Origin of the sequence: Paraburkholderia sp. BR10882 (assembly GCF_040948855.1) — a bacterium.
In the GTDB taxonomy this organism is placed as follows: Bacteria; Pseudomonadota; Gammaproteobacteria; order Burkholderiales; family Burkholderiaceae; genus Paraburkholderia; species Paraburkholderia nodosa_A.
This window is the reverse complement of the sequence record NZ_JBFPKP010000014.1, coordinates 1-56145: the sequence shown is the minus strand read 5'-3', so window position 1 is coordinate 56145 and position 56145 is coordinate 1. Positions and strand designations below refer to the sequence as shown.

The following is a 56145-nucleotide window of genomic DNA, read 5'->3' as shown; positions in this document are numbered from 1 at the left end:
ATTCTCGTCGGCTTCCGCAAGAAGGCCGGCCTCACCCAGAAAGACATCGCCGCGCGGCTCGGCATCTCGCAGCAGAGCTATGCCGCGTTCGAGGCGAATCCCGAAGCCGCGAGCGTCGAGCGGCTCGTGCGGGTCTTGCGCCTCGTCGACGTCGAAATCAAGCTCGGCGCGCCCGAAGCCAAGGCCTCGCCTGTCGCGGCGAAAGCCGCGCCCCGCCCGGCCAAAGCACCTGCGGCTGCAGCCAGGATGCCGAGCGCGGCCAACCCCCCGGCCGCCCGCAAACGCACCCGCGCCACGCCGGCGGAGGCCGCGCCGCAGCGCCAGTCCGCCGGCCGCCGCAAGCCGAGGGAGGACTGGTGAGCACACGCCCCCGCCTGCCCAACCGGCTCGACCTGTGGATGAACGGCCTCCCGGTGGGCTACTGGGAGAACGTGCGCGGCAACGAACGCCTCGTCTACCTCGACAGCTGGCTCGACGACGAGCAAGGCCGCCCCCTTTCGCTCTCGCTGCCGTTCACGCCCGGCAACCAGCCCTACCGCGGCCAGATTGTCGCGGACTATTTCGACAATCTGCTGCCGGACAGCGACCGCATCCGCAGACGCATCGCCGCGCGCTACCAGACCGGCGGCACCTCGCCGTTCGAGCTGCTCGCCGCGCTCGGCCGCGATTGCGTGGGCGCGCTGCAGATCCTTCCAGCCGGCGTTGCGCCCACCGGCCTGAAGAGCATCAAGGGGCGCGCCCTGAGCGAAGGCGACATCGCGCAACTGCTGCGCGAAACCACCGCCACGCCGCATGCGGGCGAGCACGAAGCCGTGGACAGCCTGCGGCTGTCGATCGCCGGGGCGCAGGAAAAGACCGCACTGCTGCGGCATGGCGGGCAGTGGCTGCTTCCGCAGGGCAGCACGCCGACCACGCACATCCTGAAGCTGCCGCTCGGCCTCGTCGGCAACATGCGCGCCGACATGCGCACCTCGGTGGAAAACGAATGGCTGTGCACGCAAATCATCGCGGGCTACGGTTTGCCCGTCGCGCCGTGCGAAATGGCGCAATTCGAGGACGCGAAGGCACTGATCGTGGAGCGTTTCGACCGGCGTCTTGCGAGCGACGCCAGGTGGATCGTGCGCCTGCCGCAGGAGGATCTGTGCCAGGCCACGGGCACGTCCGGGCTCGCCAAATACGAAGCCGACGGCGGCCCCGGCATCGACGCGATCATGCAGGTGCTGGACGGCTCCGTGCAGGCCACGGCCGATCGCCGCAACTTCTTCGTCACGCAGCTCATCTTCTGGCTGCTCGCGGCCACGGACGGCCACGCGAAGAACTACAGCATTGCGCTGCTGCCCGGCAGCCAGTACGCCGCCACGCCGCTCTACGACGTGCTCAGCGCGCATCCGGTCGTCGGCCGGGGCCGCAATCATATTGCGCCGCAGCGCGTGAGCCTTGCGATGGCCGTGCGCGGACGCAACCGGCACTATCGCGTCGAGGAGATCTATCCGCGGCACTGGATCGCGCAAGGCCAGCGCGTGGGATTCGCCGCGGCGGATGTCGAAGCGATGCTCGCGCAGGTGGCAGCGCAAACGCCGCGCGTGATCGAAGCCGTCGCGGCGCAGATCCCCGCTGATTTCCCCGCAGATGTAGCCGACGCCGTTTTCGCCGGCATGCGCCGGCTCGCCGCGAGGCTTACCGCGTAGGCGAAATCAGCCGCCCGCAAGCTCCTCGTCGTCGATCGCGCGCGTGAGCAGGTCGAGAAAGGCCTGCATGGTTTGCGGCAGCGTGCGGCCCGCCATCGTCTGGATCTGCAGCGTGCGCTGATGCAGTTCCGGGTTCGTGAGCGGCACCGCGGCCAGCCCCTCCACCTCGAGACGGCCGCGCACGGTCAGAAAGCCGGTGAACGTCACGGCATCGGTGAGGCGTACGAATCGTTGCAACGCCACATGATAGTTGCTGACGAACACCGGCTCGAAGATCAGCCCTTCGAGGCTGCACGCGATGTCGAGGAGCTGGCGGATCGTCACGCCCTGGCTGTTCATGGCGACCGGCCAGGGGATCAGATCGCGCAACGACAGCGACTCGCGCGCCGCCAGCGGATGATCGCGCCGCATGAGCGCGAAGATCGGCGCGCGCTGCGAACAGTGCACGGCAATCTCCTTCTCGGGCGCGACGCTGAAGCACAGCGCGATATCGGCTGTGCCCTCGCGCACGCGCTGCGTTGCAACAGAAGGCGCCGACACGTCCAGCTGAAAATGCGTTTGCGGATGGCTCCGGAGAAAGTGAGCAAATACCTGTGGCAGAAAATCCGGCGCGAGGCCTTCGGAACTCGCAACGCGGATGGTCGCGCGACCGCCCTCGCTCAGCCCGCGAATCTCGCCGACCACGCGCTCCGTTTCGAGCAGGCTGCGCCGCGCGTGCTCGGCCAGCATGCGCCCCGCCTCGCTCAGCACCATGCCGCGCGGGCGCCGTTCGAATAACGGCGTGCCGAGCTCCTCTTCGAGCCGGGCGATCTGCCGGCTGAGCGCAGACACGGCAACGTAGAGCCGCTCGGACGCCTTGCTCAGCGAGCCGCTGCGGGCCACTTCCAGAAAATAGCGCAGTGCGGTGTTGTCCATGTCGATGAGCGCGGTCTCGTCCGCTTTGCCGTTTCGGCAAAGATAGATCACAAATATTGTAATTGTGCAGAAATATCGGTGGTTGCAGGATCGGTCGACGTCATCAAACGCCATCGAACAGAGGGAGACGCGCGTTGACCCGTGACACCGCCATTCAAACTGCAGTCGATCAATACGATTCAGGCCGCTTCCTGAACGACCTGCGCCGCCGCGTGGCGTTTCGCACCGAGAGCCAGGAGCCGGAGAGCGGCGGCCGTTTGCGCGCCTATCTGGACGAGGAACTCACGCCGCTGCTCACCCAATGGGGTTTCACCTGCCGGGTCGTCGAGAATCCCGCCAACGGCGCGGGCCCGTTCCTGATTGCTCACCGCCACGAAGACGATGCGCTGCCCACCGCGCTCAGCTACGGCCACGGCGACGTGGTACGCGGCTACGACGCGCAATGGCGCTCGGGCCTCACGCCATGGGACGTAACCGTCGACGGCGAGCGCTGGTACGGCCGCGGCACCGCCGACAACAAAGGCCAGCACAGCATCAACCTCGCGGCGCTCGAGGCCGTGCTCGACGCGCGCGGCGGCAAACTCGGCTTCAACCTCAAGCTGCTGTTCGAAACGGGCGAGGAAGTCGGCTCGCCGGGCCTGCACGAACTGTGCACGCGGTTGCGCGACGAACTCGCCGCCGACGTGCTGATCGCCTCCGACGGACCGCGCCTGAGCGCGCACCGTCCGACAATCTTTCTCGGCTCGCGCGGCCTCGTCAATTTCAAGCTCGAACTCACGCTGCGCGAAGGCAGTCATCATTCGGGCAACTGGGGCGGCCTGCTGCGCAATCCGGGCGTCGTGCTCGCGAATGCGATCGCTTCCATGGTCGATGCGCACGGCAAGATCCTCGTCGATGGCCTGCGCCCGCCGCCGATTCCGGAATCCGTGCGCCGCGCGCTCGCCGAAATTCGCGTGGGCGGCAATCCGGGCGAGCCCGAGGTCGATCGCGACTACGGCGAGCCGGGCCTCACGCCCACCGAGCGCGTGTTCGGCTGGAACAATCTGGAAGTACTCGCGTTCCGCACGGGCAACCCCGAGAAGCCCGTGAACGCGATTCCGCCGCACGCCATCGCGTACATGCAGATCCGCTTCGTCGTGGGCACGAACTGGCAGGACCTCGAACGGATCGTGCGCGCGCACCTCGATGCGCACGGCTTCGAGATGATCGAACTCGAAGTGGAACGCGGCGCACCGGCCACGCGCGTCGATCCCGACAACGCCTGGGTGCAATGGGCGCTGCGCTCGCTGCGCGAGACCACGGGAGCCGACCCCGTGCTGCTGCCGAATCTCGGCGGCACGCTGCCCAACGACGTATTCGCCGAGGTGCTCGGCATGCCCACGCTGTGGGTGCCGCATTCGTATCCGGGCTGCTCGCAGCACGCGCCGAACGAGCACCTGCTCGGCCCGGTCGTGCGCGACGGGCTGCGCATCATGGCTGGCCTCTTCTGGGACCTCGGCGCAAGAGAGGCCGGCGCGTCCAACCCCGCACCGCATCCCACCACGCTTGCATGAGGACGTCGCAATGAGCATCGAATCCCTACCCGCGCACGGCAGCGAGCCCTGGTCAGAGCCTGCTCAAGGCACGTCCGGCAAGAACGTCTCGCGGCTCATCGTCGCGACTTCGATCGGCAACGCGCTCGAGTTCTACGACCTGCTGGCGTACGGCTACTTCGCCTCGACGCTCTCCAAGCTCTTCTTCCCCGTTCACAACGCAACGATGTCGCTGCTGCTCACGCTCGGCACATTCGCGCTCTCGTACCTCGCGCGGCCGGTCGGCGCGCTCGTGCTCGGCTCATACAGCGACCGCAAGGGCCGCAAGGCGTCGCTCACGCTCTCCATTACGATGATGACGATCGGCACCGGCATGGTCGCGCTGATGCCCACCTACGCGACGATCGGCATCCTCGCGCCCATCGGCATTTTTGCCTCGCGTCTTCTGCAAGGCTTTTCGGCGGGCGGCGAGTTCGGCAGTTCCACTGCCTTCCTGATCGAGCACGCGCCGCAGCGCAGCGGTTTCATGTCGAGCTGGCAGTTCTCGAGCCAGGGCGCAAGCACGCTGCTCGTCTCCCTGTTCGGCGCGGTGCTCACGGGCATGCTCACGCAGCCGCAGCTCGAAGGCTGGGGCTGGCGCATTCCGTTCCTGTTCGGTGTGCTGATCGGTCCCGTGGGCCTTTATATCCGCCGACGCATGGACGAAACGCCCGAATTCGAGCGTATCGAAAAAGCCGAGTCGCCCGTGCGCGAACTGTTCGCCACGCAGAAGGCGCGCGTGATCGCATCGATCGGCGTGCTGATCCTGACTACCTCGGCCCAATACGTGCTGCTCTACATGCCGACCTATGCCGCGCGGCAGCTCGGCCTCGCACCTTCGTCGGGCTTCATCGCCACGCTCGTGGCCGGCCTGATCGCCATCGTGCTCACGCCGATCGTGGGCCACTGGTCGGACAAGGTGGGCCGCACGCGCATCATGTTCGCGGCGGGCGTGCTGTTCCTGCTCACCGTCTATCCCGCGTTCATGTTCGTCACCGCCCATCCTTCGCTGCCCTCGCTGCTGGCGGCCGTGGTCTGGATCGCGGTGCTGAAGGTCACCTATTTCGCCTCGATTCCGGCGCTCATGGCCAGCTTCTTCCCCGCACGCACGCGCACCACGGGCATGGCGCTCGCCTATAACGTCGGCACGACCGTGTTCGGCGGCTTCACGCCGCTCGCCGTGGCCGCGCTCATTGCGGCGACCGGCAACAATCTCGCGCCGGGGCTCTGGCTGATGTTCGCGGCCGTGTTGAGCCTCGCTACGCTGATCTGGGCCTGCATGCGCCTCGACGCCCGTTGAAGCGGCCCGCACAAGAACACCAACAGGAAACACGCACGTATGCAACACGATTTGCCGCAAGAAATTCAGGACGCCATCCAGTTTTCCGTCGATCACGAATCGGCATGGGACCGCAATGCCGATGGCAACTTCGGCGTGCACGTGAACGACCCGCCGCCGTGGAACTGCTTGCTGGGCCCCATTCACGATCGCGGCCCTGTGTCCGGCGCGGTTGCTGTGAACGGGCGCCCGCTCGCGCAATGGGGCGCGCCCGATCGGCCCGATCTGACCTTCAGCATCGCCAAGACGTATCTGGCCCTGCTCGCGGGCGTGGCGCACGATCGCGGCCTGCTGCCCGATCCCGACGAGCCCGTCCACGTGCGCGCGCCCGGCATCGGCTTCGACGATGACCACAATGCGCAGGTCACGTGGGCGCATCTACTGCAACAGACGAGCGAATGGCAAGGCACGTGCTTCGGCCTTACCGATCAGGCCGATCACTATCGCGCCGTTACGTTCGGCGAGCCGCCCGACGGGAAAAAAGGCGACTTGCGCCCGTTACGCGCACCCGGCACGTATTGGGAATACAACGACGTGCGCATCAACCAGCTTTCGTTCGCGCTCCTGTGCCTGTTCGGTCGTTCGTTACCCGAAGTCTTTCGCGAGACGATCATGAGGCCCGTCGGCGCGAGCGAGAACTGGCAATGGGTCGGTTACGACGACGCGTGGATCGATCAGGGCGGCAGACGCGTGCAGTCGGTTCCGGGCGGCTCGCATTGGGGCGGCGGCATGTCGGTGAGCGCAAACGACCAGTTGAAGGTCGCGCAAATGCTGCTCGACGACGGCGTCGTATCCGGCCGCCGCGTACTCTCGAGCGAATGGATCGCGCGTATGCGCACGCCCTGCCCGCTCGCGCCGTTCTACGGCTCACTGGTGTGGCTCAACACGGGGCGGCGCATGTTCCCGAGCGTGCCCGAGTCGAGCTGGTTTGGCGTCGGCGCGGGCAGTTCGTTCATGTGGATCGAGCCCGAGCGCAAGATCGCGCTGATCGTGCGCTGGCTCGATTCGCAATTCGCCGATGCGTTCTTCGGCAAGATGCTGCACGCCGTGGATGCCGTGCGCGCGCGCCAGGGCACGAGGACGCTGGCGACCTAGCGCAGCGCCATTTCCAGCACCCGCGCCACGTGCAGCGCCGTGGCGTTTGCGCCGTCGTGGATCTGGTGGCGGCAACTCGTGCCATCCGCCACGACGAGATCGGCGCGATCCGCCTTGCGCACGGCGGGCAACAGCGCCAGCTCGGCCATCGCCAGCGAAGCTTCGTAGTGCTCCGCTTCGTAGCCGAAGCTGCCCGCCATCCCGCAGCATGACGATTCGATCGGCTTAACATCGAGGCCCGGAATCCAGCCCAGCACCGTGAGCACGGGGCGGAAGGCGTCGAATGCTTTCTGGTGGCAGTGGCCGTGCACCCACGCGCGTGGCGCATCGAGTTCGTGCAACGTCAGATCGAAGCGGCCCGCGCCTTTCTCGCGCACGAGGAATTCCTCGAACAGGAACGCCGCGGCCGACAACTCCCGCGCTTCGTTGCCGTAGCCGTATTGCAGGAATTCGTCGCGCATCGAGAGCAGGCACGAAGGTTCGAGCCCGACGATCGACACGCCGCGGGCCACGAACGGCATCAGCGTATCGAGCAGGCGCCGCGCCTCGCGCTTTGCCTCGTCGACCAGTCCCGCGGCGAGGAAGGTGCGGCCACAGCAGAGCGGGCGCTCTTCGCCGCGCACGTTGAAGTGCACGAAATAGCCGGCCGCTTCGAGCACACGTTGCGCGGCGCGGGCGTTTTCGGGCTCGAAGTTGTCGTTGAAGGTGTCGACGAACAGCACCACTTCCTTCGTTGCCGCTGCTGCGTCGGGCTTTGCGGCCGCGACCTCCGCAAGGAACGAAGGCCGCAACTGCGGCAGCGAGCGTTGCGGCGCGAAGCCGAGCATGCGCTTTGCCCACGCGGAGACCACCGGGATACGCTCGCCCGCCGCCGCAAGGCCGCCGGCTTGCGCCGCGCGTCGCGCATAGCGCGGTAAATAGGCAATCATCTTCTCGCGCAGCTTCAGACCGTGCTTCGTATTCCATGCAGCGCGCGCCTCGATTTTCAGCTTCGCCATGTCCACGCCGGTGGGACAGTCGCGCTTGCAGCCTTTGCACGATACGCACAGGTCGAGCGTGTCCTTGACGTCGTCGCTTGCGAGTCCGTCCTCGCCCAACTGGCCAGAGATCGCGAGCCGAAGCGTGTTCGCGCGGCCACGCGTCACGTGCTTCTCGTCCTTCGTCACGCGGTAGCTCGGGCACATCGTGCCCGCGTCGAACTTGCGGCAGTGGCCGTTGTTGTTGCACATCTCCACGGCCTTCGCGAGGCCGCCGGTCAGGTCGTCGCCGCTGCCGGGCGGCGTTTCTACACCCGTTAGCGGATCGCGGCCCACGTCCCACGCCGACCAGTCGAGCATCGGCCGCATCTGGCGCTCGCGATATCCCGGCGCGAAGCGGAACAGCGTCGCGTCGTCCATTTTCGGCGGCCGCACGATCTTGTCGGGATTGAAACGGTTCTCGGGGTCGAACAGCTGCTTGATTTCCGAGAATGCGGCGTTGATCTTCGGTCCGTACTGCCAGGCAATCCATTCGCCGCGGCACAGACCATCGCCATGCTCGCCCGAAAACGCACCCTTGTACTCGCGTACCAATTCCGCAGCCTGCTCGCCTATCGCGCGCATTTTCGCCGCACCGTCGCGGCGCATGTCGAGTATCGGCCGCACGTGCAGCGTGCCGACGCTCGCGTGCGCGTACCACGTGCCTTCGGTGCCGTGCCGATGGAAGATGTCGGTCAGGCGGCTCGTGTACTCCGCGAGATGCTCGAGCGGCACGGCGCAGTCCTCGATGAACGAGACGGGCTTGCCGTCGCCCTTCATGCTCATCATGATGTTCAAGCCCGCTTTGCGCACTTCCCACAGCGCCTTTTGCTCGTTCGCATCCGTCATCTTCACGACTGAGTCCGGCAGGCCGTGATCGCCCATCAGCTGGACCAGGTCATCGAGGCGGCGCAGCTGGGCGTCACGCTCGTCGCCCGCGAACTCGACCAGCAGGATCGCATCGGGCATGCCCACCAGCGCCTTTTCGATCACCGGCTTGAAGCCCGGATTGCCGAGCGCGAGTTCGATCATCGTGCGATCGACCAGCTCGACCGCAGTCGGCTTGAGCTTGACGATGTGCTGCGCCGAGTCCATCGCCTGCCAGAAGGTGGGAAAACTCACCACGCCCAGCGTTTTGTGCGCGGGCAACGGCGCGAGCTTCAGCGTGATCTGCCGGCTGAACGCGAGCGTGCCTTCGGAGCCCACGAGCAGATGCGCGAGATTCGCCACGCCGTCGTCGGTATAAGCGAGCGGGTTCTGGCAATCGAACAGGTCGATGTTGTAGCCGGCCACACGGCGCAGCACCTTCGGCATGCGTTCCGCGATCTCGCCGCGCTCGCGCGTGGCGATACGCTGTACGCCTTCGAGCAGCGCCGCCAGCCGCACGCCTTCGTGCGGCATGTTCAGCGACTGGAAGCGCGCTTCGGTGCCATCCGCGAGAATCGCGTCGATGCCGAGCACGTTGTGCACCATGTTGCCGTATTCGATCGAACGCGAGCCGCACGAGTTGTTGCCCGCCATGCCGCCGATCGTGCACTGCGCCGCCGTCGACACATCCACGGGAAACCACAACCCGTGCGGCTTGAGCCACGCGTTCAGATGATCGAGCACGACGCCCGGTTCGACCGTCACCGTGCGCGCATCGGCGTCGAACTCGACGACGTTGTTGAGCCACTTCGACGTGTCGATCACGAGCGCTTCGCCCACCGTCTGCCCGCACTGGCTCGTACCCGCGCCGCGCGCCAGCACGGGAGCGTGCGCGAGGCGCGCCACTTCCAGCGCGGCGCGCAAGTCGTCCTGATCGCGTGGCACGACCACGCCGATGGGCATGATCTGATAGATCGATGCGTCGGTTGCGTAACGGCCGCGGCTTGCGGCATCGAACCACACGTCGCCGCGCAGTGCTTCACGCAGACGCCGCGCGAGCGGCGAGCCGTGGCCCGCGCTCGAAGGAACGAGATGAACCGGCTTGACCAGCATGCCCGAGGTGCGTGCGCCTTCCATCGCCGTTCACACTCCTTGATGAGAACCTGCGGGTTCGTCAGTCTTCGTGCCCAGCTCGAAGCGGCTCTCCGGCTGCATGCGGAACGCGAGGATCACGCCGCACCCCATCAGCACCATGCTGCCCACGAACGGCAGGTCCCAGTTGCCGAAGCGGTCGATCAGAAAACCGCCCACCACGGGCGAGATGATCGCGGCCAGCGCCGAGCCCGTGTTCATCATGCCGCTCGCCGTGCCCGAGAATTCCGGCGCGATATCCATGGGAATCGCCCACATCGGCCCGATCGTCATTTCGGCGAAGAAAAAGCCCGCCGCGAGGCACGCCATCGAAATGACCGGGTCGTGCACGAACATCAGCGGCACAAGCACGATCAGCGTGATCAGCATGCACACCGAGACCATCCAGCTGCGCGCGCGCTTGAGGTTGCCCGTGCGCTGAAAGAGCCAGTCGGTCACGAGGCCGCCGAGCGTGTCGCCCACCACGCCCGCGAGGAAGACCACCGAGGCGAAGATCGCCGACTTGCCCAACTGCAGGTGATAGTTGTGCAGGAAGTATTGCGGGATCCAGCTAAGGAAAAGCCACAGCGTCCAGCCGTAGCAGAAGTAGACGATCGTCACCGGAATCATGCGCCTGAAGAGCGCCATCCACGGCAGGCCGGTCGCGCGCGGCTTGGGCGGCGGCAGGATCGCGAGCTCGGCCTCGGTAATGCGCGGGTGATCCTTCGGATGTTCGGTGAACGTGAACGCCCACACCACCACCCACAGCAGGCTGAGCGCGCCGCACACGAAGAACGATTCGCGCCAGCCGTAGCGCGCCATCACCAGCACGACCACCGCTGGCGCCACGGCATTGCCGATGCGCGAGGCGGAGTGCGTGATGCCCTGCGCGAAGCCGCGCCGCTCTTTCGCGACCCAGCGCGACATGGCCGAAGTCGAGGCGGGAAACGTCGCGCCCTCGCCGAAGCCGAGCAACAGGCGCGCGGCGAGCAGCGTGGCGAGGCCGCCCGCCATGCCGGTGAGAACCGTGGCCACGCCCCACAGCGCACCGCAGAAAAGCAGCGTGCGCCGCGCACCGAAGCGGTCGCTCACCCAGCCGCCGATGATCTGAAACAGCAGGTACGGATACGCAAACGCCGAAAAAACCAGTCCCACTTCGGTATGCGAAAGCTGGAACTCCTTGCCGAAGCCCGCCGCCGCCGTGCTCACGTTCACACGGTCGAGGTAGGTGATGAAATACATGATGCAGAGCATGATCAGCACGATGCTGCTCGCGCTCGTCAATCGATACCGTTTCATCGTCAGTCTCCGTTGCTGGTTCTGTCGGCCGCATCGCCCTTCTCGAAGTGGCGTCCGGCATGGGAACGATCTTGCATCGCCCGGAATCGGCCTGGCATGCCGCGCCCCGTGCGCGGCATGTGAAAAAGTGCTTGTTTCAGGCGGCTTTCAGCGACACCACGTTGGGTTGCGCCGCGAGATAGTCCATCGCGGCTGGCAAGCCGCTGTCCTTCAGGGGCACGCCCGCAATGCGCAGGCCCATCTCGCAGCCGGCCAATGCCGCCAGCAGCGTGAGATCGTTGCAGTCGCCCAGATGCCCGATGCGGAACATGCGCCCTTTGACCTTGCCGAGGCCCGTGCCGAGCGAGAGATCGAAGCGCTCGTAGATGATCTTGCGCACGGCATCCGCATCCACGCCTTCGGGCATCATCACGCCCGTGAGCACGGGACTGTAGACGGCGGGATCGGCGCACTGGATCTCGAGGCCCCACGCGCGCACCGCGCGCCGGCACGCCTCGCCCAGCCGCTGATGCCGCGCGAACACGTTGTCGAGCCCTTCGTCCTGCAGCATGTCGAGCGCTTCGGAAAGGCCGTAGAGCAGGTTCGTGTTGGGCGTGTACGGCCAGTAGCCGCTCTTGTTCATCTCGATGATTTCGGTCCAGCCCCAGAAGCTGCGCGGCAGCTTCGCGTGCTCGCTCGCGGCCAGCGCCTTCGCCGAAACCGCGTTGAAGCTGATGCCCGGCGGCAGCATGAGACCCTTCTGCGAGCCGGAGACGGTCACGTCCACGCCCCATTCGTCATGGCGATAGTCAGCGCTGGCGAGACCGGAAATCGTGTCGACGAGCAGCAGCGCCGGGTGCCCGGCGGCATCGATCGCGCGGCGCACCGCGGCGATGTCCGAGGTCACGCCGGTCGAGGTCTCGTTATGCACCACGCACACCGCCTTGATGGCGTGCTGCGCGTCCTCGCGCAAACGCTTTTCGATCATGTCGGCCTGCACGCCGCGCCGCCAGCCCTCGATGCCGGGCAGGCCGAGAAATTCCGGCTTCAGGCCCAGGCGTTCGGCCATTTGCTTCCACAACGTCGCGAAATGGCCCGTCTCGAACATCAGCACCGTGTCGCCGGGGCTCAGCGTGTTGGTGAGCGCGGCTTCCCACGCGCCCGTGCCGGAGGCCGGGTAAATCACCACCGGCTGCTGCGTCTTGAAGATCTTCTTGATGCCGTCCAGCACCTTGAGCCCGAGCACGGCGAACTCGGGGCCGCGATGGTCGATGGTCGGATAGCTCATCGCGCGCAGGATGCGATCGGGCACCGGGCTCGGCCCGGGAATCTGCAGGAAATGGCGACCAGCGGGATGGAAATCGAGCTTCAACATGCAATCGCTCCTGTTTTGAATTTTGCATTCAAAAAACTATAATCCAGCCAGCTCATGTGCAGACAGGCAATTCTGATGTGGTTTACCCTAGGCACAGTGTGCTTCTTTGGGGTCCTGTCCTTGGGCTAGAATTCGCTGGAAATCGATGGAAATGCCTTTTGCATGCAAAACCCGAACCTGAACCCCTCTGCGACCAGCCCGGAACTGCCGCCCATTCCGCGCCAGCAACTCCATGACACCGTCGTCGACCATCTGCGGCGGTTCATCGTGGAAGGCGCGCTCGAGGCTGGGCGCAAGCTCAACGAGCGCGAGCTGTGCGAAACGCTGGGCATTTCGCGCACGCCGCTGCGCGAGGCGCTGAAGGTGCTCGCGTCCGAAGGGCTGATCGAGATTTCGCCGAATCGCGGCGCCTCGGTCTCGAAGATGTCGGAGGCGGAACTGCGCGAGACCTTCGAACTCATGAGCGGCCTCGAAGCGTTTTCAGGCGAACTGGCTTGCGAGCGGATCACCGCGGCTGAGATCGCCGAGATCAAGGCGCTGCACTACGCGATGCTCGCCTGCCGCGCGCAGAACGATCTGGCCGGTTACTACAGCCGCAATCAGGCGATTCACGACAAGATCAACGAAGCGGCGCGCAATTCGGCGCTGCGGCAGACGTATATCGCGGTGAATCGCCGTTTGCAGGCGCTGCGGTTCCGCTCGAACTTCGAAACCGCCAAGTGGGACCGCGCGATCCACGAGCACGGCGAAATGCTGGCGGCGCTCGATGCGCGCGACGGCAAGCGGCTCGCGGCGATACTGCGGCAGCATTTGCTCGCCAAACGCGATGCGGTGTTGCGGATTGGGGATACGCCGCCGGTGCAGGAGTAGGTTGGCTTTACGCTCAAATGATAAGCCCCGCCGAAGCGGGGCAAAACGATGTGCTAAGGAGGGGCTTTCCGACTGAGCGCCTTAGCGAAAACGAGGGGCGAGAAAGCGCCGCCAAATCAGACTTCCCCCAATTCCGATAACCATACCGGAAATAGCCATTGATATCGAGAAGTAAATCAGCATCGCGATCACGCCCATATCATCAGGACCCGGCATATTGTCTTTCAGGAGGATTCTAAAACCAGACCGGATTGCCAGATCGACCCAATACGGCATGTCAGTCGGCATGGTGAGATAGAAAGTGGTTAGATAGTATGCCCCAGCAATGGCTAACGCTATACAGAAAATTAACCACACGATTTCTGCCAATCGTTTCATCGAACGTCAACCGTACCGTAAGCATGCAACGCCGAACCCGGAACTAGCAAGTCTGCCGGATGCGAACGAATATATCGTCGAAGGTTCGTGAACTCGGACGGGCTAATTACGGTAATACAGCCTTCACTCAGCCGCATTGGTCCTTCAGGATGCAGCCTGAAGTGCCCCCGCTTGATGCCATCAATCATCGTCGCGTCTCCGCCGTGCGCGTTCCATAGCATGAACCACTTCGTATGGTCGGTCGAACCGAACCCGTGCGCGTCATACCAGTCCCGGAACCAGCCAAATCGTCCGCCCGATTGCCGGTCAAGAATATAGTATGTCCCAGCGGGCAGCGGGCCTATATCGGACATAGCCGTGTCGTTCGGATTGTCTCGCCCCTGCTTCTGCCCGGAGTATGCTGCGACCGGGCCAAAGCCGGAACAGTACAGCGTCGAGGTCGTTTGGCCATTCAGCGCAAATGTACACCTTACCGGCATATTCGCGCCCCGTTAGAAGTAGTTCCACGAATCTTTGAAAATCATGTTCCCTTCCGTGTAATTCCAGGTAATTTCCTCATAGCGGAATTCCACGACTTCGAAATGATTACGATGCTGGTTTACGGCCTCTTTGATATTTGGCACGCGAGGCGATATCCCGACTACCTTTACATTCCTCATGAGCACGGTGAAATAGGCCTCTTCTATCCCCGCATCATTTGCGCGATAGAACTTCAGCTCTCCCGTCTGCAAGGTAAGTCCACATGCAACCGCACGATAGAGAAGCGCAGAGGAACGATCGATTTCCTTTTCGATAATGAGCGGCCGATGCGTGCGCGCACCCATCAGCTTTCCGGTGTTGCTGTCCGAAGGCATATGCAAGCCATGTGTCAGGCTCAATACCTCGATACTCCCTTCTCTTCCGAAAACCTCGCTGGATCCAACAATAACCGCGCCGCCTTCGTCCTTTAGCCAGAGATGCAGGGGAACCGCCATTTTGACCTTCCTTGAGAACCATGAAGTAAACGAAAACCAGCGCGAAAACTCGGCCGGTTAGCTGAACGGGTCAGTCGATTACCCGTTCGAGCGATGCTCACTCCATGCGGGAAGGCGGGATATGGGATTCATCCGAAAATGCTACGTAATAAAGGATGCGACGATGCGATATGCATCACTTGTATCGCCCCACTACTTCGCCGCCGACTCCAGAAAACTCTGCGCAAGCTGCTTCCTCAGGTGATCGGCTGCGGGCGAGAGCCTGCGGCCCACGCGCGTGACCATCTGGCTCGAAAAGCCCGCCGCGATCGGATGATCGATCGGCACGGCCACCAATTCGCCCAGATCGATGCCGCGGCGCGCCGTGATCGACGACATGAACGCCACGCCAAGACCAGCGGCCGCGAGCGTCTGCGCCGTGTTGAACAGATCCACGCGATACGCCGGCATCACGTTCAGACGCGCATCTTCGAACAGCGACTGCACGAAGTGCTGCACACCGAACGACTCGGTCATGAAGATCAGGCGCTCGCTGGCGAGTTCGGCGGGCGCCACCTTGTGCATCTTCGCAAAGCGGTGCGAGGGTGCGACGAGCGCGCAAAGCGGCCGCGACGCGAAGGGATGAATGCGCATGGCAGGGTCGTCGGAGGTGCGTGTGCACAGGCCGATATCGACGACGTCGTCGCGCACGAGCGACAGCACGACCGGCGTCGGCCCCGAGCGAATCTCCACGAGAATGTCCGGGTACGTCATCGAAAAACGCTGCAACGCCCGCGCGATCAGATTGCCGATGAAGCCCTCGCCCACACCCAGCGCCACGCGGCCGCGCCGCAGGTGCCGGTACTCCTCCAGGCGCGCGGCCAGATCGCGCTGACGGCGCTGGCCGTCGCGATAGTGGTCCACCAGCACCTGACCGATCTCGGTCACGGCCACACTGCGCCCGCGCCGCTCGATCAGCGGAAAGCGCAACCGGCGCTCCAGCGCCGCCACCTGCCTGCTGATGACCGAGGCGTTGATACCGAGCGCCTCGGCGGCCATGCGCACGCCGCCTGCGGCTGCGATTTCGGCCAGATAGCGCAGCGGGCGCTCGCCGATCTCGTCGATCGCGCCTCGCGCCGCATCTTCCCGATCTGCCTTTCCCCGCACTGCATTGCTCCTTCCGCGCGCCTTGCCATGCTGCGCCGCGACAATCTATCGTTGACTATAAGTCAACATTTTCGGTGCTTTTCCGTCATGGGTCGAGTTTTTCGTCGATGCAATACTCGGCCTTTGGCTTTTGCCCAAAACCCATTCCAATAAGGGGAGTCCCCGTGAGCGAGCACCACTACTGCGAAGTCGCCGACCTGGCCGAAGCCCGATCGGAACTCGACGAAATCCGTCATCACCTCCACAAGCACCCCGAGCTGTCGTACGAGGAAGCCGACACGTCGTGTTTCGTCGCCGACAAGCTCGAGTCCTGGGGATACGAAGTCACGCGCCATGTGGGCGGGCACGGCGTCGTGGCGGCGCTCAAGGCCGGCACGAGCACGCGCACCGTAGGCGTGCGCGCCGACATGGACGCCCTGCCGGTCCAGGAGCTGACCGGCCTCGACTACGCGAGCATCCACGCGGGCAAGATGCACGCGTGCGGCCACGACGGCCACACTACCGTGCTGCTCGGCACCGCGCGCCAGCTCGCGAAAACGCGCAATTTCGACGGCACCGTCCACCTGATTTTTCAGCCCGCCGAGGAAGCCGGTTCGGACAGCGGCGCCGAGCGCATGATCGCCGACGGCCTGTTCGAGCGCTTCCCCTGCGAAGCCATCTTCGGGCTGCACAATCATCCGGGCGTGCCCACCGGCACCTTCGGCTTTCGCGCCGGCCCGCTCATGGCCGCGTGCGACACCGTCAAGCTGCGCGTTCACGGCAAGGGCGGCCACGCGGCGCGCCCGCATCTGGCCGTCGACCCGGTGCTCGTGGGCAGCAGCATCGTGATGGCCCTGCAGTCGGTGGTGTCGCGCAACGTCGACCCCAACGAAGCCGCGGTCGTGACCGTCGGCGCGTTCCGTTCGGGCCACGCGCCGAACGTGATCCCCGAAGACGCCGTGCTCGAAATGAGCGTGCGCTCGTTCTCGCCCGAGGTGCGCGCGACGCTCGAGGCACGCATTCGCGCGCTCGTGCAAGCGCAGGCGCAAAGCTACGGTGCGACGGTGGACATCGAATTCATCCGCGGTTATCCGGTGCTGATCAACAGCGAAGCCGAAACCGAATTCGCACGCCAGGTCGCCGAGGAACTGGTCGGGCCGGAGCACGTCATCGCGCCCTTCCCGCCGATCGCCGGCAGCGAGGACTTCGCGTACTACCTGCAGCAGCGGCCCGGTTGTTTCGTACGCCTTGGCAATGGCGAAGGCCGCCCGATGCTGCACAACGCGCGCTACGACTTCAACGACGACAATCTGACCATTGGCGCAGCGTTCTGGACGCGCCTCGTCGAACGCTTCCTCAGCAAGGAGCGTGCATGAACGCCGCCACCGAACCGCTTCTGGAAACAGCCGAAGAAGCGGCGCTCTCGCCGGGCTACCAGCGCAAGATCGTTCTCGCGGCGGTGATCGGCAACCTGCTCGAATTCTTCGACTTCACGGTCTATAGCTATTTCGCGCTCACGATCGGCCATCAGTTCTTTCCGGCCGACAGCCAGGTCACGTCGCTCTTGCTCGCGTTCGCGGTGTTCGCCGTGGGTTTCGTGATGCGCCCGCTCGGCGGCATCGTGCTCGGCCGCTACGCGGACCGCGCGGGCCGCAAGCCGGCGCTCACGCTCACCATCCTGCTGATGGCGGTGGGTTCCGCGTCCATCGGTCTTGCACCGACCTATGCGCAGATCGGCCTGGCCGCGCCGCTCTTGATCGTGGTTGCCCGCCTCGTCCAGGGTTTCGCGCAGGGCGGCGAGTTCGGCGCGGCCACCGCCACCCTCCTCGAAATGGGCGGCCAGGCAAGCCGCGGGTTTCGCGCGAGCTGGCAGCTCGCGAGCCAGGGCGCGGCGGCGCTGCTCGGCTCGGGCCTCGCGGCAAGCCTCGGCTTTCTGCTCTCCGCGGAAACGATGCATAGCTGGGGATGGCGCATTCCATTCTTGCTCGGCACGCTCATCGCGCCGGTCGGCATCTATCTGCGCCGACACATTCGCGAGGAGCCGCCCGCGCAGCGCGTGATCGCGGACCGCGACGACCCGAAGCGCGGCCTGTACGTGCGCAACTGGTTTCTCACGATCTTCGCGATCATGGGCATGTCGGTTTCGACCTACGTGATGATGTACTACATGCCGACCTACTGCATCCAGTACCTGGGACTGCCACCCAAAATGTCGATCCTCGCGGGCGTGGCGTCCAGCACGATCTCGCTCGTGATGTGCCCGATCTACGGCGCGTGGTCGGACCGCATGGGCCGCCGCAAGCCGCTCACGGTGATCGGGCGCGTCGCGTTGATCCTGCTGCTGTATCCGGCGTTCTGGCTCATGACGCACTTTCCGTCGCTGCCGGTCGTGCTCGCCGCGCTCGTCGTGCTCATGCTCTGCTATACGATGGGCTCTGCGCCCGCTTACGCGCTGATGCCGGAAAACTTTCCGAAACATCTGCGCGCAGGCTATATGTCGAGTGCATACGCGATTGCGGTTTCCGTGTTCGGCGGCACGGCTCAGCTCGTGGCCGGCTGGCTCATCCATGTGACGGGCAACAAGATGGCGCCCGCGTGGTACATGATCGGCTGCGTGCTGATTTCGCTCATCGCCGTTTCAATGTTCGAGGAAACCGGCAACAAGCAGATCGACTGACCGCTCGCCTGAAAAGATGCAGCCCTAAAAAGGGCGGGCGACGCACGCTGCGTCGCTCGCCCTTCGCACTACACCCCGATTCTTCTTCTTTAGTCAGTTTGACTACCTACCGCGCCCTTATTGGCTGCCGCCCGGCTGCGTGCTCATCCCGCCATTGCCGTTACCGTTGTCGTTGTTATACGGCATGCTTTGAGGGGTTCCCGTGGCAGGCGCAGGCGCCGCGCCAGTCCCCGTTCCCTGGCCGCCGCCGGTCGCTGTAGTGCCGGGCGCGCCATAGCCGCTATTGTTATAACGGGTGCCTGCGGTGCTGCCCGGCGGACGCGCCGTATTGATGCCCGCCGCGCCCGTCGTGCCGCCGCCCGCGCCGACACCATTGCTACCGCCGCCGGTGCCACCGGCTCCCCCGCCGGCTCCCCCGCCTGCGCCCTGCGCGAGCGCCGCTGCCGAACACGTTGCGATGATGACCCCAGCCAGCAATTGTTTGATCGATCCATTCATTTCGCTCTCCTTGAGGATTGTGGATGGAACTGCTACGTGGCGAACCGGCGGCGCACCACGCCTGACTGTTGTTCCGCAAGCGCCATGCCGCCGCAGAGTCGAATCCGGCTGCGCGCCGTTTGCTCTGATTCGAGGTTTCACGCACCGCGCGGCATCCGTCTTGCTACAGTTGAGATTGGTTGCAAACGGTCTCAGACGGTCTCACTCAAGGAGGAAATCGCAATGGCCAATATGCTCGACAACTGCAAGGTCGCAATCCTTGCCATGGACGGATTCGAGGAAGTCGAACTTACCGAGCCGCGCCGCGCATTGAAGGAAGCGGGGGCGCACGTGGACGTGATATCGCAGAAAAGCGGTGAAATTCAGGGTTTTCGTCACGTCGACAAAGGCAGCAAGATCAAGGTGGACCGCACCTTCGGCAGCGCGAAGGCGGATGACTACGACGCGGTCGTATTGCCCGGCGGCGTGGTGAACTCTGATGCCATCCGCCTGATTCCGGAGGCGCAGGCGTTCGTGCGTGCGGCCAACGACGCGCATAAGACGATTGCCGTGATCTGCCATGGTGGTTGGCTGCCGGTCTCGGCCGGTATCGTCAAGGGACACACCATGACGAGCTGGCCCTCGCTTCAGGACGATATCCGCAATGCGGGCGGCAAGTGGGTCGACGAGACCATGGTCCACGACGGCAACTTCATTACGAGCCGCAAGCCCGACGATATACCTGCCTTCAACGCCGAGATCATCTCCACCCTTTCGGCGGCGGCGGGCACGGCATGACGGCGCCGGCCGGCGTCACGCTCACAGCGCCACCTGCACGCCCAGCTCGACCACATGCGCGGGAGCCAGACCGTAATACTCGGCGCTCGAAGTGCAGTGGTACGACATGAACGCGAAGAGCCGCGCACGCCAGCGGCTCACGTCCTGCTGGGCTTGCTCGCGCAGCACCTCGTCGCGCGGCAAGTAGAACGTGGTCTGTTGCGGGTCGAAACGCCAATCGCCCAACCTGCCTTGCAGCGATGCCAAAAGCCGCGGCAGATTGGGCCGCTCGACGAAGCCATGATGCGCGACGATCTCCCAGCAACCCGCGCCGAGGTCGCGCGCTTCGATGCGCGTTTCATCGTCAGCCTGCGGTGCGGACTCCGAAACATTGGCGAACACGATCACCGTGCGATGCAGGACGTGATTGTGGCGCACGTTGCTCGCGAGCGCGGCCGGCGTCATGCCGGGTGCGTTGCCCGGGTATACGGCCGTGCCCGGCACGCGCGGCGGCTTCGGATCGGCAGTGCAGATACCACGCAGAAAGACGTCCACCGATTCGCCGCGTGCCGCATGACGCGCCTCCAGTTCGCGGCCACGGTGCCAGGTACTCATCATGATGAACAGCAATGCGCCCACGGAAACCGGGAACCAGCCACCGGTGGGAATTTTCGGCAAGCTCGCGGCAAGCAGCATGCCGTCCACGATCAGCAGCGGCACACATGCCAGCCATGTGGCGACGCGCGGCCAGCCCCATACTTCGCGACATACAGATAGCATTTGCATCGACGTGGTCACCATCGTCATCGCCACGGCGAGGCCATACGCGGACGTGAGCCGCTCGGAGCTGCGAAAGAACAGCACGAGAAACACCACGGCCACGAGCAATCCCGCGTTGACTGCCGGAACATAGATCTGGCCGCGCCGCGTGCTCGAGGTTTCGATCGTGCGCATGCGCGGCAGGAAGCCCAACTCGATGGCCTGGCTCGTCATGGAAAACGCGCCCGAGATCACCGCTTGCGAAGCGATGATGGTGGCAAGCATGGCGATGCCGACCGCCGGAATGAGCGCCCAATGCGGCATCGAGCGAAAGAACGGCTGGCTGGCGCCGCCCGGCTCGAACAGCACGGTCGCGGCCTGGCCGAAATAGCCCGCGACGATCGCCGGCAGCACGACGCAAAAGAACGCAATGCGAATGGAGCGCGTGCCGAAGTGGCCAATGTCGGCGTAGAGCGCCTCGGCGCCCGTCAACGCAAGAATTACGGCAGCGAGCACGCCGAAGGCGAGCCCCGGATGCGCGAGCGCGAGCCGCACGGCCCAGACCGGCGACGCCGCGGCGAGAATCGCCGGATAGAGCACGATGTGATAAACGCCCACCGCGCCGAGGCTCAGGAACCAGAGCGCCATGACGGGCCCGAAGGTGCGCCCGACCACGGCGGTGCCGCGCGCCTGGAACAGGAAGAGCGCCACCAGAATCGCCAATGAAACCGGCAGCACGGCGCTGTCGAATGCGGGATTGATTTCCTTGAGCCCTTCCACCGCGGAAAGCACCGAAATGGCAGGCGTGATCATCGAGTCGCCGTAAAACATCGCCGCACCGACGAGACCCGCGAGCACGAGCAGACGCGGCGCGGGCCGCCCCGCCTTCGCGAATCCGGCGCACACCAGCGCCGTGAGCGCAACGATGCCGCCCTCGCCCTCGTTGTCGGCGCGCATGACGAAGCAGGCGTACTTGAGCACGACCACGATCAGCACCGCCCACAGGATCATGGAGAGCACGCCCATCACCACCGGCTGGGCCGTGGAATGCGCCGTCTGCACGGCTTCGCGCAGCGCGTAGATCGGGCTCGTGCCGATGTCGCCGAACACCACGCCGAGCGAGCCGAGCACCAGTGCGCGCTGGCCGGCGTCGTCGTCCTGCTTGCGCGCCTGTTCTTTCGGCGCGTTTCCGTACGGGTTGAGGCGTTCCTTGAGCATGGCTGCGCGGCGTTCGGTGGAGGCTTTGACCTCTCGCAATTGGCGTTCCTCTGGCGCCTGAGCCAATGGAAGGGTCGAACGGCGATTTCCCGGCCGCGTGGCGAACTTGCCTTATCCGTCGGGCACGCCTATATTGAGTCCAAATGGTTGCGAGTCGCAACCATTTGCATGAAGACCATGCAGACCATAACGGAGACCATCATGGATTTTGTCGACGTGCCCGCGCAGCCTCGCGAGACGACCATCCTCGAACTGCGCGAGTTCTCGCGGCGGCTCGTGCGCGAGCTGGGCTTCATGCGCACCACGCTCGCCGACAGCGATCTCGCCCCATCCGCCGTACACGCCATCATCGAGATCGGCGCGCAGCCGGGCATCAATGCACGGGCGCTCGGCGACATCCTGCGGCTCGACAAGTCGAACACGAGCCGCCAGGTCGCGCGGCTCGAGGCGGCCGGTCTCGTCAAACGCAAGACCGCCGACGATGACGCGCGCTCTACCGAGTTGAGCCTGAGCGCGGCAGGCCAGAAGCTGCGCGCGAAGATCGACCGCTTCGCCACGGATCAGGTTTCCAATGCGCTGCGCAGGCTCGTTCCTGCCGACCAGCAGACGCTCGTGCGTGCGCTCGCGCTCTACGCCGACGCGCTCGCGCACGACAACCCCAACGAGACCCGCGCAACAGCGCCGGCGGCGGGCGTGCAGATCGTGGAAGGCTACCGGCCCGGCTGCATTGGCGACATTGCGAGCCTGCACGCGCGGTTCTACGCCGCGAACTGGGGCTTCGGCTCGTACTTCGAGAAGAAGGTGGCCACGGAACTCGCCGACTTCACCGGCGCCTTGCCAGCCGTTGGCAAGGCGCTCTGGCTCGCGGTGGAGCGCGATCGCGTCCTCGCTTCGCTTGCCATCGACGGGAACGAGAGCGGCAACGCAGGTGTCGCTCACCTGCGCTGGTTCATCGTCGACGACTCACTGCGCGGTACCGGCATCGGCCGGCAGTTGATGACCAACGCGATGCAGTTCGTCGATGCGCACTACGCCGAGACCTACCTGTGGACCTTCAAGGGCCTCGACGCCGCGCGGCATCTGTACGAGTCGTTCGGCTTTCACCTCGCGCAAGCGTCCGAAGGCGACCAGTGGGGCACGAAGGTCACGGAGCAGCGCTTCGTGAGGCGCCGTGCCGATTGACTCGCATCACGCGGAACTCGCCGGGCGCCCGCGCGTTTCCGGCATGCGCAGATACACGATCAGCGAAACCGCCGCGCAGGCCGTGACGTACCAGTAAAAGTACTGCTCGTGGCCGCTCGCCTTGAAGCGCAGCGCGACAAACTCCGTCGTGCCGCCGAGAATCGCCGTGGTGAGCGCGTACGGCAGTCCCACCGCGAGCGCGCGGATGCGCGTGGGGAACAGCTCCGTTTTCGCGAGCATGTGCACCGAGGTGAAGCCGCTCAACATCACGAGGCCGGCGAACGACAGCAGGAACGCCACCAGCGGATCCCGCGTGTGACTGAGCGCCGTGAAAAGCGGCACGGAAAACAGCGTGGTCGACAGGCCAAAGCAGATCAGCACCGGGCGGCGGCCGAACACGTCGGAGGCGAGCCCGAAGAGCGGCTGGAGCGGCATATACAGCAGCAGCGCGCCGGTGGAGACGAGCGTCGACATCTCCTTCGAAAGGCCCACGGTGTTCACGAGGTACTTCTGCATGTAAATCGTGAACGTATAGAAGCCCACCGTGCCGCCTACAGTCATGCCGATAGCGAGCAGAATCTGCCGCCAGTGCAACAGCAGTTGCTTGAGCACGGGCGGACCGGCCTCACGCCGGCCGCGCTCGAACGCTTCGGTCTCCGTCACGTTGCGGCGCATATAAAGCGCGAACAGCGCGAGCGCGCCACCCAGCAGAAACGGCACGCGCCAGCCCCAACGCTCGATCTGCCCGGCCGTCATCAGCAGGTTCTGCATGACGAGCATGAGTGCGAGCGCAACGAGTTGGCCGGCCACCACGCTCACCTGCAAAAAGCCAAGATAGAAGCCGCGCCGGTTGGCGGGCGCGATCTCGCTGAGGTAAGTCGCACTGGTGCCGTACTCGCCGCCCATGCTCAGGCCCTGGAGCAGGCGCGCCGCGATCAGCACGACAGGCGCGAGCACGCCGATGCTCGCGTAGCCGGGCGTGAGCGCGATCATCAGCGAGCCGATGCACATGGCCGTGACCGACCACGTGAGCGCCGACTTGCGCCCGTGGCGGTCGGCGTAGAAGCCCACGAGCCAGCTGCCGAGCGGCCTCGCGACGTAGCCCACGGCCGCGATGGCCGCCGTGTTCATCAGCTGCACGGTCGGCTTGTCGCTCGGGAAAAACGACTTCGCGAAGTAAATCGAAAAGATGCTGTACGCCAGAAAGTCGTACCACTCGATCAGGTTGCCGGCCAGGCCCCCGACGATCGAACGGATGCGCGGCCGCGCGATCGGTGCTGTTTCTGCGGTCTGGTTATCGATTCGGATTCCGAAATCCGTGTCGTTCGACATGCGTGTCTCCTCCTCTTGTTTTGCAAATTGTGCGCTGTGGCGTTCAGTCCTTCGGTGCGTACTCGCGATCGAGGCGGTCGAAGAGCGGCTTGTTCACGAGGCGCTGACGCTCAGCGAACGGCGCGACGATCGTCGCGTCTTCGTCGAGCCGGCCGTTCGTGCGCAATTGCCCGAGAGCGCGCTGCATGCCGACCACCGCGCCCTGCAGCGCCGCGTTCGCGTACAGCACCAGCGCGTAGCCAAGGGCCGCCAGCGCTTCGCGCGACTGCACCGGCGTCTTGCCGCCAATCACGATGTTGATGAGCTGCGGCGCGTCGATGAGTTTGGGCAGGCGCTCGATATCTTCGAGCTTTTCCGTGGCTTCGATAAAGAGAATGTCCGCGCCCGCCTCGATGAACGCGTGGCCGCGCGCGATCGCGTCTTCGATGCCGTGCACGGCGGCCGCGTCGGTGCGCGCCATGATGAGCAGGTTGCCATCTTCGCGCGCATCCACGGCGGCGCGGATCTTGCCCACCATCTCGCTCGCGCCGATCACTTCCTTGTTAGCGAAGTGGCCGCACTTCTTCGGCATCACCTGGTCTTCGAACTGGATCGCGTCGGCGCCGCTGCGCTCGAGCGTGCGCACGGTCTGGCGCACATTGAGCGCGTTGCCGAAGCCCGTGTCGGCATCGACGATGAGCGGCAGGTTGACCGCGTCGCGCACGCGCGCCGTGTGCTCGGCAATGTCGCTCAAGCCGATGAAGCCGAGATCGGGCAGGCCGAACGACATGTTGGTGACGCCCGCGCCCGTGAGGTAGAGCGCTTCGAAGCCGGCGTCCTCGATCACGCGGGCGCTCATGGCGTTGAAGGCGCCCGGCACGAGCAGGCCGCGGCGCTCGTTGACCTTGGCGCGGAACGCGGCGCGGCGTGCTGCAGTGGAAGTGGTCATCGCGATGACTCCGTTCAGTGGGTTTTGAGATGGCTCAGACAATTGCACGATGTGTGCCAACCAGCGGAAACTGGGCGCAAACCATATAAAACAATACTTTAGGCAACCCCAGCGTACGACCGGTGTTTCATGCCACAATCTATGGAACGTTTCATGAAACGTTTCCGAACACCCATTTCCGTACCAAGGATTGCGCCGTGCCTCCCTCCAGCCCGTCCCAGGCCGCCAGCCGTCCGAGCATCGCGCTCGTGAGCATCAGCCGGCTGCGCAATCTCTGCGAAACCGTTGCGCCGCGCTATGCCAGCGAGGCGCGCTTCTTCAACGTGCGCGAAGGCTATGGCGACGCCGTCACGGCGCTGCAGCCCTATATCGAAGCCGGCACCGTCGACGTGGTGCTCGCGGCCGGGTCCAACGGCGCGTACCTGCGCGACAACCTGAGCGTGCCCGTGGTCATGGTGAAGGTGAACGGCTTCGATGTGCTGGCCGGCATTACGCACGCGAACGCCACCTGGCCCGGCGCGCCCATCGGGCTGATCCTGCACGAGAGCGTCTCGCACGAACTCGCCGACCTCGGCGCGTGGCTCAACCTGCGGCTCACGCAGTGCGCCTATCGCACGGTGGACGAAGTGCACGACGCCGTCACGGCGCTCGCCGCCGAGGGCTGCCGCGTCATCATCGGCCCCGGCATGGCGTGCGATCTCGCCCAGGCGGCGGGGCTCGAAAGCGTGTTCCTGTACTCGCTGGGCGCGGTGCACGAGGCATTCGAGCGCTCCGTGGAGCTGGCCCGCGTGAGCCGCCAAAAGGAGTCCAAGCGCGTGCGCCTGAACACGATCGTCGCGCACCTGCGCGACGGCGTGGCCGCTTTCGACGAAGCCGGTCAGCTCGAAGCGGTCAATCCAGCCATGCTCGATCTGCTCGGTCTCGACCGCGCGCGCGATGTGAGCGCGCAACTGGTCCGCTCGGTGGGCCCGCTACTGCACGAAGTGGCCGGCGGCGATGCGGCGGTCGATGAACGCATCGAGCAGATCGGCGGCCGCTCGCTGATCGTGAGCTGTGTGCCGATCGTCGAGCAAGGTGCGCGCTCGGGCGCGGTGGTCACGGCGCAGGATGCGCTCGTCGCGCAGCGCATCGACCGGTCGCTGCGCACGACCCAGCGGCCGCGGCACCTCGTGGCGCGCTACGAACTGGACGACCTGGTCGGCGTTGCGCCCGCCATGGCGCGCGTGCGGCGCCTCGCGGCCATGAGCGCCGCGCACGACGCCACCGTGCTCCTCACGGGCGAAAGCGGCACGGGCAAGGAACTCGTCGCGCAGGGCATCCACAACGCGAGCCGCCGGCGCGGCAATCCATTCGTTGCCTTCAACTGCGCGGCGCTGCCCGAGGGGCTGATCGAAAGCGAGCTGTTCGGCCACGAGGAAGGCGCGTTCACGGGCGCGCGGCGCGGCGGCAAACCGGGCCTCGTCGAAATCGCGCATACGGGCACGATCTTTCTCGACGAAATTGGCGAGATGCCGCCCGCGCTGCAAAGCCGCCTGCTGCGCGTGCTCCAGGAGCGTGAGGTGATGAAACTGGGCGCCAGCCGCGCTACGCCCGTTGACGTGCGCGTGATTGCCGCCACGCACCGCGACTTGCGCGCGCTGGTGCAGGAAGGCGCCTTCCGCGCCGACCTGTATTTCCGGCTCAATCTGCTGCATATTCCGTTGCCGCCCTTGCGCGAACGCCGCGAGGACATTGCCGCGCTCGCGCGCCATCTGCTCGAACGTATGGCCGATCGCTACGCCTTGCGTGCCGCCGCGATCGAGCGCGTGCTCACGCTGTTCGCACCATACTTCGCGAGCTATGCGTGGCCCGGGAATGTGCGCGAGCTCGAGAATCTGCTCGCGCGCGCGGCCATCTTCCTCGCCGACGAAACCGGCGACGCGTCCGCGGATAGTTCGTTATACGATGTATTCCCGGAATTCGCGCAGAACGACGAAGCGAACGATGCGCCGCGGCGCGCGGCGATTGCCTCGAACGGCGCGCGGCGCGACGCCGCCAGGCCGGTCACGCGGGAAGACGTCGAGCGCGCACTCACCGCGCACGGCGGCAATCGCGCAGCCGCCAGCCGCGCGCTCGGCATAGGCCGCACGACGCTTTGGCGCTTGATGAAGGGCGCGTGAGCGCACGGAGTATCATGACAACCTCCACGATGCGCCGATTGAGGGCGCATCGAACCTGCCGGGGAACCTGCCTTCGTGAACTATTTCAATGTCCTGCTCGCGCTTTCGGGGGTCCTGCTGCTGAGCGTCGCCAGCCCGGGGCCGAACTTCGTCATCGTCACCTCGACGGCGGTGGCCTCGCGGCGCGCGGGCCTCGCGACCGGCCTCGGTCTCGCCGCCGCCTCCGGCACATGGGCATGGATCGCCATCGCGGGCCTAAGCCTGATCGTCTCCCATGTGGCCTGGATCGGCACCGGGCTGCGCATCGCAGGCGCGGCCTACCTGATCTGGCTCGGCGCGAAGATGCTCCTCACCGCACGACAGCCCTTGCAGGTTGCCGCACAGGCGGGCGCTTCGGGTTGGGCCGCCGCGAAGAAGGGCTACGTCGTCAGCATGACGAATCCCAAGGCCATTGCGTTCTACGGCAGCATTTTCGCGTTGATGGTGCCCGCTGCCGCGCCGCGCTGGCTCGAAGTGGCGGTCGTCGTGATCGCGATCCTCATCTCGTGCGCCTGGTATTGCTCGATGGCCCTGCTCGCCTCGCATCCCACGGTGCGCCACTTCCTCGTCCGGCGCAAAGCCGCGCTCGACTCGGCGGTGGGCGTCGTGCTGATCGGGCTCGGCGGGCGCATGCTCGCGGGGCGCTGAGCCGGGTCACGCGGCCATGAGCGTGCGCATGGCTTCGCAATGGCTGCGCGCCGCGCCGCTGGCGTCGGCATTGACACTGGCGTTCGTGCTCGCGGCGTCGTCCTTGCTGGCCCACGCGCAAAGCGCGCCCAAGGTCGTCGACATACCCACGAGGCCCGGCGTCACCCAACGCTTCCTTTTCATTGCGCCCGCAGCGCCGAAGGCGGCCGCGATACTTTACGCGGGCGGGCATGGCGGCCTGCAACTGGACCCGCAGGGAAACTTCGGCTGGGGCGCCAACAATTTTCTCGTGCGCAGCCGCATGCTGTTCGTGGACGACGGCGTTGCTGTGGCAGTCATCGACGCACCGAGCGACCGGCAATCACCGCCCTACCTTGACGGTTTTCGCCTCACGCCGGAACATGCCGAGGACGCTCGCGCCGTGATCGCATGGTTGCGCGAACAATTACACGTGCCGGTCTGGCTCGTCGGCACGAGCCGCGGCACGCAGTCGGTCGCGGCCATCGCGATTGCTCTTGCGAATGACAGCAACCCCAGCGCTGGCCCGAACGGCATCGTACTCACCTCGACCATCCTGCGCGAAAATCGGGGCGGCGACCCGGTCACGGGCATGAAGCTCTCGGCACTCAAAATTCCCGTGCTCGTGGTGCACAACAAGGACGACGCCTGCAAGGTGTGTCCGGTGTCCGAAACGGACACGCTCATGCAGAAGCTCACGCAATCGCCGGGAACGAAGCTGATGCTCGTCTCCGGCGGAACTTCGCGGGGCGACCCGTGCGGGGCGTACGCGTATCACGGCTTCAACGGCATCGAAAGCGAAGTCGCGCACGGCATCACGGCGTGGATGCTGGCGCCTTAGCGGGCTTTCCGCGCCCGGCATCCCACCTCTGCTTGCACCTCTAACCGCCCTTTCTTTTCACGGGCGCGCTGTTGTGTCCGAACGACCCCGGCGGCTCCGCCCGGCCGTGATGGCCGAGCGGCACCTCGGCCGTCTGCTCCGGATGCGGCCCGCCCTCGCGCGGCATGAACTCGGGCCGTGGTTCCGGTTGATCGAAGCTGCCCGGCGCACCCCGTGGGGGTTTCTCCTGCGTCGGCTGCTTGCCGGCGGCGAGTTCGTCGTCGGTTGCGCTGGCCTCGTCCGGCCTGGGGTTTTGGGTTGAAAGACCCATCATCCGCTCCTTAAAGGGTGTGGATGCGAGGCATCCTGTTCACGATTTCGGACCGCTCGCCGGCGTCGGTTGCGCGCCGGCTGGCGCCGACATCTGGCTACTCGAAGAATCCTGGGTTTGGGGGCGCGCCCCTTCGTCTGCACGTTTGCAAGCCGTACAGCCGAGCGCCAGTGCGGCCGCGCCGAGCAGCCAAACACGCGGCCACGAATGGAGCCACAAACGGGCGCGCGGCCTGTCCAGATTGGCACCCGATTTCGCAGTGCTTTTCATCCGATCCCTCCCTTGTGCGCGCCAATTGCAATTCCGCGCGCCACGCTTGTAATTCTTCTACCCCGCTCCCCGTTTGTCCGACCATTCCCACTTTTTCGCTGGCGCGCCCCGTATTGCGCCGGTCCTGCGCTCATCCTGCATTCCCGAAAGGCTTCATTCCCGATAAGCCGCCATTACGATCCACATATCGCGCTCGCCATTGCTCACTTCGGCAGCCAGCGCATAGCGGTCATGCGGACTGCAGGCGTTCTGCAGCGCCTTGCGCGCCTGTTCCGTGTTGTCGTAGTCGCGCTTTTCCAGCGGACGCACTTCGTTGCGTCCCTCGAACATCTTCTGGTCCTTGCGGTAGATAAGCGTTTCGGTTTTCCATTCGCGAAAACATTCCCGGACATGCTGGAAATCGCCTCCGCAGACGTTCACCTGGTAGCGTGGAGTTGACTTCATGATCGACTGCCTCCCTTGCCGGTTCGACGCGCACCTGCCGCTTACCTCACGCCGCGCGCGTCCACACCCGCGGCGCCGCATAGGGCGTGCCGGGCCTGACTTCCCATGCGGGCGGTATTGCATTTGCGCAGCGGGTGAGTCGTCTGATGGAGAGGGAGAAGTCATGAGCACGAGCCAGCATCCTGCTACGCGACGCAAGGGCGGGCGCCCCGCGCGGCAGCGTCATGCCCACGCGAGCGCCGCGAAAGCGCACACGAAACGCGCTACGAGCGGCGCCCCGAAAAAATGGTCGAAACACGTGAACGAGACGAGCGACGCCATGGACATCGAGTCCGGCGTATTCAAGTCCGGCAGCGCCGAAGCGATCGCCCGCTCGCTCAAGGAGTCGTCGCTGCACAGCCGGCGGCGCAAGGGCACGCCATTTCAGTCGGCCATGTCGATGCTGAACTTCTACATCAACCGCGCAGGCAGAAACCTGCCCAAGTCGCGGCGCGACACGCTCGCGAAAGCCAAGGGAAAGCTTCGGGAAGCGTTTGGCCGCAAGCCCTGAGCGAAAATTTCAGGCTTTTTCACGGTGGCATCGGCTTTGCGGCCAACTCTTATATAAGACATAAGACATTTGACGTTATATCGTATTGCGCTTAAAATCCCGGTCAAAGCAGTGCCTGGAAAAGCCTCGGAGTGCCTGAAAAGCCTTCGCCTTCAAACGCAATACCAGTAGGTCCCCCAATGCTTGAAAACTTTCGCGCTCACGTAGCCGCACGCGCCGCGCTCGGCATTCCCCCCCTGCCGCTCACGGCTCAGCAGACCGCCGAACTGGTGGAACTGCTGACGAATCCTCCCGCTGGCGAAGAGCAGACGCTGCTCGACCTGATCACCAACCGCGTGCCGGCAGGCGTCGACGAAGCCGCCCGTGTGAAGGCCGGGTTCCTGGCCGCCGTGGCCAAGGGCGAAACCGCCTGCGCACTGATCTCGCGCGCTCGCGCGACCGAACTGCTCGGCACGATGCTGGGCGGCTACAACATCGCCCCGCTGATCGCGCTGCTCTCCGACGCCGAAGTGGGCACCGTGGCTGCTGAAGCGCTGAAGAAAACCCTGCTGATGTTCGACCAGTTCCATGACGTCAAGGAACTGGCCGACAACGGCAACGCCAACGCCAAGGCAGTGCTGCAAAGCTGGGCCGACGCCGAATGGTTCACGAGCCGCCCGGAAGTGCCGCAAAGCCTGACCATCACCGTGTTCAAGGTGACGGGCGAAACCAACACCGACGACCTCTCGCCGGCCCCGGACGCGACCACCCGCCCGGACATCCCGCTGCACGCGCTGGCGATGCTGAAGAACGCGCGTCCCGGCATCACACCGGAAGAAGACGGCAAGCGCGGCCCGGTCAAGTTCATCGAATCGCTGAAGGAAAAGGGCCACCTGGTCGCCTACGTGGGCGACGTGGTCGGCACGGGCTCCTCGCGCAAGTCGGCCACCAACTCGGTGCTGTGGTTCACGGGCGAAGACATCCCCTTCATCCCCAACAAGCGCTTCGGCGGCGTGTGCCTCGGCGGCAAGATCGCCCCGATCTTCTACAACACGATGGAAGACGCCGGCGCCCTGCCGATCGAACTCGACGTGTCGCAAATGGAAATGGGCGACGTGGTCGAACTGCGCCCGTACGAAGGCCGTGCGCTCAAGAACGGCGCAGTGATCGCCGAATTCCAGGTCAAGTCCGACGTGCTGTTCGACGAAGTGCGCGCCGGCGGCCGCATTCCGCTGATCATCGGCCGCGGCCTGACCGCCAAGGCGCGTGAAGCGCTGGGCCTCGCCCCGTCGACGCTGTTCCGCCTGCCGCAAAACCCGGCCGATACCGGCAAGGGCTTCTCGCTCGCGCAGAAGATGGTTGGCCGCGCATGCGGTCTGCCGGAAGGCCAGGGCGTGCGCCCGGGCACGTACTGCGAACCGAAGATGACCTCGGTCGGCTCGCAAGATACGACCGGTCCGATGACCCGCGACGAACTGAAGGACCTGGCGTGCCTCGGCTTTTCGGCCGACCTCGTCATGCAGTCGTTCTGCCACACCGCCGCTTATCCGAAGCCGGTGGACGTGAAGACGCACCAGACGCTGCCGAACTTCATCAGCAACCGTGGCGGTATCGCGCTGCGTCCGGGCGACGGTGTGATCCACTCGTGGCTGAACCGCATGCTGCTGCCCGACACCGTCGGCACCGGCGGCGACTCGCACACGCGTTTCCCGATCGGCATCAGCTTCCCGGCGGGCTCGGGTCTGGTCGCCTTCGCGGCCGCCACCGGCACGATGCCGCTGGACATGCCGGAATCGGTGCTCGTGCGCTTCAAGGGCAAGATGCAGCCGGGCGTCACGCTGCGTGACCTCGTGAACGCCATCCCGCTGTGGGCGATCAAGCAAGGCTCGCTGACGGTTGCCAAGCAAGGCAAGAAGAACATCTTCTCGGGCCGCATTCTCGAAATCGAAGGTCTGCCCGACCTGAAGGTCGAGCAAGCGTTCGAACTGTCGGATGCTTCCGCTGAACGTTCGGCCGCCGGTTGCACGGTGCATCTGAACAAGGAACCGATCATCGAATACCTCAACAGCAACATCACGCTGCTGAAGTGGATGATCGCCCAGGGCTACCAGGACCCGCGCAGCCTGCAGCGCCGCATCAAGGCGATGGAAGCGTGGCTGGCCGACCCGCAACTGCTGCAACCGGATGCGGACGCCGAGTACGCCGCCGTCATCGAAATCGACCTGGCCGACGTGCACGAGCCGATCGTGGCCTGCCCGAACGATCCGGACGACGTGAAGACGCTGTCGGACGTTGCCGGCGCCAAGATCGACGAAGTGTTCATCGGCTCGTGCATGACCAACATCGGTCACTTCCGTGCCGCGTCGAAGCTGCTCGAAGGCAAGCGCGACATTCCGGTCAAGCTGTGGGTCGCGCCGCCGACCAAGATGGACCAGAAGCAGCTGACCGAAGAAGGCCACTACGGCGTGTTCGGCACGGCTGGCGCGCGTACCGAAATGCCGGGCTGCTCGCTGTGCATGGGTAACCAGGCACAGGTGCGCGAAGGTGCAACGGTCATGTCGACCTCGACGCGTAACTTCCCGAACCGTCTGGGCAAGAACACGAACGTGTACCTCGGCTCGGCGGAACTCGCGGCGATCTGCTCGCGTCTGGGCAAGATCCCGACCAAGGAAGAGTACATGGCCGATATGGGCGTGCTCAACGCCAACGGCGACAAGATCTACCAATACATGAACTTCGACCAGATCGCCGACTTCAAGGAAGTGGCCGATACGGTGACGATGTAAGTGTGATGCTGGAGTACGGCGCGGGACTGTTGTTCCAGATCTGCGCCGTAGCGCCGGACAATGGCGCCGCAGGCTGAATGCCTGCGGCGCCATTTTTATTTGGTTCGCCGAGGTGCTGGCTTATGAGTGGGAGTCGAGCGAGCTGTTTCGGGAAGCGATGACTGCCCGGACGACCAGCATGATGCGTTCGACCCGCGCACCGGGCCGGATTCGGCCTGAACGTTCGAGTTCGGCGAGCCCATGCAGGGCTGCCCAAAAGGTCTCGGTCACGTTCTCGACATCGGCACTGAACGGCGCGACGACCGACGCGATCGCTTCGAAACCGGCCCGCAGTTCCGGTCGGGTCTCAGCATCTGCAAACCGCAGATCGGTCGGGAGCGTGAACATCGCCTCGTAGAGCGCGGGACACCGCACGGCAAAGCCAAGATAGGCCATGGCGACACGCTCGAGGGCGTTTTCTTGCCCCGCCGCTCCATGCGCCGCTTCCCGAAGTGCCACCGTGAGTTCTTGAAAACCCTCGAGTGCAACGGCTGAAACGATCGCATCCCTGTTCTCGAAATGCGAGTACAGGACCGGCTGGCTATATTCGATCTCTTCGGCGAGGCGGCGAACCGTGACGGCATCCCATCCGTCGCGCTCCGCAATCAGGCGCGCTGCCGCGACAATGCGGGACTCGCGCTCGGCCCGTTGCCTGCCCTTGCGCTCGGCGATACTCAACTTTTCACCCTCCTGCCCCGAATAGTCCACATGCCCGTGATGATACGGAAGCTTGAAAATCTAGCATTGCTAGATTATATTCCGTCACTACACCACGAAGCACAGGACACTGCAATGCATTGGCTTTCGTTCGGACTGGCGCTGTTCCTCGCCCTCGCGATTATCGCGATCGGCACCCAATATCTTGTCAGGCCAATGTCTGCGACTCGCAGTTTCGGTCTGCCGCTTCCCGAAAACGGCGCCAATACCGCCTGGTGGCTTCGCCTCAAGGGCGTGCGCGACATTGCGTCGGGACTGGCGGTCCTCGCGTTCATGGTGTTGGGCACGCCACTTGGGATCGGCATCGTCCTGCTCGTGGAAGCCGTCATCCCCATTGGCGACATGCTGCTCATTCTTGCCGCGAAAGGCTCCACCAAAAGCGCCTTCGGCATGCATGGCGCAACGGCCGTGCTGATGGTCCTCACCGCAATTTCGATGATGATGGGAGGGCGCTGAAATGATCCACACGGTTTCGATCTGGCTTCTCGCCGCCGGCTTCTTTGGCGCCGGTCTATTCAACGCGATTGGCACGTCCGCATCGCAAAGCGATTACGCCCGGTGGGGTTACCCGCGCTGGTGGGGCCGTTTGACCGGCGCACTGGAAATGCTATCCGCCGTTCTGATTGCGCTACCGGCAACTCGCATGATTGGGCTGGCGCTCGGGGCGCTAATCATTGCGGCAGCGGTTTTGACCGTTCTGCGTCATCGCGACTTCTCGCACCTCGTGCCGCTTGGTGTCTTTGTCGTCGTGATCGCGCTCGCAGGAATCCCGGCTTGAAAGGGCCGCGCGCTGATCTGCACATCCGGCACAATCAGCGCGCGAATGCCAACGCGGGAGACTCAGCCGTTGCCGCCGTGAAAGAGCGTTAGCTTGTTCGACACCGAATTCACGCCTTGCACCGAACGCGCAACCTCTTCCGCCTGGCGAATCTGGTCGCCGGTGCGAACCGTGCCGCTCAGCGTCACAGCGCCGCTGCGCGCGCGAACGAAAACGCCGGACACGTTGAATCCCTGCGCCCTCGACAACGCGCGCCGCACGGCACGGGCAAGTGCGCGGTCCGCCTTCTTCTCGCTGGGCGCCGCCTGGGTCGTGCCCGGCGCCATCGACGCGTCCGTTGGCGCATTTTCCGTTTGGGCATGCGCCACGCCAGCGGCGGTCAACAGAAAAGACGCAAACACGGCGCATCGCAGATTCGATTTCATGACCTACTCCTGACATTGCCGCGCAGGGACGCGCCGGCCGCCGTCCATATTGCACCTCCACGCAAACACCCGCTCCGAAGGCGCTCGCATCGCGCCGTCGCACTATACGACCGCTGATGCCGCCGCCACGCCCAGGAAGGTCTGCACGATGCCTCGCTTGCGTTGGCTGTGAAGGCAGGCCACCGAATCGATATTGCAGTCGCGCAGCTCCTCCACCGGGATGGCGACGCAATGCGCGCCCTCGGGAATCTCGCGCTCGAGCACGAATCCGATGCCGAGGCCTTTCCGGACCGCTTCCAGAACGGCCTCGCGGCTACCGAGTTTCATCGCCGTCGGGAGCGAAATCCCTGCGCCTCGCAAGGCTTCGTCGACCAAACGCTGGGTATTGGAACCCGCCTCCCGGCGAATCACGGCATACGCCGCGAGATCGCCGAGCGACACGCTTTTGGCCGCGGCGAGCGGATGATGCCCCGGTACGAGCACCCGCATGCCCTGACGCGCGACGGGGATCGACGCCACACGCGCATCGCTCCTGGCATTGCCGATGACCACCGCGTCGACCCGATACGCGAGCAGATCATCCCAGACCTCGCGCTGACTTCCGAACGAGACTGAAATTTCGATATCGGGGTATTGCGCACGAAAGGCGGCCATCACCTGAAGCACCACCTGTGGCCCGTCGGCGGCGAGTTTGAGGCTGCCGTGCTGGAACCTCGTCGCCCGGCTCACCATGTCCTCGATCTGCTCTTCCGCCGCAAACATCTGGCGGGTCAATTCAAAGAGCGGCTTCGCGGCATCGGTGGGTTGAACGCCCTCATTCGTGCGGATAAAGAGCGCCTGCTTGCAATCCTCTTCGAGATTGCGGATCTGCGCCGTGATGGCCGGCTGCGTCAGACCGAGAAGATTCGCCGCCTTCGAAAAACCGCCCTCGCGCACGACTGCATCGAACGCCCTGAGCTGGAAATAGCGCATCGCCACCTTGAACCTCGCCCCATCAATCTCAATGCGAAAATATAGCACCGGCATTAATTTGACTGCCACAGGTACGCGCTCTAAGCTCGGTGCCGTTGCGGTCGTGGCTAGCCGCCCTCTTATAAGTCTGGGGAGATTCGAAATGAGCATAGAGATCGACTACCTCAATCCCGCCCTCCCGCGAGGCCTGCGGCGAGTGGCGATGCCGGTGGTCGACGCGACTCCGGCAACGCTGAACGGCTATGGCAAGTTGGTGGACGACCCGCACGCCTGCCAGGTGGAAATCGTCCAGTGGCCCGCCCTGGGGTCTAGACCGATCGACCCGGGAACCGGCGATGAAGCGGGCACGACCGAAGGCACGTTCGTCAGCGAATGGCGCGGCGACATTCTCTACGGGCGCAACGAAGCGGTAGGCGGCAATTATGTTCTCGCGTACGCAACGCAGCCAGACGACGCACGCGAAGACAGCGCTACCGTACCGGAACGCATGTTGTTATGGCATGCGAACTATCACCCCGACGGCGGGCAACTGTTCTTTCCGCTCGATCGTCGCCCGTTCTATGTTCCGCTGGCATTGCCGGGCGACGATATTACGCCGGAGAAGTTCGTGTGCTTCCGCTTCGACGGACGCCAGGGTCTCTATATCCACCCCAACATCTGGCACGAAGGCGTGTTCACGCTCGACGGGACTCAGCGATTCTTCGACAAACAAGGCGCCGTGCATGCACGCGTCTCGGTCGAATTCGCATCGGAGTTTGGCTGTCTGCTCGAGGCCGCCATCGCGCGTGACTAGCGTGCGTTGCTCGAGCGGGTCACGTCCTTTGCTTCCATATCGACGGCATCGCTTTGCTGCAATGCATGCTGCCGCTCAGGCGTTTCGCCTTGCGCCATGCCTTCCTTGAATCCCTTCACCGCGACGCCCAGATCGCCTCCGATGTTCCGTAGCTTGTTCGTACCGAAAACCAGTGCCACGATCAGCAGGACGATCATCCAATGCCAGATGCTCAACGAACCCATAACTGAAAATCCTCTCTTTGCCGTCGCGCGCGTCGCTTGCGACGAATGAATGAACCTTGCGGCCCGACCCGGCGTATCGCCTGATGTTCCGCAGGCGTATTGGAACGCGCCGATGTGTCTCGCTCGTTTCCTTGAACGGCGGTTTTGTATGCGCATGTACGCATGCGCCCCGTAGATACACGCCTATACAAAGAGGGCGCGGTTCCACAGAAGCGTTTAATGTTCCCACCGGCGACGCCCCGCTCGTCTGACAAATTTACGAAACCGTAAGCTATCCGCAGGCACAAGGCATATCTCATAGACCCAGGTACACTCCCTGGATAAATCTGATTGACGATTTCCATGTCGTCTGACAACAATATCCATGGTGATCGAGTCAGCCGCTCCTGTTCGATCTCGCCGCTGTAACCGTGCCTCTCCCGTTCGCATTAGCGTCGCCACGCGGCCCAATCGCCGCCCAATCGCCGCCGTAGTCGAGCCACGCTTTCTTCAGCAAAACAATCCAGCGAGACAACATAGGAGAACGAATCAAATGGCAATATATGACCAGGACGATCCCCTGCCCTCAACAGCCCGCAACCATGCGCCCGCCTCGCCCAAACGGCGCGCGTTCATGGCCTTCGCCGGCGCGTCCGCAGGCGCAAGCCTCCTCGCCGCCAGCCGCGCAGCGGCAGCAGCCGATTCCGTGTTTCCCACGCCTGCCGCATTCGGAGGCACGATTCCGCAGCCGCCCGGCCACGCCGCCGGCGACCCGATCTGGGGCCCGGACGGCCAGGCCACGGCGATCATCAGGAGACTTGCCCATGTCGATCGGTCGCTGTTCTCGCGCGCCGACTTTCACGTGACGAGCTACGGTGCGCGCACACTGCCGCCCACCGCGCTGATTACGTCGACCGCGTGGCCGGGCGGCAAGATTCCATGGGTGACGGGCGGCACGGAACAGACCGCGCATCCGACCAGCGATCTGCAGAGCCCCGGCTCGGGCGTGATGGTGCCGTGCGACTACACGGGCACGCAATACGACTCATGCACGGCGATCAATGCCGCGATTGTCGACGCGAGCCGCGCCGGTGGCGGCCGCGTGGTGGTGCCGGCCGGCAACTGGTACTGCGGCGGTCCGATCGTGTTGCTGAGCCATGTGAACCTCCACCTGGAATCGGGCTGCACGATCTATTTCAGCCCGAATCCTGCGGACTATGCGAAAAACGGCCCGTACAAGACGGCCAACGGCAATCTGTACCACACGCGCTGGCAGGCGAACGACTGCCTGAATTTCGGCTCGCCGATTTATGCCTTCCGCCAGACCAACATCGCCGTGACCGCCGACGACAACACCTGCGTGCTGAACGGTCAGGCGATGACACCGATGCAGTTGAGCACCCAGCCGCCGACCTCGTGCTGGTGGACCTACAAGGGAAGCAGCAACACCTACGGCTGCGCCGGTTCATCGACGCCTTCTCAGGCCTATGTGAATCCGAACAACGTCGCGCTAACGAGCCTCCCCGCTGGCCAGATCCAGAACCCGCAGGCGAATGTCTCCTTTACGAACCCGTACGGCGTGACGACGTCGCTGATGACCCTCCTCACGGGCACGGGCTGGAACCAGGACCAGAACTACCTGCCCGCGCTGTCCGAGCTGCGGGTGCCCGTCGAGAACCGCATATTCGGCAACGGTCACTATCTGCGTCCGTGCATGATCGAGTTCATCGGCTGCACCAACGTCTATCTGCAGAACTACCACACGCAGAACACGCCCTTCTGGCAGCACCATCCCACCGATTGCACGAACGTGGTCATCGACGGCGTGTTTGCCGATAGCGTCGGACCGAACAACGACGGCTTCGATCCGGACGCGTGCAATCACGTCCTGGTGCAAAACGTTCAGTTCAACACCGGCGACGACTGCATCGCGATCAAGTCCGGCAAGTATCTCGACACCGGGTACGGCCCGATGCAGAACATCGTCGTGCAGAACTGCACGATGCAAAGCGGCCACGGCGGCCTGACGATCGGCAGCGAAATGAGCGCGGGCGTGCGCAACGTCTACGCCCGCAACCTGACGATGCAAAACGAGAACTGGGCGAGCAACCCGCTCAATATCGCGCTGCGCTTCAAGAGCAACATGAATCGCGGCGGCTTCATCAACAACGTCTGGATCAACGGCGTGACGCTCTCCAATGGCGTGAACCTCGCGGGGAAATACGGCGGCGGCTCGCTGGGGGCTGCGATCAGCAAGATCACGGGCACGGGCACGACCGGTCTCGCGACGAACCCGTCGACGGGCCAGGGCGGCCTGATCACGTTCGACTGCGATTACAGCCCGTCCGGCGACGCGGTGCGCTGGAGTCCGTCCGTGATCAGCAACATCAACATCACGAACGTGAACGCGAGCAACGTGTCGGGGGCGGTGTCCTACTCGATGCCCTCGGGCTTCGTCGCCGGGTCGAACTCGTGCTTCCAGGCGATCGTCATGCAGGGACCCGAGGCGGTCGATTACAACGGTCCGCTGCCGCTGCCGAGCGTGAGTCCGATCAGCGGCGTCACGATCTCGAACTGCAACCTCGGCAACCCGGTGTGCGCGGGGGCGGTACCGACCACGCCTTCGACATCGGCGACGGCCGCGCCGGGGCCGGTCTTCGCGAGCAACGTGAGCGGCATCACGCTGACCAATGTGGTGATCGCGGGCACCACGTACAACACGTCGCTGACCGCACCGGCGACCTGATATCGACGCAACGCACACGGAACGCGTGGGAAGCGCGTTCCGTGTGCGCGGCGATCGGTTTCTTCAGCGTGGTTCCTTGTCTGCCGGAGGTTGCCGGCGTTTCGGCGCCGGCTCATTTCCGGAGCCCACCGGCTCGCGCGTACAGGCGTCCGGCGGCATGACAAAGGGAATGTCGTCGCGGCAACACGCATATACCGGAAACCCGTATGCGTTCGTCCCGACGATGGTCGTTGGCCCGTGCAGCGGGCACACCGCCTTCATGGCGCCTCCCGAAACGCATTGCTCGATGGCTTGTAGCATACCCCTCTCGGGGCATGACTCAAGCCTTCTTCACGTAGGCATTGCACCAGCCTTTGGCGTCGACGATCTTGCCGCCATAGGTCGCGCACGGACCATTCGGCGCGCCCGGCTTGCCCTGAAACAGCTGGCAGTTCGCGCAGGTCTGCCCCGCCTGAAAGCGCGGGAACTTCGTCTTGTCGACTTTGCTCGCGTCGGTTTTGTAGCCGAGCGCCATGGCGGTCGGATCGCTCTCGGAGAGCACCGGAGCGTCGGCGCGGGATTCGCTGGAAAGCGCCGCCGTGGAAGCCACGGAGGCGGCAAGGATCATGAAGCGACGACGGGAAAGCGGCATGGTGGGGCTCCTGAGCATGGAACGTACCCGGCTCTCGGGGTTGCTGATCGGCTGGCCGATTCGTTCGTGTTTCTTTCGTGTGCTATTTATTTATAACACTTCGCGATGTCTTGTAAAGAACCGAAACATTGGGCATCGGATGCTTCCTTATTTACTTCGTTATGCAAATCAATTTTCATGGCGAGCGAAGACTCGGCATCACAGCGGCGCCGCATTGACTTCACCAGGCCGCGCAGACCTTGCCGAAATGCGCCCCGGCCTGCTGATGACGAAACGCATCGGCCAGTTCGTCCAGCCCGAACGTCCGGTCGAGCAGCGGGCGAATGCCAGCCTGGTCGAGCGCCGCGACGTACTCTTGCTGCTGGCGCCGGCTGCCCACGATCAAGCCCTGCAGGCGCGCCTGCTTCGCCATCAGCAAGGAGGTCGGCACCGTGCCTTCGCGTCCGGTCAACACGCCGATCAGCGCGATGTGGCCGCCCACGCGCACCGCGTCGATCGACTGGGCAAGCGTACCCGGACCGCCGACTTCGATCACGTGATCCACGCCCTTGCCGCCCGTCATGTCGCGCACGAGCGCGCCCCACTTTTCGTGTTGCCGGTAGTTGACCACCTGGTCGGCGCCCAGCGCTTTCGCACGCGCCAGCTTCTCGTCCGACGATGACGTGACGATGACCGAAGCGCCCATCATCCGCGCGATCTGCAACGCCGCGATCGACACGCCGCCGGTGCCGAGCGTCAGCACGGTGTCGCCGGCCTTGAGGCCGCCGTCGACCACCAGCGCGCGCCATGCGGTGAGTCCAGCCGTCGTAATCGTGGCCGCCTCGGCGTAGGTCCAGCCGCGCGGCGCGAGCGTGAAGGCGCTCGCGGGCCGCACGGCGTGCAAAGTCGCGAAGCCATCCGCGCCGTCGCCGGGCGTCTGCGCGAAGTTGCCCACGGCCTGCCACGGCAACCCGTCCGCCCATTGGGGGAAGAAGCACGACACGACGTGGTCGCCGCGCTTGAACTCCGTCACGCCCGCGCCGACCGCCGACACCACGCCTGCGCCATCGGACATCAGCACGCGGCCATCTGCTGTAGGGATCGCGCCGTTGGCGACCAGCAGGTCGTGAAAATTGAGCGACGTAGCGTGAAGCTCCACGCGGATCTCGCCGGCGCCCGGCGCGCCGGGCTCGGCGATATCGCGCAGCTCGATGCGATCGAGCCCGCCCGGCGCACGCACCACGGCGGCCTTCATGGCCGTGCTCCCTTCGCCTTGCGCGCGGCGTCGACGAAGCCGTCGAGCCAGTCCTGGTGCCCGTTGATCATCGGATTCGGGCGCGTTTTCGCCAGCGTCACAGCCGGTTTGCCCTTCTGCGATTCCTGCGTGAGCACGCGCACGCGGCCGCCGGAAAGGTCTTCGATCAGCCAGGCGTGAATCACGTCCAGACGCGTTTGTGCGTCGCCCTCGGCCCAGCCGTGCCACGCCACGCGCGCGGGCTGGCCTGCGGCCGGCGGCACGTGCTCGGTCACTTTGGCCTGCACCGGGAAGCCGAAGGTCTTGAATTGAAAACGCGCGCCCGCGCTCAACTCGGGCCCGTGGCCGTCGTGGAAGCCGACATCCGCGGAATTGCTGTAATAGCTGGGCCACACGGTCGCGTTGTTGAGTAACGGCCAGACGTCGGCGGTGGAGAGGCCCGCCACGATCACTTCGTTGGAACAGAAGTTATCGGTCGTGCCGGGCAAGTAGTCTTCGGGCCAGAAAATCTCGTTCATGTTCGTTACCTTTCGATGCTGTCGGTTTCGGTGCGGTGGACACGAGAAATCATGCGGGCTATGCTGAAATAAATCCAATCGCGACTCATTATTTCGGCCATAAACCATGTTGATATCAGAATGCTCGATCTGAATCTCTTGCGGGCGCTTGACGCCCTGCTCGACGAACGCAACGTCACGCGCGCCGCGCAGCGTCTGTCACTCACGCAGCCAGCCGTGAGCGCGATGCTGACGCGTCTGCGTGAGAGTTTCGGCGATCCGCTGTTCGTGCGCTCGCAACGTGGCATCGTGCCGACCGAACGCGCACTACAACTGGCCGCGCCGCTCAAACAGGTGTTGAGCGAAATCGAGCAGATGCTGCAGCCGCAAGCTTTCGTGCCAGCCGAGGCCGAGATGACCCTCACCCTCGCTTCGACCGACTACGCGCTGCGCGCAGTCGTCGTGCCGTATCTCGCGCGGCTGCGGGAAACGGCGCCCGGCGTGCACGCCGTGATCGTGCCGGTGCAGCACGAGCGTCTGCAGGCGCAACTGGAAAGCGGCGACGTGGATCTGGCCCTGATCACACCGGAGACCGCGCCCGCCGATCTGCATGCGCGGCGCCTCTTCGACGAGCGTTACGTATGCGTGATGCGCGCGGATCACCCCGCCGCCCAGCGGCGGCTCACGCTGGAGCGCTTTTGCGCGCTCGATCATGCGCTGGTGTCGTATGAGGGTGGAAGCCTGAGCGGCGTCACGGACGAGGCGCTGGCGCGCGTGGGTCGCACACGTCGCGTGACGGTGTCGGTGAACAGCTTTCTCGTGCTGCCCGATCTCTTGCTGACGAGCGATCTGATCGCGGTCGTGCCGTCACGGCTTGTGAAGAACGCACCGGGGCTCGCCGTGGTCGAGCCGCCGCTGGCGATACCGGGGTTCACCAAGACGCTCGCGTGGCACGAGCGCACGCATCGCTCGCCAGGGCATCAGTGGGCGCGCGCGTTGTTGTTCGAGACGTGTGAGGCGTTGGCGAGCGACGCGCCGGGGTGATGCCGTCACGTCGGCGCGCGTAAAGGCGATCAGCAGGACGGGCTGCCGTTGGCCGTGCAGAACGCCGCGGGCGCACCCGCGATGAGCGGAAGCGGCGTAACGGGTCCTGGCGGTGGCGGCACAATCCTCACGGCGCCGCACCACGAGGTATGGCTGTGCCCCGCGCTGGGCACGCAGGGCGCAACGGCTGCGCGCAGCTCCTCGGCCGCTTCCTCGCTCAGTTCGTTGCGCTCGCGCGCTTCGAGCGCGGGCCGCAGCTGGTCGCCCAGCCACGACGCGAACGCGACGACACAGCCCGCCGCGACAGCGAGCAGCATGACCCGCGCCTTGTGCTCGCGCAGCTTGATGAGCAGGCGCAGCGCCGCCGGCCGGCCAGCGATGGGCGCCTCGCGCCCGGCGGCGGCATGCACTGCCGCTCCTTCGATGATTCTCGTTGCCACTGTCTATTCGTTTTGCTCTTGTGATTGCGCCTCACGCCCGTATCGAGGCATACGGGTTAACGGCAGGTCGGCGCAATCCGAAAGGGGCGCAACGAAAATATTTGGAGGCCTCAGCGGCCCTCGCGCGAGCGCTCCGCAAACGCGAACACGGTTTCGCGGAACCGCTCCACCGCCGGATTGTGCACCGCGGGTTTCGTCACGAGATGCAGCGGCGCGCGAAACGCCTCGTCCCCGGCCACGCGGCAGTAGCGCACGCTCTCCTGCTGGTAGCGCCGCATGGAAGCCGGCACGAGCGTCACGCGCCACGAGGTTGATCGCGGTGACCATGCGCGGCACCTCGTCGACCACGCGCAACTGCACGCCATGGGCTTCGCAGGCGCGCACGAAATCGGCGTACATGCCCGACTATGCATCGATCGGCATCGCCGCGCCGCTCATCGTGCTGCTCGCGCGCATCCTGCAAGGGCTGTCGGTGGGCGGCGAGTTCGCCACCGCCGCCTCGATGCTCACCGAGTACGCGCCGCCCGGCCGCAAGATGTTCTATGGCAGCTTCACTCGGGCGGCGCCCAGGTCGCGCATCGCTATGCCATCCTGAGCGCCGCGCCCGAGCAACGCGCCCAACGCGGCGTGCCGCTGCGCTTCGTGATCGCGAATCCCTCTTCCTGGGTGTATTTCGATTCGTTGCGACCGCAACCGGATGGCAGCTTCGCCCCTGCGGATCGCACCGCATGTCCCGACGTCGACGACTGGAAGTACGGCATGTGCAAGCTCCCGCGCTATGCGGCAGCCACGCACGATGCCGCGACGCTCGAGCGCCGCTACGTCGGGCGGGAAGTGGTGTATCTGGCAGGCGAGCGCGATTGCGACCCCGCGCACGCGGCGCTCGACCGCTCGTGCGCGGCCAGCGCGCAGGGGCCTCACCGGCTCGCGCGAGCCCTAACCTGTTACGCCTACCTGCGCGCGAGGCACCCGCAGTTGCGCCATACGTGGTTCGAGGTGCGAGGTGCGGGCCACAACGCCGAGGCCATGTTCCTCTCCGGGCCCGGCATACGCGCTTTGTTCGGCGCACGTGCCACGATCGACACGGCACGCGCGGCGAGCCAGGCACAGAGCGCAGACGGCGCAGACGATTGAAGCGGGCGGCCGTCGTATCATAGCGGCTCGATTCCCGCCGGCTGCGCGCACTCGCCCGGCCGCCCAACGACCGCCATGAGACGCCTTCCCCCGCTCAACGCCCTGCAGATTTTCGAAACGGTCGCACGCTACGGCAGCTTTACGCGCGCGGCCGAGCACCTTTGCCTCACACAGGGCGCAGTCAGCCGGCAGATCCTCGCGCTCGAGCAGTACTACGGCCTGCCGCTCTTTCGCCGCTCGTCCAAAGGTCTCACGCTCACCGCCGAAGGCGAGCAACTGCTGCCGGCCGTGCGCGACGGCTTCGGGCGTATCGAAGAAGCCTCGCAGCGCCTCACGCGCCAGCGCACCGAGCTTGCGCTCAAGGTCCCGACCTGCGTGATGCGCTGGATGCTGCCGCGCATCATGCGCTTCCAGAACGAGCACCCCGACCTGCAGATCCAGATCACGACCACCTGGGGGCACGAAGTCGACTTCCAGGCCGAGCCGTTCGACGCGGCGATCATCTACGGTTCGTCGCCCGGCGCCGACGTCCATGCGGTGCCGCTCTTTGACGAATACCTCACGCCCGTCTGTACGCCCGAGGTGTTCTCGCGCCGCCCGATCGTCAAGCCCGACGATCTCGCGCACCAGACCCTGCTGCACCCCACGCGCGACCACGCCGACTGGCGCCTGTGGCTCGCGCGCGCGGGCGCGAAGAAAGTCGATGCCGATCTCGGTCCCACGTTCGAATCGCTCGATCTCGCGGCCACTGCCGCCATGCAGGGGTTCGGCGTCGCCATCACCGATCGCACGCTCGTCCGCGAGGATGTCGAGACACGCCGCCTCGTCATGCCCTTCGACCTCGCCGTACCCACGGGCTCGCGCTACTATTTCGTGTACCCCGAATGTGTGGCCCAGCAGAACAAGGTGCAGCTGTTCAGCGACTGGATGGGCCGGGACCGCTCGACGCCGTAGCGCGCCATGAGGGCGGCGCATGGCGGCCATGAGAATTAATCGATTGCATGCGGGCTGCTCTTTCGGCGTAATGGGGCGCTCCGCGCAAGGCCCGATCTTCCGGCAACCTCGCATTTGACACACCATGCGGCCGCGCGCCGCCCGAAGGGAGACCGACCATGCAGAGCGCCGCGCAGGCCCGCTCGAAGCTGCCCGATGTAGGCACGACGATCTTCACGGTAATTGGCCAGCTTGCCGCCGAGCATCAGGCGCTGAACCTCTCGCAAGGCGCACCGAATTTCGACCCGAGCGCGAAACTCGTGGATGACGTGGCCACCGCCATGCGCGCGGGCCACAACCAGTACGCGCCGATGGCGGGCCTGGCCGACTTGCGCGAAGCGCTCGCCGCGAAGTTCGAGACACTCCATGGCGCGCACTACGAGCCGTCGAGCGAGGTGACCGTGCTCGCGAGCGCGAGCGAAGGCCTGTACTCGACGATCAGTGCGCTCGTGCATCCCGGCGACGAGGTCATCTACTTCGAGCCCGCGTTCGACAGCTATGCGCCCATCGTGCGCCTGCAGGGCGCGCTGCCCGTGGCGATCAAGCTCGCGCAGCCGCATTTCCGCGTGGACTGGGACGCAGTGCGCGCGGCCATCACGCCGCGCACGCGCATGATCATCGTGAACACGCCGCACAATCCCACGGCCACGATCTTCGGCGAGGACGACATCGCGCGGCTCACGGCGCTCACGCGCAATACCGACATCGTGATTCTCTCCGACGAGGTGTACGAGCACGTGGTCTTCGACGGCGCGCCGCACCGGAGCATGGCTCGCTATCGCGAGCTGGCCGAGCGCAGCGTGATCGTATCGTCGTTCGGCAAGTCTTATCACGTCACGGGCTGGCGCGTGGGCTATTGCCTTGCCCCCGCCGAACTGATGGACGAGATCCGCAAGGTCCACCAGTTCATGGTCTTTTCCGCCGACACGCCCATGCAGTATGCGTTCGCGCAGGCGCTTGCCGAGCCGAAGACCTATCTGGGTCTGGCGGCCTTCTACCAGCACAAGCGCGACCTGCTCGCGCGCGCGCTGGCAGCCTCGCGCTTCGAACTGCTGCCGAGCGAAGGCAGCTTTTTCATGCTCGCGCGCTTCCGGTCTTTCTCCGACGAGCGCGACAGCGACTTCGTGCTGCGACTCATCCGCGACGCCCGCGTGGCGACGATTCCGCTCTCGGCGTTCTACACCGACGGCACCGACGAAGGCATCATCCGCCTGAGCTTCGCCAAGGATGACGAAACATTGCTCGAAGGCGCCCGCCGCCTTTGCGCGATCTAGCGCACCCCATTCGAAACACAACGAACCTGATCGGCAAGGAGATCACCATGAAGCGACTCAACGCGCTCCTCGCGCTGGCATGCGTGTGCGGCGTACTCGGCCCCGCATCGGCATTCGCCGATACGAACCTGTTGCGCTTCGGCGTCGAGGCGCAGTATCCGCCGTTCGAGACCAAAGCCGCGGACGGCACGCTGCAAGGCTTTGACATCGACATCGGCAATGCCGTGTGCGCCAAGGCGGGCATGACCTGCAAATGGGTCGAAACCTCGTTCGACGGCCTGATTCCCGCGCTTCAGGGCCGCAAGTTCGACGCCATCAACTCGGCGATGAACGCCACCGAAAAGCGCCGCGAGGCCATCGACTTCACCACGGTGATCTATCGCGTGCCGAGCCGCCTGATTGCGCGCAGTGACAGCGGACTCGTCGCGACTGCCGCGTCGCTCAAGGGCAAACGCGTCGGCGTGCTGCAATCGTCGATTCAGGAAACCTATGCCAAGGTGCACTGGGAGCCGGCCGGCGTGAGCGTCGTGCCCTATCAGGACCAGAACCAGATTTACGCGGATCTCGGCGCGGGGCGTCTCGATGCAACGCTCGTGCTCGCGCCAGCGGGCCAGAAGGGCTTTCTTTCGCAACCCGAAGGAAAGGGTTTCGCGTTCGTGGGCGAAGCCGTACGCGACGACAAGATTCTCGGCAGCGGCGTGGCGTTCGGCATCCGCAAGGGCGATACAGCCTTGCGCGAGCGCCTGAACGCGGCCATTGCAAAGCTCGAGTCCGACGGCACAGTCACCTGGCTCGCGCACAAATACTTCGGCGACATCGACGTTTCGCCGAAGTAAAACGCAGCACTCAGGGGCGGCCGTATGGCATGAACGAAGTCAGCGCCGCCCCTCGCGCGAATTGCGGTTCACGGGCTCGTCGTTCTGCGTGCGCTCCTGGTACGCATCGCCGCCCCGGCGGTCCGTGTCCTCCTGGCCGCTCTCCACGTCGCTATGCCCCTGGCGCCCCACCGAGCGCGGCTCGTGCGGATGACGCCGCGCGAGCGGCTCGCTGCCTTCGTGCTGCGGGCTCTTGACGTTCGTACCGTCGTCGTCCGGCGTCTCGTGATGCTTCATGATTGCCTCCTTGTCAGCGCAACGCGCCTCCGCTCATTCGCGCAGCGGCTCGACGCTGCGGGTGGGGTCGAAGTCGGCCCAATGACCTTGCTGCCAACGTCCGTCGGCGCGCTCGATCTCCACGCCGCCCGCCGCGCTCAGTACCTGCGCCGCCGTGTGCTCGGTGCCGGAGCTCACATGCACGGCCACCAGCACGCCGGACTCGCGGGCCTTCGGCGTGCCATCGGGCTCGTGGCCGGCGTCGGGCTGGCGCGCCTTGCCGCCACCCCTCGTCTGCCATAGCGCGCCCGCGAGCGTGCCCACATAGGCGCCGACGCCGGCGGCCACCGCCAGCACCACCAGCGAGTGGAATACGACGTACGAGATCAGCACGCCGAGCACGAGCCCGATCACCGCGCCTCCCGCAGCCCCCGTCGCCGCGCCCAGCGACGTGCCGCGCGCGCCCGGGTCGACGAACTCGTCGCCGCCCACCGGAAAGCGCGCGTGCTGGCCGCTCGGGTTCACGAAGAACGAGGCGACATCCTCGCCGACAAAGCCGTTCGAATGCAGCTTGTCGACGGCCACTTCCGCTTCGTGCAGGGTCGTGAAGCGGCTCGCAACGATCATAGACATGGCTCTCTCCTTGCAGGCTTCGATGAGTGGAAGTTCCTGACCGAGCGCGCACGCGTCGTGCCATTCGCCTGCGCTCGATCCGATGCGCGCCTTCGCCTGCCGCTTGCCGCGTAGCGCATCGGCCGTGCCCAGGCACGGCTGGAACGCCCGATGCGCGCTGTGAAGTCACGCAAAAGCGCACGCAAAAGCGCGCGCAAAAACGGCCATCGAGACGGGAGCCCCTATGAACACCTTCGATTTCGACCAGCGTCTGGAGGAGATCCAGATCGCTGTCGCAAATATTTTCGAATCGCCCAAGCGGCCGGCGGTCAGCCTCATCGACGAGGGCGAGACGATGGTTATCCAGCTTTCCTGGGTCGTGGACTCGCACCGCGACACCACGCTCGACGCGCGCTGCGCCGCCACGCTTCGCTTCTCGCGCGCGCAACTCGACCGTTACGCCGAGATGGACACGGCGCGCCGGCGCATGATCCAGCAGCGCATTCGCGAGCGCGTGCGCGAGCGCTTCGAAGCACGGCAGGTGCCGCCCGCCACAGAGGGCGCGTGCTCGATCGAAATCGACGTCGACGATTCCGAGTTCGAAACGCCCGAAGGCTTTCTTTGAGCCACGCGCACGCCTAACCTGCGGCTGCCGCCGGGCGCTCGACCCGCGAGCGCGACGAAGCGTGCAGCCCGAGGTTCGCCAGCAGCGCGACCAGCGCCGAGCCGATCACGTACCACGCCGGCGCGGCCGGCGACCCGCTCATGCGCACGAACGCCGCGCAGAGCAACGGAGCAAACCCGCTGAACACGACCACCGAAACGTTGTAGGCGAGTGCGATGCCGCTAAAGCGCACCTGCACCGGAAAGAGGTCGGCGAGAACCGCGGCCCACGTGCCGCTTGCGAGCGAGAACACCAGCGCGGCGAGCACGAACAGGACGACCACGTTCACGCTGTGCGCCGCGAGCGCCGTATAGAACGGCCAGGCGAGCGCGGCGAGCAGCACGCAAGACACACGCAGCAAGTACCGGCGCGGCACGAAGTCGCCAGCCCAGGCCGCCGCGAGCAGCCCCACCGAACTCACGAGCAAGTACGCATTCTGGGCGAGCGCGGCCTCACGCGGCGCGTATTTCAACGTTTCGATCAGATACGCGGGCATGTGGCCGTAGAGCACGCCGTTGAAGCCCGCCATCACCGCAATCGAAAGCGCGCCGCCCACCACCGCGCCGCGATGGTGGCGCAGCGTATCGCGAAACGGCTGCTTCACCACGGCGCCCTGCATTTGCCGGAATTCGGGCGACTCGTCGAGATTGCGGCGCAGCAGATACGAAACGATCCCGCACAGCCCGCCCACGAGGAACGCGATGCGCCAACCGTAGCTCGCTGCGTCGGCGGGGGTGAGCGCGGACTGCACGACGAGATTGACGATCGTCGCGAGCATCACGCCCGTATTGATCGCGCAGACGATCACGCCGGCCGCGAGGCCCGCGCGGCGCGGCGCCGCTTCCACTGCGTAGGTGATCGCGCCGGGCATTTCGCCGCCCACGCAAAAGCCTTGCAGCACGCGCAGGCTGATCAGCGCAACGGGCGCGGCAACGCCCCAGTGCGCGTAATTGGGCAAGAGGCCGATGCAGAGGGTGGCGACCGTCACGACGACGATCGAGCCCACGAACACGGGCCGCCGCCCGATGCGGTCGCCCAGGCTGCTGAGCACGATGCCGCCGAGCGGCCGGATGATATAGCCGATCGCGAGCACCGAAAACGTGAGCAGCATGCTCACGAGCGGGTCGCTCGCCGGGAAGAATTGCGCGGCGATCGAATGCGCGAAAAAGCCGTAAATCACGAAATCATAGAACTCCAGCGAGCCGCCCAGACTCGCAATGAGGATCATCTTCCATTGGGCGCGGGTCAGGCCAGGCGGCGCGGCGTGCGACGCTGGCAGGGAGGGTGTCGTCTCCATATGCTCTCCTTGTTGATGGACCTGGCGGCGCTTGTGTTTCTGCTAGCGGATCTTCGTCCTGCGCCACTTCTTCAAAATCATCGGCCCGGGCAGCCGCGTTGCATTGCGGACTGCCCCGGCCTTGGGTCAAGCGGCCTCGCGTCGCTGCAGCGCGCACGCAACGCCTGCACGTGCGAGCAGCGCTTCCACGTCGCTCGCGGCGTGCGCGACGCCGCAGACGTAGCGGTCTGGCCGCAGCAGCACGGCGCGCGCGCCGGCGTCCGCGAGCCAAACGCGCAGCGGCTCCCGCGCGGCCGGCACGATCGCCACGCGCTCACGGTGGGCTGCGTTCGTCAGCGCGTTCTGCGCGTGTTGCGCAAGCGCTTCGTCGACGATCAGCGCGAAGCGATAACCGACGGCGTCGTCGAGGCGCGAGCCGTCTTCGAACACGGGTTGCGGCCCGATATCGCCGCCCGCCGCACCGGCGTGCCAGCCCGGACCCAGACGCGGCTGGGGCGTGCGAAATTCGCGAATCGCCGCCGTCATCTCGCGGTCGCGCGCGGCAACGGCGTCGCTGTCGGTGGCCTGGATCACGCCGCCTAGCTGCACCGCCGTTTCGATGAACGTGCGCACGTGCGGCTCGCGCTCGCTCTCGTAGGTGTCGAGCAGCGCGTCGGGCAGCGCGCCGTCGATCACGTCGGCGAGCTTCCATGCGAGGTTCGAGGCGTCGCGTATGCCGGCGGCCATGCCCTGCCCCATGAACGGCGGCGTCTGGTGCGCGGCGTCGCCCGCGATCAGCAGCCTGCCGCGCCGCCAGCCCTGCGCGATCACCGAATGGAACGTGTAGATCGCCGAGCGTTCGAGTTGCGCGTGCGCCGGCGTGATCCAACGCGCGAGCCGCTCCCAGATCCATTGCGGCGTGCCGATGCGGCGCTCGTCGTCGCCCGGCATCACCATGATTTCCCAGCGGCGGCGGTTGTGCGGCCCACGCGTGTATGTGGTCGGCCGCGCGGGGTCGCAGTACTGGATCGAGTAGTCGCCGAGATCGGCGCGCTCGCCCTCCAGCAGCACGTCCACCACGACCCAGCGCTCATGTGATTTCAGGTCGGCCAGCTCAGTGCCGATGAAGCGGCGCACGGTCGAGCGCGCGCCGTCGCAACCCACCACGTAGCGCGCCGTGGTGTGGGCAAGGCGCCCTTGCGCCATATCTTCGAAACGGATGCGCACGTGGTCGTCGCATTCGTCGAGCGCGAACACTTCGTGACCCAGGTGCACGTCGGCGCCGCCGCGCGCAGATAGTTGCGCACGCAACGCCCGTTCGAGATCCGGCTGATGGAATTTGTAGCTTGCGCACCAGCCTTGCGGGCCGATGCCGCCCGGCCGTGTCCAGTCGATCATCAGCTCGCCGCGCGCATTCACGAACTTCATGCCGGGGCCGACGAAGAGATTGGGCAGCAGCGTCTGTGCGATTCCCGCCGCCTGAAACACGCGCATGCATTCGCCGTCGAAATGCACGGCGCGCGGGAGCTGGAACACGTCCTTGTCGCGCTCGAACACCACGACTTTCAGGCCGCGCAGCGTGAGCAGATTGGCGAGCGTCGCGCCGGTCGGCCCGAAGCCGATAATCGCGACGTCATAGTCTGGCTCCGAATTTGATTTGCATACCGAATTGTCTACGACATCCTTCATCCCATTCACCTGATCCGTGGCTAACTGAGTGAAAACTACGTGGATGACTGCGCCGCCCGCATCGCGCGGGCGGCGTCCTGCGGCTTACGCTTCGTCCGCGACGGGGTTCCTGAGCGTGCCGATGCGATCCACCTCGACTTCCACCACGTCGCCATGCTTCATGAAAAGCGGCGGATTGCGCTTCGCGCCCACGCCACCGGGCGTGCCGGTCACGATCACATCGCCGGGGAAGAGCGGCGTGAAGGTGGAGAGATACGCGATCTGCTTCGCAATGCCGTGAATCAGCATCTGCGTGGTCGCGCGCTGCACTTCCTGGCCGTTCAGACGCGTAACCAGCGTCATCAGCGCGTTCGGCTCGATCTCGTCGCTCGTGACCATCCACGGGCCGAACGCACCCGTGCGGTAGAAGTTCTTGCCAGGTCCCCATTGGCCCGTATGGCGCTGCCAGTCGCGCACCGAGCCGTCGTTGTAGCAGCTGTAGCCCGCGATATGACGCCACGCGTCGGCCTCGGCGATACGCCGGCCGCCCTCGCCGATGATCACGGCGATCTCGCCTTCATAGTCGAACTGCGTGGACTCGCGCGGACGCAGCATGGGCTCGCCGGCGCCCACCTGCGAAGCCGGCAGGCGCATGAAGATCACGGGCTGCTCGGTGGTCTCGCGGTTGGTCTCCTTCACGTGCTCCGCGTAGTTCAGGCCCACACAGAAGATCTGCTGCGGATTGGCAATGACGGGCTCGAGCGTGACTTCGGCGAGCGGATAGTCGCCCTGGCCTTCGTTCGCGGCCCGTTCCGCTTCGGCGAATGCACCGGCGGCGATCAACGACTTGAGGTCGGCATAGCGGCCGCCCAGGCGCTTCTTGAGGTCGTACACCGCGCCGTCGCGCACGACGCCGAACGACGAACCTTCATGGGTGGAAAAGCTGGCGAGTTTCATGATGCTCCAATGAGAAAGAGGGTATTCGGTGAAAAATGGGGGCGCGTATTTATTGTGCTTTTATCGTATTTTGAGAATACACTACGTAAAACGCACAGTACAACGTGATTTGTATCAGGGTTTATCACTATCACTGGAGACAGCATGACTCTGCCGAACACCGAACCAACCACCAGACGAACCGGCCTCACGCTCAGCCACATGGGTTTTTACGTGAGCGACATGGCGAAGGTCGAAGACTTCTATACGCGGGTGCTCGAATTCACGGTCACGGACCGCGGCACGCTGCCCTCGCCGCGCGGCACGGTCAGCCTCGTCTTTCTCAGCCGCGATCCCCGTGTGCATCACCAGATCGTGCTGGCGAGCGGCAGGCCCGAGCGGTTGGCGTTCAATCCGATCAACCAGATTTCACTGGAGGCGGACAGCCTCGCCACGCTCAAGCACTTTCACCGGCGCTTCGTGGAGGAAGGGATGGAGGAGATCGTTCCGGTCACGCACGGCAATGCGATCTCGTTCTACGCGCGCGACCCGGAGGGCAACCGGCTGGAGATCTTCATCGACACACCGTGGTACGTGGATCAGCCCATGCGTGTCGCCGTGGACTTTACGCTGCCCGACGACGCGTTGCTCGCCGAGGTCGAGCGCCATGCGAGCACGTTGCCGGGCTTCCGGCCGCGCGCGGTGTGGGAGAGGGAGATGGCGGCGCGTATGGGCGTAGCGTGACGCCGCGCCGTCTTATGACTCGATCAGTGCACGCACGCGCGTGGAAATGCGCGCGGCGGCTTCCTTCACGGCCTCGACCACGCGCTCGAGGTTGAAGAACGCGAGGCGCTGCTCGGGCACGACGAGCGCAAGCGCGGCCACGGCTTCGCCCGATGCGTCGGTGAACAGCGGCGAAGCGACGGCGGACATGCCCGCTTCGAGTTCGCCCTTCGAGAGATAGAAGCCCGCGCGGCGGATCTTGAGCAGGCTCGCGCGGAATTCTTCGAGCGAGCCGCCGAGTCCGCTGGCCGCGATGTCTTCGGGGTACTGCTCGAACAACGCGGCGAGTTTCGCCTTGGGAAAGGTCGAAAGGATCGCCTTGGGCGCGGCGCCAAGAAAGAGCGGACGCGGACGGCCACGTCCGTAGCGCAGGTCGAATGCGGCGTCGTGCGATTCGCGGTGCGTATCGACGAGCTCGTTGCCGTACCAGCGCGACATGACGGCGTCGAAGCCCGATTGCTCCGCCAGCTCGCGCATGACCGGCTGCCCCGCTTTCAACAGCGGATCGGAAATGCGCAAATGGTAGTCGAGCGTGATGATGCGCGGGCCGAGGCCGTATTCGCCGCCCACGAAGCGCAGCAGCATGCCCGTATCGACGAGTTCGCGCAGATAGCGGTAAGCGGTCGGCACCGAGCATTGCAGTTCGGCCGCCACCTGTTCGGCGGAAAGAAAAGGCCGCGCCTCGGAAAAGAGTTCGAGGATGGACAGCAGTTTCGCAATGCTCGACAAAGGCCGGTCTCCGGTCACGCGTGGGGTGGCCAATTATAGCGGCACGCTTCACTGCGTTCGTGCCCCGCAAACCCGGCGGCACCATGCAAAACCGCCGCATTGCAGGGCACGCTTTACACGTGCCTTGCAATGCGGCGGTCGGTATGGATTACCGCTGCCGCATGCATCGCGCATCGCCCAGGCGAAAGTCGCCTGACATCATTCATGCGAGATACATGTTTAGCATAGCTTTATTGCATATGCTGTCCGCCGTTGATAGGAATATTTGCGCCCGTCACGAAGCCCGCTTCGTCCGAACACAGGAACAGCACGAGCGCCGCGACTTCACCCGGGTTGCCGAGGCGGCCCATCGGGATCTGCGGCAGAATCTTCGAGTCGAGAATGTCCTGAGGAATGGCGGTCACCATCTTCGTGGCGAGGTAGCCCGGCGAAATGGTGTTCACGGTCACACCCTTGCGAGCCACTTCCAGCGCGAGCGACTTCGTGAAGCCGTGCATGCCGGCCTTCGCCGCGGCGTAGTTGGTCTGGCCGACCGAACCCTTCGAACCGTTCACCGACGAAATGTTGATGATGCGGCCCCAGGCGCGCTCGACCATGCTGTCGCACAGCGGCTTCGAAATATTGAAGATCGAGTCGAGATTCGTGCGCAGCACGGCGTCCCAATTGACCTTGTCGAGCTTGCGGAAGGTCATGTCGCGCGTGATGCCCGCGTTGTTCACGAGAATATCGACAGGGCCGATCTCGCTCTGGATCTTCTTCGCGCCGCGCTGGCACGAATCATAGTCCGCGACGTCCATGCCGTAGGCGTGGAATTCGCGGTCGGTCTCCTTCATGCGCGCCAGCCAGTCCTTCGCGCCTGCGTTATCGGGCGAGTGCGTCACCACGACGCGATAACCCGCGTCGTGCAGTTTCACGCTGATGGCCTCGCCAAGGCCGCCCATGCCACCTGTCACCAATGCAATACGATTAGTCATCCTATATATCCGCGAGAGTTGAGCGTCATTAAAACCGTGGCGTTACGCGCTACGCGTGCATGCGCCACATACACCGTTGCCCGGCTTCATCCTTCCACCCAGGAAAAAGACAGGCGAATGCCGCGCGGCTTCTGATCAGTTTCTAGTATTGCGCGTGGTTGCTGCTACTGGCGGCTCGCCGCTGCTTCTCGCGCGACGAGCCGCTTGCTGCCTGGTTGCTACCCGGCTTCCCGCCTTGAAAGCGGGATTAAGCTGGAATCAAGCGCGCTCGAGCGCGAGCGCCACGCCCATGCCGCCGCCGATGCACAGCGAGGCCAGGCCGCGCTTCGCGTCGCGGCGCTGCATTTCATGCAGCAGCGTCACGAGAATCCGGCAGCCCGACGCGCCGATCGGGTGACCGATTGCAATCGCCCCGCCGTTCACGTTGATCTTCGACGTGTCCCAGCCCATCTGCTTGTTCACGGCCAGCGCCTGCG

General features: G+C 65.1%; 56 protein-coding genes and 2 pseudogenes (1 of these 58 only partly in view). 27 read left to right on the top strand and 31 right to left on the bottom strand.

Going from position 1 to position 56145, the window contains the following annotated elements:
• Together AB3X99_RS28830 and AB3X99_RS28825 are read left to right on the top strand one after the other, a co-directional pair.
• Positions 1-360: the 3' portion of a helix-turn-helix transcriptional regulator gene (locus AB3X99_RS28830; RefSeq protein ID WP_368618849.1), read on the top strand. The gene continues 39 nt to the left of window position 1, outside the view; the window shows 360 of its 399 coding nt (coding positions 40-399); its start codon lies beyond the left edge, outside the window; its stop codon occupies positions 358-360.
• A 38-nt stretch (positions 361-398) separates the two neighbouring features.
• Entirely contained in the window at positions 399-1688 is a 1290-nt protein-coding gene (locus AB3X99_RS28825) for a type II toxin-antitoxin system HipA family toxin (RefSeq protein WP_368618920.1), read from the top strand.
• Positions 1689-1694: 6 nt separating this feature from the next.
• On the opposite strand, the gene AB3X99_RS28820 is transcribed toward AB3X99_RS28825, so the two are convergent.
• On the bottom strand, positions 1695-2603 hold the full coding sequence (locus AB3X99_RS28820; RefSeq protein WP_069266722.1) for a LysR family transcriptional regulator: 909 nt from the start codon (positions 2601-2603) through the stop codon (positions 1695-1697).
• 134 nt (positions 2604-2737) lie between these two features.
• Here AB3X99_RS28820 and AB3X99_RS28815 point away from each other — a divergent pair, with 134 nt between their 5' ends.
• The 3 genes from AB3X99_RS28815 to AB3X99_RS28805 are packed head-to-tail and all read left to right on the top strand — an operon-like array spanning position 2738 to position 6608.
• Entirely contained in the window at positions 2738-4156 is a 1419-nt protein-coding gene (locus tag AB3X99_RS28815) for a M20 family metallopeptidase (protein WP_368618848.1), read from the top strand.
• A gap of 10 nt (positions 4157-4166) precedes the next feature.
• Positions 4167-5474 (top strand): MFS transporter, encoded by a 1308-nt coding sequence (locus AB3X99_RS28810; protein WP_069266663.1) that lies wholly within the window; start codon positions 4167-4169, stop codon positions 5472-5474.
• Between the two features lie 39 nt (positions 5475-5513).
• The gene (locus AB3X99_RS28805; protein WP_368618847.1) at positions 5514-6608 is read left to right on the top strand and encodes a serine hydrolase domain-containing protein; all 1095 of its coding nucleotides are present in this window, start codon (positions 5514-5516) and stop codon (positions 6606-6608) included.
• On the opposite strand, the gene AB3X99_RS28800 is transcribed toward AB3X99_RS28805, so the two are convergent.
• From AB3X99_RS28800 to AB3X99_RS28790, 3 genes are all read right to left on the bottom strand, one after another.
• Complete coding sequence (locus tag AB3X99_RS28800; RefSeq protein ID WP_368618846.1) at positions 6605-9628, bottom strand: FAD-binding and (Fe-S)-binding domain-containing protein; 3024 nt, start codon at positions 9626-9628, stop codon at positions 6605-6607. The genes AB3X99_RS28805 and AB3X99_RS28800 overlap by 4 nt on opposite strands.
• 6 nt (positions 9629-9634) lie before the next feature.
• A complete protein-coding gene (locus AB3X99_RS28795; RefSeq protein ID WP_368618845.1) occupies positions 9635-10921 on the bottom strand; it encodes an MFS transporter in 1287 nt (428 codons plus the stop codon).
• 136 nt (positions 10922-11057) lie between these two features.
• Complete coding sequence (locus tag AB3X99_RS28790; RefSeq protein WP_368604447.1) at positions 11058-12275, bottom strand: alanine--glyoxylate aminotransferase family protein; 1218 nt, start codon at positions 12273-12275, stop codon at positions 11058-11060.
• Between the two features lie 162 nt (positions 12276-12437).
• On the opposite strand from AB3X99_RS28790, the gene AB3X99_RS28785 reads away from it, so the two are divergent.
• Complete coding sequence (locus tag AB3X99_RS28785; RefSeq protein WP_342948768.1) at positions 12438-13145, top strand: GntR family transcriptional regulator; 708 nt, start codon at positions 12438-12440, stop codon at positions 13143-13145.
• A gap of 81 nt (positions 13146-13226) precedes the next feature.
• Here AB3X99_RS28785 and AB3X99_RS28780 read toward each other — a convergent pair whose 3' ends face one another.
• The 4 genes from AB3X99_RS28780 to AB3X99_RS28765 form a co-directional block, all read right to left on the bottom strand.
• Complete coding sequence (locus AB3X99_RS28780) at positions 13227-13523, bottom strand: hypothetical protein (RefSeq protein ID WP_368618844.1); 297 nt, start codon at positions 13521-13523, stop codon at positions 13227-13229.
• Entirely contained in the window at positions 13520-14002 is a 483-nt protein-coding gene (locus AB3X99_RS28775) for a DUF2778 domain-containing protein (RefSeq protein ID WP_342948766.1), read from the bottom strand. Before AB3X99_RS28775 ends, AB3X99_RS28780 begins: the two co-directional genes overlap by 4 nt.
• A 12-nt stretch (positions 14003-14014) precedes the next feature.
• Entirely contained in the window at positions 14015-14497 is a 483-nt protein-coding gene (gene tssD / locus AB3X99_RS28770) for a type VI secretion system tube protein TssD (RefSeq protein ID WP_368618843.1), read from the bottom strand.
• A gap of 192 nt (positions 14498-14689) precedes the next feature.
• Positions 14690-15643 (bottom strand): LysR family transcriptional regulator, encoded by a 954-nt coding sequence (locus AB3X99_RS28765; RefSeq protein WP_368618842.1) that lies wholly within the window; start codon positions 15641-15643, stop codon positions 14690-14692.
• A 164-nt stretch (positions 15644-15807) separates the two neighbouring features.
• On the opposite strand from AB3X99_RS28765, the gene AB3X99_RS28760 reads away from it, so the two are divergent.
• Positions 15808-16998: a M20 aminoacylase family protein gene (locus tag AB3X99_RS28760; RefSeq protein WP_368618841.1), complete on the top strand. Its 1191-nt coding sequence runs from the start codon at positions 15808-15810 to the stop codon at positions 16996-16998.
• Positions 16995-18299: an MFS transporter gene (locus AB3X99_RS28755; protein WP_368618840.1), complete on the top strand. Its 1305-nt coding sequence runs from the start codon at positions 16995-16997 to the stop codon at positions 18297-18299. Before AB3X99_RS28760 ends, AB3X99_RS28755 begins: the two co-directional genes overlap by 4 nt.
• 117 nt (positions 18300-18416) lie before the next feature.
• On the opposite strand, the gene AB3X99_RS28750 is transcribed toward AB3X99_RS28755, so the two are convergent.
• The gene (locus AB3X99_RS28750) at positions 18417-18797 is read right to left on the bottom strand and encodes a hypothetical protein (RefSeq protein WP_368618839.1); all 381 of its coding nucleotides are present in this window, start codon (positions 18795-18797) and stop codon (positions 18417-18419) included.
• A 222-nt stretch (positions 18798-19019) separates the two neighbouring features.
• Here AB3X99_RS28750 and AB3X99_RS28745 point away from each other — a divergent pair, with 222 nt between their 5' ends.
• Positions 19020-19574, top strand: a complete 555-nt coding sequence (locus AB3X99_RS28745; RefSeq protein ID WP_342948876.1) for a type 1 glutamine amidotransferase domain-containing protein — start codon at positions 19020-19022, stop codon at positions 19572-19574.
• Between the two features lie 21 nt (positions 19575-19595).
• On the opposite strand, the gene AB3X99_RS28740 is transcribed toward AB3X99_RS28745, so the two are convergent.
• Entirely contained in the window at positions 19596-21569 is a 1974-nt protein-coding gene (locus AB3X99_RS28740) for a potassium transporter Kup (protein WP_368618838.1), read from the bottom strand.
• Between the two features lie 162 nt (positions 21570-21731).
• On the opposite strand from AB3X99_RS28740, the gene AB3X99_RS28735 reads away from it, so the two are divergent.
• A complete protein-coding gene (locus AB3X99_RS28735; RefSeq protein WP_368618837.1) occupies positions 21732-22712 on the top strand; it encodes a GNAT family N-acetyltransferase in 981 nt (326 codons plus the stop codon).
• 6 nt (positions 22713-22718) lie between these two features.
• On the opposite strand, the gene AB3X99_RS28730 is transcribed toward AB3X99_RS28735, so the two are convergent.
• The gene (locus AB3X99_RS28730; protein WP_368618836.1) at positions 22719-24044 is read right to left on the bottom strand and encodes an MFS transporter; all 1326 of its coding nucleotides are present in this window, start codon (positions 24042-24044) and stop codon (positions 22719-22721) included.
• Between the two features lie 43 nt (positions 24045-24087).
• Positions 24088-24972, bottom strand: coding sequence for an oxaloacetate decarboxylase (locus AB3X99_RS28725; protein ID WP_368618835.1), 885 nt, complete (start codon positions 24970-24972; stop codon positions 24088-24090).
• Positions 24973-25169: 197 nt separating this feature from the next.
• Between AB3X99_RS28725 and prpR the strand changes: the two genes are divergently transcribed.
• The 3 genes from prpR (at position 25170) to AB3X99_RS28710 (ending at position 28677) form a co-directional block, all read left to right on the top strand.
• A complete protein-coding gene (gene prpR, locus AB3X99_RS28720) occupies positions 25170-27131 on the top strand; it encodes a propionate catabolism operon regulatory protein PrpR (RefSeq protein ID WP_069266675.1) in 1962 nt (653 codons plus the stop codon).
• Positions 27132-27206: 75 nt separating this feature from the next.
• Positions 27207-27818, top strand: coding sequence for a LysE family translocator (locus tag AB3X99_RS28715; protein ID WP_368618834.1), 612 nt, complete (start codon positions 27207-27209; stop codon positions 27816-27818).
• 28 nt (positions 27819-27846) lie between these two features.
• Entirely contained in the window at positions 27847-28677 is an 831-nt protein-coding gene (locus tag AB3X99_RS28710) for an alpha/beta hydrolase (RefSeq protein ID WP_368618833.1), read from the top strand.
• A 40-nt stretch (positions 28678-28717) separates the two neighbouring features.
• Here the strand turns inward: AB3X99_RS28710 and AB3X99_RS28705 are convergent, their stop codons facing one another.
• Together AB3X99_RS28705 and AB3X99_RS28700 are read right to left on the bottom strand one after the other, a co-directional pair.
• On the bottom strand, positions 28718-28987 hold the full coding sequence (locus tag AB3X99_RS28705; protein ID WP_069266678.1) for a hypothetical protein: 270 nt from the start codon (positions 28985-28987) through the stop codon (positions 28718-28720).
• Positions 28988-29410: 423 nt separating this feature from the next.
• Complete coding sequence (locus tag AB3X99_RS28700; protein WP_069266679.1) at positions 29411-29701, bottom strand: hypothetical protein; 291 nt, start codon at positions 29699-29701, stop codon at positions 29411-29413.
• A 163-nt stretch (positions 29702-29864) separates the two neighbouring features.
• Here AB3X99_RS28700 and AB3X99_RS28695 point away from each other — a divergent pair, with 163 nt between their 5' ends.
• Positions 29865-30251 carry a DUF3175 domain-containing protein gene (locus AB3X99_RS28695; RefSeq protein ID WP_342948756.1) on the top strand — a complete coding sequence of 129 codons (387 nt, stop codon included), beginning with the start codon at positions 29865-29867 and terminating at the stop codon, positions 30249-30251.
• Between the two features lie 179 nt (positions 30252-30430).
• Positions 30431-33016, top strand: a complete 2586-nt coding sequence (gene acnB / locus AB3X99_RS28690) for a bifunctional aconitate hydratase 2/2-methylisocitrate dehydratase (RefSeq protein ID WP_069266681.1) — start codon at positions 30431-30433, stop codon at positions 33014-33016.
• Positions 33017-33136: 120 nt separating this feature from the next.
• Here the strand turns inward: acnB and AB3X99_RS28685 are convergent, their stop codons facing one another.
• Positions 33137-33733: a TetR/AcrR family transcriptional regulator gene (locus tag AB3X99_RS28685; RefSeq protein WP_069266682.1), complete on the bottom strand. Its 597-nt coding sequence runs from the start codon at positions 33731-33733 to the stop codon at positions 33137-33139.
• A 114-nt stretch (positions 33734-33847) separates the two neighbouring features.
• Between AB3X99_RS28685 and AB3X99_RS28680 the strand changes: the two genes are divergently transcribed.
• Both AB3X99_RS28680 and AB3X99_RS28675 read left to right on the top strand, forming a co-directional pair.
• Positions 33848-34228, top strand: a complete 381-nt coding sequence (locus AB3X99_RS28680) for a DUF4267 domain-containing protein (protein WP_069266683.1) — start codon at positions 33848-33850, stop codon at positions 34226-34228.
• A 1-nt stretch (position 34229) separates the two neighbouring features.
• Positions 34230-34550 carry a DoxX family protein gene (locus tag AB3X99_RS28675; RefSeq protein ID WP_342948754.1) on the top strand — a complete coding sequence of 107 codons (321 nt, stop codon included), beginning with the start codon at positions 34230-34232 and terminating at the stop codon, positions 34548-34550.
• A 62-nt stretch (positions 34551-34612) separates the two neighbouring features.
• On the opposite strand, the gene AB3X99_RS28670 is transcribed toward AB3X99_RS28675, so the two are convergent.
• On the bottom strand, positions 34613-34975 hold the full coding sequence (locus AB3X99_RS28670) for a BON domain-containing protein (protein ID WP_069266685.1): 363 nt from the start codon (positions 34973-34975) through the stop codon (positions 34613-34615).
• A 102-nt stretch (positions 34976-35077) separates the two neighbouring features.
• Positions 35078-36097: a LysR substrate-binding domain-containing protein gene (locus AB3X99_RS28665; protein ID WP_368618832.1), complete on the bottom strand. Its 1020-nt coding sequence runs from the start codon at positions 36095-36097 to the stop codon at positions 35078-35080.
• Here AB3X99_RS28665 and AB3X99_RS28660 point away from each other — a divergent pair.
• Positions 36090-36740 carry an ureidoglycolate lyase gene (locus AB3X99_RS28660; protein WP_069266687.1) on the top strand — a complete coding sequence of 217 codons (651 nt, stop codon included), beginning with the start codon at positions 36090-36092 and terminating at the stop codon, positions 36738-36740. The two genes, AB3X99_RS28665 and AB3X99_RS28660, sit on opposite strands and share 8 nt — an antisense overlap.
• Here the strand turns inward: AB3X99_RS28660 and tatA are convergent.
• A complete protein-coding gene (gene tatA, locus AB3X99_RS28655; protein WP_368618831.1) occupies positions 36737-36964 on the bottom strand; it encodes a Sec-independent protein translocase subunit TatA in 228 nt (75 codons plus the stop codon). The genes AB3X99_RS28660 and tatA overlap by 4 nt on opposite strands.
• Before the next feature lie 532 nt (positions 36965-37496).
• Here tatA and AB3X99_RS28650 point away from each other — a divergent pair.
• The gene (locus AB3X99_RS28650) at positions 37497-39689 is read left to right on the top strand and encodes a glycoside hydrolase family 28 protein (RefSeq protein WP_368618830.1); all 2193 of its coding nucleotides are present in this window, start codon (positions 37497-37499) and stop codon (positions 39687-39689) included.
• Between the two features lie 319 nt (positions 39690-40008).
• On the opposite strand, the gene AB3X99_RS28645 is transcribed toward AB3X99_RS28650, so the two are convergent.
• The 3 genes from AB3X99_RS28645 to AB3X99_RS28635 all read right to left on the bottom strand — a co-directional run bounded on the left by AB3X99_RS28645 (position 40009) and on the right by AB3X99_RS28635 (position 42072).
• Positions 40009-40320: a high-potential iron-sulfur protein gene (locus tag AB3X99_RS28645; RefSeq protein ID WP_028206842.1), complete on the bottom strand. Its 312-nt coding sequence runs from the start codon at positions 40318-40320 to the stop codon at positions 40009-40011.
• A gap of 220 nt (positions 40321-40540) precedes the next feature.
• A complete protein-coding gene (locus tag AB3X99_RS28640; RefSeq protein WP_368618829.1) occupies positions 40541-41554 on the bottom strand; it encodes an NAD(P)-dependent alcohol dehydrogenase in 1014 nt (337 codons plus the stop codon).
• Positions 41551-42072: an SRPBCC domain-containing protein gene (locus AB3X99_RS28635; RefSeq protein WP_368618828.1), complete on the bottom strand. Its 522-nt coding sequence runs from the start codon at positions 42070-42072 to the stop codon at positions 41551-41553. The genes AB3X99_RS28640 and AB3X99_RS28635 overlap by 4 nt, the downstream gene beginning before the upstream one ends.
• A 120-nt stretch (positions 42073-42192) precedes the next feature.
• On the opposite strand from AB3X99_RS28635, the gene AB3X99_RS28630 reads away from it, so the two are divergent.
• Positions 42193-43095: a LysR family transcriptional regulator gene (locus AB3X99_RS28630; protein ID WP_368618827.1), complete on the top strand. Its 903-nt coding sequence runs from the start codon at positions 42193-42195 to the stop codon at positions 43093-43095.
• Positions 43096-43124: 29 nt separating this feature from the next.
• Here AB3X99_RS28630 and AB3X99_RS28625 read toward each other — a convergent pair whose 3' ends face one another.
• Both AB3X99_RS28625 and AB3X99_RS28620 read right to left on the bottom strand, forming a co-directional pair.
• Entirely contained in the window at positions 43125-43535 is a 411-nt protein-coding gene (locus AB3X99_RS28625) for a hypothetical protein (RefSeq protein ID WP_368618826.1), read from the bottom strand.
• Positions 43536-43645: 110 nt separating this feature from the next.
• Positions 43646-43825, bottom strand: a complete 180-nt coding sequence (locus AB3X99_RS28620) for a hypothetical protein (RefSeq protein ID WP_368618825.1) — start codon at positions 43823-43825, stop codon at positions 43646-43648.
• Positions 43826-43935: 110 nt separating this feature from the next.
• Here AB3X99_RS28620 and AB3X99_RS28615 point away from each other — a divergent pair.
• The 5 genes and pseudogenes from AB3X99_RS28615 to AB3X99_RS28595 all read left to right on the top strand — a co-directional run.
• Positions 43936-44088 (top strand): annotated as a pseudogene (locus tag AB3X99_RS28615) (MFS transporter); the annotation flags it as partial.
• 74 nt (positions 44089-44162) lie between these two features.
• Positions 44163-44669 (top strand): hypothetical protein, encoded by a 507-nt coding sequence (locus AB3X99_RS28610; RefSeq protein WP_368618824.1) that lies wholly within the window; start codon positions 44163-44165, stop codon positions 44667-44669.
• 75 nt (positions 44670-44744) lie between these two features.
• Entirely contained in the window at positions 44745-45623 is an 879-nt protein-coding gene (locus tag AB3X99_RS28605; protein ID WP_368618823.1) for a LysR substrate-binding domain-containing protein, read from the top strand.
• Positions 45624-45781: 158 nt separating this feature from the next.
• A complete protein-coding gene (locus AB3X99_RS28600; RefSeq protein WP_368618822.1) occupies positions 45782-46936 on the top strand; it encodes a pyridoxal phosphate-dependent aminotransferase in 1155 nt (384 codons plus the stop codon).
• A gap of 47 nt (positions 46937-46983) precedes the next feature.
• Positions 46984-47772: an ABC transporter substrate-binding protein gene (locus AB3X99_RS28595; protein WP_368618821.1), complete on the top strand. Its 789-nt coding sequence runs from the start codon at positions 46984-46986 to the stop codon at positions 47770-47772.
• Between the two features lie 39 nt (positions 47773-47811).
• Here the strand turns inward: AB3X99_RS28595 and AB3X99_RS28590 are convergent, their stop codons facing one another.
• Complete coding sequence (locus tag AB3X99_RS28590; RefSeq protein ID WP_342948743.1) at positions 47812-48048, bottom strand: hypothetical protein; 237 nt, start codon at positions 48046-48048, stop codon at positions 47812-47814.
• Positions 48049-48081: 33 nt separating this feature from the next.
• Complete coding sequence (locus AB3X99_RS28585) at positions 48082-48660, bottom strand: hypothetical protein (RefSeq protein ID WP_368618820.1); 579 nt, start codon at positions 48658-48660, stop codon at positions 48082-48084.
• A gap of 223 nt (positions 48661-48883) precedes the next feature.
• Here AB3X99_RS28585 and AB3X99_RS28580 point away from each other — a divergent pair, with 223 nt between their 5' ends.
• Entirely contained in the window at positions 48884-49264 is a 381-nt protein-coding gene (locus tag AB3X99_RS28580; RefSeq protein ID WP_368618819.1) for a hypothetical protein, read from the top strand.
• A gap of 13 nt (positions 49265-49277) precedes the next feature.
• Here AB3X99_RS28580 and AB3X99_RS28575 read toward each other — a convergent pair whose 3' ends face one another.
• The 3 genes from AB3X99_RS28575 to AB3X99_RS28565 form a co-directional block, all read right to left on the bottom strand.
• On the bottom strand, positions 49278-50600 hold the full coding sequence (locus AB3X99_RS28575) for an MFS transporter (protein ID WP_368618818.1): 1323 nt from the start codon (positions 50598-50600) through the stop codon (positions 49278-49280).
• Positions 50601-50726: 126 nt separating this feature from the next.
• A complete protein-coding gene (locus AB3X99_RS28570) occupies positions 50727-52268 on the bottom strand; it encodes a bifunctional 3-(3-hydroxy-phenyl)propionate/3-hydroxycinnamic acid hydroxylase (RefSeq protein ID WP_368618817.1) in 1542 nt (513 codons plus the stop codon).
• Positions 52269-52352: 84 nt separating this feature from the next.
• Positions 52353-53204 (bottom strand): fumarylacetoacetate hydrolase family protein, encoded by an 852-nt coding sequence (locus AB3X99_RS28565; RefSeq protein ID WP_069266703.1) that lies wholly within the window; start codon positions 53202-53204, stop codon positions 52353-52355.
• A gap of 144 nt (positions 53205-53348) precedes the next feature.
• Here AB3X99_RS28565 and AB3X99_RS28560 point away from each other — a divergent pair, with 144 nt between their 5' ends.
• On the top strand, positions 53349-53927 hold the full coding sequence (locus AB3X99_RS28560) for a VOC family protein (protein WP_069266704.1): 579 nt from the start codon (positions 53349-53351) through the stop codon (positions 53925-53927).
• Between the two features lie 12 nt (positions 53928-53939).
• Here the strand turns inward: AB3X99_RS28560 and AB3X99_RS28555 are convergent, their stop codons facing one another.
• From AB3X99_RS28555 to AB3X99_RS28545, 3 genes and pseudogenes are all read right to left on the bottom strand, one after another.
• Positions 53940-54695 carry an IclR family transcriptional regulator gene (locus tag AB3X99_RS28555; protein WP_368618816.1) on the bottom strand — a complete coding sequence of 252 codons (756 nt, stop codon included), beginning with the start codon at positions 54693-54695 and terminating at the stop codon, positions 53940-53942.
• Positions 54696-54925: 230 nt separating this feature from the next.
• On the bottom strand, positions 54926-55669 hold the full coding sequence (phbB, locus tag AB3X99_RS28550) for an acetoacetyl-CoA reductase (protein WP_069266706.1): 744 nt from the start codon (positions 55667-55669) through the stop codon (positions 54926-54928).
• Between the two features lie 258 nt (positions 55670-55927).
• Positions 55928-56145 (bottom strand): annotated as a pseudogene (locus AB3X99_RS28545) (acetyl-CoA C-acetyltransferase); the annotation flags it as partial.

Coding starts and splice junctions, on each gene's coding strand:
- AB3X99_RS28660 (WP_069266687.1), top strand. CDS start 36,090: ATGAGCATAGAGATCGACTACCTCAATCCCGCCCTCCCGCGAGGCCTG.
- AB3X99_RS28650 (WP_368618830.1), top strand. CDS start 37,497: ATGGCAATATATGACCAGGACGATCCCCTGCCCTCAACAGCCCGCAAC.
- phbB (WP_069266706.1), bottom strand. CDS start 55,669: ATGACTAATCGTATTGCATTGGTGACAGGTGGCATGGGCGGCCTTGGC.
- AB3X99_RS28695 (WP_342948756.1), top strand. CDS start 29,865: ATGAGCACGAGCCAGCATCCTGCTACGCGACGCAAGGGCGGGCGCCCC.
- AB3X99_RS28725 (WP_368618835.1), bottom strand. CDS start 24,972: ATGACCACTTCCACTGCAGCACGCCGCGCCGCGTTCCGCGCCAAGGTC.
- AB3X99_RS28785 (WP_342948768.1), top strand. CDS start 12,438: ATGCAAAACCCGAACCTGAACCCCTCTGCGACCAGCCCGGAACTGCCG.
- AB3X99_RS28775 (WP_342948766.1), bottom strand. CDS start 14,002: ATGCCGGTAAGGTGTACATTTGCGCTGAATGGCCAAACGACCTCGACG.
- AB3X99_RS28680 (WP_069266683.1), top strand. CDS start 33,848: ATGCATTGGCTTTCGTTCGGACTGGCGCTGTTCCTCGCCCTCGCGATT.
- AB3X99_RS28605 (WP_368618823.1), top strand. CDS start 44,745: ATGAGACGCCTTCCCCCGCTCAACGCCCTGCAGATTTTCGAAACGGTC.
- tssD (WP_368618843.1), bottom strand. CDS start 14,497: ATGGCGGTTCCCCTGCATCTCTGGCTAAAGGACGAAGGCGGCGCGGTT.
- AB3X99_RS28670 (WP_069266685.1), bottom strand. CDS start 34,975: ATGAAATCGAATCTGCGATGCGCCGTGTTTGCGTCTTTTCTGTTGACC.
- AB3X99_RS28795 (WP_368618845.1), bottom strand. CDS start 10,921: ATGAAACGGTATCGATTGACGAGCGCGAGCAGCATCGTGCTGATCATG.
- AB3X99_RS28575 (WP_368618818.1), bottom strand. CDS start 50,600: ATGGAGACGACACCCTCCCTGCCAGCGTCGCACGCCGCGCCGCCTGGC.
- AB3X99_RS28570 (WP_368618817.1), bottom strand. CDS start 52,268: ATGAAGGATGTCGTAGACAATTCGGTATGCAAATCAAATTCGGAGCCA.
- AB3X99_RS28645 (WP_028206842.1), bottom strand. CDS start 40,320: ATGCCGCTTTCCCGTCGTCGCTTCATGATCCTTGCCGCCTCCGTGGCT.
- acnB (WP_069266681.1), top strand. CDS start 30,431: ATGCTTGAAAACTTTCGCGCTCACGTAGCCGCACGCGCCGCGCTCGGC.
- AB3X99_RS28820 (WP_069266722.1), bottom strand. CDS start 2,603: ATGGACAACACCGCACTGCGCTATTTTCTGGAAGTGGCCCGCAGCGGC.
- tatA (WP_368618831.1), bottom strand. CDS start 36,964: ATGGGTTCGTTGAGCATCTGGCATTGGATGATCGTCCTGCTGATCGTG.
- AB3X99_RS28705 (WP_069266678.1), bottom strand. CDS start 28,987: ATGGGTCTTTCAACCCAAAACCCCAGGCCGGACGAGGCCAGCGCAACC.
- AB3X99_RS28675 (WP_342948754.1), top strand. CDS start 34,230: ATGATCCACACGGTTTCGATCTGGCTTCTCGCCGCCGGCTTCTTTGGC.
- AB3X99_RS28745 (WP_342948876.1), top strand. CDS start 19,020: ATGGCCAATATGCTCGACAACTGCAAGGTCGCAATCCTTGCCATGGAC.
- AB3X99_RS28710 (WP_368618833.1), top strand. CDS start 27,847: ATGGCTTCGCAATGGCTGCGCGCCGCGCCGCTGGCGTCGGCATTGACA.
- AB3X99_RS28595 (WP_368618821.1), top strand. CDS start 46,984: ATGAAGCGACTCAACGCGCTCCTCGCGCTGGCATGCGTGTGCGGCGTA.
- AB3X99_RS28790 (WP_368604447.1), bottom strand. CDS start 12,275: ATGTTGAAGCTCGATTTCCATCCCGCTGGTCGCCATTTCCTGCAGATT.
- AB3X99_RS28810 (WP_069266663.1), top strand. CDS start 4,167: ATGAGCATCGAATCCCTACCCGCGCACGGCAGCGAGCCCTGGTCAGAG.
- AB3X99_RS28780 (WP_368618844.1), bottom strand. CDS start 13,523: ATGAAACGATTGGCAGAAATCGTGTGGTTAATTTTCTGTATAGCGTTA.
- AB3X99_RS28590 (WP_342948743.1), bottom strand. CDS start 48,048: ATGAAGCATCACGAGACGCCGGACGACGACGGTACGAACGTCAAGAGC.
- AB3X99_RS28585 (WP_368618820.1), bottom strand. CDS start 48,660: ATGTCTATGATCGTTGCGAGCCGCTTCACGACCCTGCACGAAGCGGAA.
- AB3X99_RS28600 (WP_368618822.1), top strand. CDS start 45,782: ATGCAGAGCGCCGCGCAGGCCCGCTCGAAGCTGCCCGATGTAGGCACG.
- AB3X99_RS28750 (WP_368618839.1), bottom strand. CDS start 18,797: ATGAATGGATCGATCAAACAATTGCTGGCTGGGGTCATCATCGCAACG.
- AB3X99_RS28640 (WP_368618829.1), bottom strand. CDS start 41,554: ATGAAGGCCGCCGTGGTGCGTGCGCCGGGCGGGCTCGATCGCATCGAG.
- AB3X99_RS28805 (WP_368618847.1), top strand. CDS start 5,514: ATGCAACACGATTTGCCGCAAGAAATTCAGGACGCCATCCAGTTTTCC.
- AB3X99_RS28700 (WP_069266679.1), bottom strand. CDS start 29,701: ATGAAGTCAACTCCACGCTACCAGGTGAACGTCTGCGGAGGCGATTTC.
- AB3X99_RS28565 (WP_069266703.1), bottom strand. CDS start 53,204: ATGAAACTCGCCAGCTTTTCCACCCATGAAGGTTCGTCGTTCGGCGTC.
- AB3X99_RS28580 (WP_368618819.1), top strand. CDS start 48,884: ATGAACACCTTCGATTTCGACCAGCGTCTGGAGGAGATCCAGATCGCT.
- AB3X99_RS28755 (WP_368618840.1), top strand. CDS start 16,995: ATGAACGCCGCCACCGAACCGCTTCTGGAAACAGCCGAAGAAGCGGCG.
- AB3X99_RS28800 (WP_368618846.1), bottom strand. CDS start 9,628: ATGGAAGGCGCACGCACCTCGGGCATGCTGGTCAAGCCGGTTCATCTC.
- AB3X99_RS28630 (WP_368618827.1), top strand. CDS start 42,193: ATGCTCGATCTGAATCTCTTGCGGGCGCTTGACGCCCTGCTCGACGAA.
- AB3X99_RS28825 (WP_368618920.1), top strand. CDS start 399: ATGAACGGCCTCCCGGTGGGCTACTGGGAGAACGTGCGCGGCAACGAA.
- AB3X99_RS28635 (WP_368618828.1), bottom strand. CDS start 42,072: ATGAACGAGATTTTCTGGCCCGAAGACTACTTGCCCGGCACGACCGAT.
- AB3X99_RS28730 (WP_368618836.1), bottom strand. CDS start 24,044: ATGTCGAACGACACGGATTTCGGAATCCGAATCGATAACCAGACCGCA.
- AB3X99_RS28560 (WP_069266704.1), top strand. CDS start 53,349: ATGACTCTGCCGAACACCGAACCAACCACCAGACGAACCGGCCTCACG.
- AB3X99_RS28735 (WP_368618837.1), top strand. CDS start 21,732: ATGGATTTTGTCGACGTGCCCGCGCAGCCTCGCGAGACGACCATCCTC.
- AB3X99_RS28665 (WP_368618832.1), bottom strand. CDS start 36,097: ATGCTCATTTCGAATCTCCCCAGACTTATAAGAGGGCGGCTAGCCACG.